The organism is Gemmatimonas sp., from assembly GCF_031426495.1.
In the GTDB taxonomy this organism is placed as follows: domain Bacteria; phylum Gemmatimonadota; class Gemmatimonadetes; order Gemmatimonadales; family Gemmatimonadaceae; genus Gemmatimonas.
Window position 1 is genome coordinate 115344 of the sequence record NZ_JANPLK010000080.1, and the last position, 57671, is coordinate 173014.

Below are 57671 nucleotides of genomic sequence, written 5' to 3' on the forward strand. Positions count from 1 at the left end.
GTGGTTATCGGGTAGACCTCGACGCTTTGCCACTGCATGGGGCTCATCGCCGCGACGAAATCGACATCAACGGCGGCCCGATTCACGAAAAACTGTATGGGACACGGGGAACCGGCAACGGACAGAGCGCCAGCACCGGCGCGCGAGGCATAGACCGAGAAGCCCTGCTGCTCGCGTCGTGCGATGATCCCGGGAATGCCCATGAGCAGATCGACCATTGACTGAGGCTTTCGTGCGAGAAGGCTGTCGCGTGTGTACAGTTTGCCGGTGCTGACGCGAAGTTGGAGAATGCGCTCAGCGATCGCCGCCGCCTCCAGCGTTGCCCCGTCGTAGCTGGCCTGTACTTTTACGGTGGACAGCGTTCGTGGGAGCTTGCGCAACGCCAGTGGAATCGTGTCAGGTCGACGCGCCGAAATATTGATGGCACGAGCCACTGGTGCATATCCCAGCGCACGCGCGGCGAGCACTCGTGCACCACGTGGTGGATCAGGAAAAATCCAGAATCCTCGCGCATCGGTGCGGGTCGTAAACTCCGTGCCGGCCAGATAGACCTCGACGTTCGCCATGGGTCGACCGAGCGCATCGACGACGTCGCCGAGCAGCGGCGAGGAACCGACCGTGGCAGAGTCAGTCGTCGCGGCGCGCGCGGGTCGCGACTGTGCGATGCAGGCTGTCGCCGTGCCGCACCCCAGTGCCAGCGCGAGTCCGAGGAGAAGAGAAATCCGCATGACCTCATGATGACGCCGCGGCGTGCAGTTCGCCACTGACTCGGCGACTTCGACAGCACGAAGAACATCGTCCCGAAAACGTACGACTAAGCACACTCCGTATGCGCTTCGTGTATAAACATGCTCACCACTGAGCGAAGCATCGCGATCGACGGTATTCGGCTCGCCGAAAAACGTCCGTCAACGACTTGTGACGTGACGGAATTCACGCGTTGTTACTCAGCGATGTCTGAACCATCGGCTGTCGATCGCCATGCGGTGGTGTTTCGGCAAGGCGAGTCCCTCCACATCCTTCCCATCTCCCGATGATGAATTTTCACCGCTGGTCATGGGCGCGCGGGTTTGCGCTCATGACTGTGGGCTCTGTTGTGCTGTTTGCCGGCTCACTCGTCGCACAGCAAGCGCCAACGACCAGCACGCGACGTGCGCGGATCGCTGGCCGCGTTACCGACGCGGCGAGTGGTCAGCCGGTTGCCGGCGCCAGTGTTCAGGTGGTCGGTACCGCCGTCACCGCGCTGACCGGTGCCGATGGTCGGTACGCCATCGCCAGCGCGCCCAGCGGTATTTATAGTTTGGAAGCGCGTCGTATTGGCTTCGCCAATACGGTCACGCCGAACGTTCGCTTGACGACGGACAGCGTGATCACGGTGAACTTCGCGCTCACCACGAATCCGCTGCGTCTCACGGAGATGGTCGTGTCGGCGACGGTCGATCCGACATCTGGTGTGAAGACGCCGTACACGGTTGACAAACTGACCGCGGCCAACTTGCCGGTTGCCCCACTGACGTCGGCTGCCGGCGCCATTATCGGTAAGGTGGCCGGCGCGACGATCATCGCCGCCAGCGGCGCACCAGGCTCCGGGGTGAATATCCAGCTTCGCAGCCCGGTATCGCAATTCAATTCGAACGGACCACTCTTCGTCGTGGACGGCGTGTTCCTGAACTCGACGCAGTCGGTGACGACGCAGGACATCGAGTCGATGGACATCGCGAGCATCGAAGTGATCAAGGGTGCGGCGGCAGCTTCGCTGTACGGCTCGCGCGCGGCGTCGGGGGTCATCTCGATCACGACCAATCGCGGGCAGGGACTGGCATTCGGTCAGACGCAGATCACCGTGCGCAACGAGTACGGCCAGAACTACGTCGCGGCGAACCTCGACAAGCCCACCGGACACCAGTATCGCGTGAATGCCCAGGGCCAGTACGTCAACGCGACGGGTACCGTCGTGCCGCGCAATCAGCGCGTGGTGCAGGCCAACGGCATCATGGAGAACTCGTACATCGATCCGTTGTACAACCACATCGATCAGTTCTTCCAGCCGGGCGGCTTCAACACCCAGACACTCACGATTCAGCAGAATAGCGCGACCACCAATTTCAACATCTCGTACACCCGCAACCAGCAGCCGGGTGTGATCGAGTCGTCCGACGGCTATTCGCGGCAGTCGTTGCGCGCCAACGTCGACGTGCGTATCAAGGAAAAGCTGCAGCTGGGCGCATCGTTGTTCCACCAGCGCGCCAGCGAGGATCCGTCGTCGGTGGTCTTCTCCGACCTGTACCGCATCAATCCCGACGTGAACCTGAAGGCACCGGAGCCGATCGGGACGTCGAAGTACATCATCATCCCCGACTCGACCGAACTCCGGACCAATCCGTTCTATCGCCAGACGTTCAACGACAACATCACCAAGCGCATGCGGTCGCTGATCAGCATCAACTCGTCGTATCGCCCGGCGAGCTGGCTCACTTTCGACGCACTCGCGAGCTACGACCGCGGCGATCGGCAGGTGACGAACTACATCGCCCGCGGACTTACCAACTTGAACGGCGATGGTACCACGATCGGGTCGTTGGCGATCGACGACGATGATGTGGACGGCATCAATGCGCAGGGTGGCGCGAGTCTCATCAAGGGCTTCGGCGGTTTGACGGCCCGTCTCGCCATGCGTGGCGAGCTGCAGCGCGAGGTGAATCCGTTCCTGCAGACCACGGGAACCGACTTCACGATCACCGGCGTGAAGAACATGAACGTGGCGCGCACCAAGACGGTCACGTCGTCCCTCACGGACCGCCGCGCACAGGCCGCTTTCGCGAACCTTGGCCTCGACTACTCCGGCAAGTACATCGGCGATGTCCTCGTGCGGCGCGAGGGCAGTTCGTTGTTCGGTCCCGAAGGCCGTTGGAACACCTTCTATCGCGCCTCGGCGGCGTGGTTGCTGAGCGAAGAAGGATGGTGGAACATCCCGATGCTCAACCTGTTCAAGCTGCGCTACAACGTGGGAACAGCTGGCACGCGCCCCGGCTTCGCCGACCAGTACTCGGCGCTGGGTATCGATGCGACGGGTGCGGTGACGCGCGGCGGGCTGGGAAATCCCGCGCTTCGACCCGAGCTCGCGAAGGAACAGGAATTCGGCGTCGACATGATTTTGAAGAACCGCGTGCAGTTGTCCGTGGTACAGGTCATTTCGAAGTCGACGGGCAATCTGATTAGTATCCCGGCGCCCGCGCTGGAAGGATTCAACACGATCGAACGTAACGTCGGCAGCATCGCCGGTCGCACGATCGAAGGGACGTTGCAGGCGCAGATCCTGAACAATCCGAAGGGCCTGCAGTGGGACGTGCTGGTCACGGCGGATCAGCGTCGGAATCGCATCACCAATTTCGGACGCACCTGCTTTGGCGACGGCATCCTGTGGCGCTGCGACAACACGCGCTTGGGCACGATGTGGGGCAACCGACATGTCCGCGACAAGGGGCAGCTGGCGGCGGTCCACGCGAACTCGCAGTCGGCGTTCGACGTCAACAACGATGGCTATGTCGTGGCGGTAGGCACCGGCAACACGTCGCTCGACGGCAAGGCCAAGAATCTGTGGGGCACCACGGTCAACGTAGACGGTCGCAACTATGCGTGGGGCCGCCCCATTTTCGAAATCGATCCGTCCACCGGGCAGCGCTGGTTCGGACAGATCGGTGACGGGCAGCCCGCCATGCAGTTCGGCTTCGGCAACACGTTCCGTTACAAGGGATTCCGGGTGTATGGCCTCGTGAACGGTCAGTTCGGTGGCGACATCTACAATCAGGTCAAGCAGACACTCTACGCGACCAATGACCATATCGACGTGGATCAGCGTGCCAAGGCGGACGAACTCCGCAAGCCGACAGCGTACTACGCCACCGGCATTGCTGACGGCAACAACAACTACGGCGCACCATTTGTCGAAGACGGCAGCTACGCGCGGCTATCGGAGTTCACGATTGGATACAATCTCGACGCGAAGAAGTTCGGATTCCTGAAGTCGATCGGTGCCGACCGTATGCAGTTCGACTTGGTGGGACGCAACCTGTTCACCATCACGAACTACTCCGGCCTGAACCCCGAGTCGGGCAGCCCGAACACGCGCGTGGACAACACGGTGTACCCGTTGCTGCGTACGTTCTCGCTCGCGACCACCATCATCTTTTGATAGGAGGACTCTCCTCATGACCTTACGATCCTCCTCCGCCGATTCCAGACTGATGACCTCGCCCGTTACTCGACGTACCCGCTTTGCCCGCTCGCTCCTTGCGGTGGTGGGCGGAGCCACACTCGCCGCCTCATGTCAGTCGCTAGACGTCACGAATCCGAACACGCCCGACGTCGGCGCTGTTTTCGGCAGCGGCCAGAATCTCGAAGCCGCCCTGCTGGGATCATGGCGCGCCTTCTGGGGCGTCGCCCAGGGCGCACGCACGAACGGCACCTATCCTGTCAAGCAGCTCTCGATTCTTGCGAATGAGATGACCAGCGCCGATGTCGCCGATGCGCTGTCGGCGGTCACCGCCGAACCTCGCTTCGCCATCGACAACCGCAATCAGGGCGGATGGACGAACCGCAAGCCATGGTATGACCTGTACGAGTCCATGGCCTCGGCTCGTGAGGCCTATCAGGCCATGGCCGATCAGGGGCTCAAGGTTGGTGTCGTGAACGCCGCGACCCCCGAGGGGGCCGATACCCAGCGCTCCCGCGTATTCGCCAAGTTCATGGTCGGCGTGAACACGATTTATCTGGGACTGCTCTTCGATCAGGCGTATCTGACCGATGAAAAGACCAACCCGGCCACGCAGGTGTATGAGCTGAAGCCCTACCAGCAGGTTACCGACAATGGCATTCGCATTCTCCGTGAAGCGATCACGGAAGCGCGCGCCGCTCGTGATTTCACCCTGCCCGCCAATCTGATCAACGGGCAGACGTATACGCGCGATGAGCTCATCCGCGTGATGCACTCCTATATCATCCGCGCACGCGTGTACGGCGCGCGCACGCCGCAGGAGCGCGCGGCGGTGAACTGGGGACAGGTGCTGGCCCAGCTCGACTCGGGCATCGTGACGCGCAGTTTTGCCCAGCAGGCCGATCTCACCATCGGTGCGTCGCTGTCCACCTACTATCAGTATTCGTACCTGCAGACCAACGGACGTACGAACACGCGCCTGCTCGGCCCGGCGGACACGTCGGGAGAGTATCAGCGTTGGCTGGCACGCCCGCTGGGTGACCGCAATCAGATCACCATTGTCACGCCCGACCGTCGCATCCACGCGGCGAGCGGTCCCACGGTGGCGGGTTCGCGTTTCGCGTACTTACCGACGCAGTCGATGTCGACGACGAACGGCACGTACATGCACAGCCGCTACCGGAGCGTGCGGTATCTCGTTGCCCCGCTCAACAACTATCACTCCACTGGGCTGATTACGACGATGTCCACGGACGAGATGAAGTATCTTCGCGCGGAAGCGCTCATTCGTCTCAACCGTCAGGCCGAGGCGGTCGCACTGATCAACCCGACGCGCGTCGCGGCGGGATTGTCCCCGGTCACGGTGGCGGGGCCGCCGAATGATCGCGCCTGCGTTCCGAAGCGTGACGATGGTACCTGCGGCGACCTCTTCGATGCGCTCCAGTACGAGAAGCGGATCGATCTCTTCCCCACCGAAGCGCTGATCTCGTTCGCCGACGCGCGCGGCTGGGGCAAGCTCTTGCCCGGAACGCCCATTCACTTCCCCGTACACGGTCGCGAACTCGAATTGTTCGGCTTCCCGTACTACACGATCGGTGGCGGCGGGGCAGGTAGCGCGCCGTAAACGCTCGAACGCGTCCGCCCCGCGCCCACCGGCATGGGGCAACGGAGAAAGCGGGCGCCATGCGCATGTTGCGCGTGGCGCCCGCTTTCTACCCTGACGACACGTGACGTGCAGTTAGGGCAATTCGCTCAAATTCGCGCAGCCGTATCCGGCGCGGTCTGAGGGTACTTCGCCCGGCGAGAACACGCGAACGTAGTACGGCTTGCCCGCTTCGAGCAACGGGATGGTTGCCATACCCTCGCCGCTCCCATCGTTGCGCGTGAGTATCTGCCGGAACGCCGCCGCCGCTGACACCGGACGACCCTCGTCGCCACAGCGTCCCGCCACAATGTCCCACGCCACCTGCCGATTGATGGGCACGAGGCGCAATGACAGCTTGACGCGCGACTCCTTCGCGCCCTTCGGGGCCACCGAGAGATCAGCCGATCCACGCAGAATGTTCAGCTGCGCAATGGTTGCGGTCCACTTGCCCGAGACCTTCGCCAGTGCTGACGAGTCTTGCGCGTGAAGCGCCGAAGGTACTGCCAAAGCGAGCGCAGATATAGCTCCAGCGATGCTTCGCCGTGCCACTCGATCAAGGTTGTGCCTCATGGATCGTCCTATCGCGGTGTGTATGGGAGCGCTCGTGCTGACGACAGAAGAGTCGCATGGCGCAGTTTAGCATGCTGCGAGTACCGTGACATCTGCTGACCTGCTACTCCGTGGTGCCGATGAAGTGCCCAGCGACGGTTGGATCGCCTACGTCTTCTTCCCACTGAACGTTTGCGTCCGCCAGGTCGCCGCCCCCGGGTGCTCCCACACCGAGTCGAGCCGCTCAGTCGCGGGGATGTAGAACGCCGCGCGCAGCACGCCACTGGGGAGAAAGTGCAACAGCGGATCGCCGTTTGGCGGCGAGTGCGCGCCCATGATCTTTCGCTTGATCTCCTGATGAAATGGCTCGCTGGGCCGCCAGTTCCAGATACCACCGTGCTGCGCCTGAAACTCGAGTGACTCCTGGAGCGCCTTCTGCACGTGCGGAAACGTCGCGTCGTGAATCAGCGTACCGCTGTCATCCTTCGTGAAGCCGAAGAGATCGTGATCGCCGACCATGTTGACATCGGGACGTGCCTTGAGCCGGATGTACGGGCCTTCGATTGCCGCGTGTTCCTTGTAGTGTCCGAAGCGATACTCGTGGTCCTCTTCGGCAAACTCCTTCGCGCGGTCCTAGAACAGGTCGCGCAGCATATTCCAGTCCTGCTCGGTCTTCGGCCAGAAGCGCAACCGCTCGTCGAACTTCCGTGACTTGAGCGTCGGCAATCGAACGCTCTCGATGTACGTGCGCTTCTTCAGCCATTCCTGATCGGTCACCTGCGCTGCGGCTGACACCTTCACGGCACCGTGTGGCCTCACGCCCGACGTCCAGCCCACGCGCGGGTTGTAGTGCACCACGGCGCCGATGTCTTCCCACTTGATTTCGTCACACAGGAAGAAGTCGAGTTCCTTCGACGTCTTGTTCTTGAACTCCTGCGCCTTGGTCGGATTGCCCGACTCGATCCCCATGTGCGCCAACACGCCCGTGGGACGCACCGAGATACCGATCTTGTACTTCGTCGCGATCTGCGCCGCCGCCGTCATGGCGCCCTTCACCATGCCCTGCAGTAGGTACTCCTGCTCCATGTTGCGCTCGGCCGACCCAACCGCATGCCGTGGATCGCCGAGCTGCTGGAAGTACGTCGCCTTGTTCCACCCGGTGCTGGAGTTCGCCGGGGCGGACGTGAAGACGACCGGGGCGATGTTGGTGTTCTCGCCCGGCTGATTGAAGAACGCGTTTTCGCGGGAGGTCTTGGGGCCGGTCATCTGGCGATTCTACGCGCCTGCTTGATCTTCGGCCACCAAGCTCAGCCTTATCCGGTTGTTCGTGCGATCCCGATCGATCAGTCGGATCTCCGGATCGATCTCCACGAACACGGGGATGCCGACTACCGTCGCATCCAGCACGATCTCGCCATTGGTGACACGCTGCCGCCGCCTGAGCAGCAGCTGCGGCTTGTCAGGGGGGCCGCCGTAGATCCCCACGGTCACGGCCGCGCCCTCGGCTGGCTCGACGAGTTCACCGGCGCTGTCCGAGCGCACACGTTGCACGCGGAATCGTGCGAAGACCCGTGCGGTACCACCACGACGCTCCACCGTCGCTGAATCGGCCGACAGATCGTAGATCACTCGCTCGGCGAACCATTCGTGCACGGCGGCGCGCGCTTCGTCATCGCGGGCCGCTTCATGCAACAGCGTGTACAAGCCGGTGGCTGTGGCGGCACCGCGCGGGCCGCTGTCCCGCGCCAACAGCGTGCGCAGCGCGGCGTTGATCGCCGAATCGCCGAGCACCTCCCGCAGCGCATGAAAGGCGAGCGCGCCCTTGCCGTAGTACAGATGCGATTCATCGGCCGTCGTGAGCAGCGTGGGCTCGAGCCCGATCGTGTTCGCGCGGCCGCTGAGATAGCGGTCGTGATCGAAGGACATCATGCGCGCCAGCACGGCGTCGCCCTGCTGTTTGCCGAGCAGCAGCTGCTCCGAGTACTTGGCCAGCGTTTCCACGATCGTCAGGCGACCCTCGGACCAGAGTGGATCGACGGTGTGTCCCCACCATTGGTGCGCCACTTCGTGACCGATGCGCCGTACGAGCAGATCCACGTCGCCGTCGCGCGCGTCGGAGAGCATACCGCGCGACTCCGTGAGGTAGATCGATCCGGTTTGCGCATAGGCGCCGAAGCCCCAGCTGGCCGGCACTTCGATGAGTCGCAGCGTGTTGTGCGGATACGCGCCGAACTGCTGCTGCAACAGGATCAGCGAACGCGCCGCGATGTCGACGATGCGTGCAGCCTGCACCCCATGCGCGGCGTGGTACCACAGTTCTACAGTCACGCCGCCAACGGTGCGTCGCTCGACGGCATAGCGTCCGGCGCTGACCGCGAACATCGGCGTGGACGGCTGCGTGAGTTGATACGAAAAATACCGGCGTCCGTTGGCGGTCCACGACTTCACGAGTTCGCCGGGGCCAAGCGCCGTTTGATCGAGACCCGTGCTGAGGGTCGTGCGCACCGTGAACCACGCGGGGGCGAGGCCGAGCGCCTGCGCCCCGGCCGCGAGCATCGGCGTCGCGAGCCCCAGTCCGCGCGTCGCACGCTCGGTGCTGTCGGCGATCTCGAAGCGACCCTGATAGCCGATTGACGGCACGACGGCATTCGAGCGCACGAACGTGCCGTTGCCGGCGATGTCCTCGTTGAAGCCGTCGGCACGCAGACCACTACGGTCGAGGGTGAGCGCGTAGGACAGCGAGATGCGTGCGCCACTGTCCAGCGGCGCCGGGAGCGCGATCGCCTGCACGCCGAAGCGCCCATCGGGTGTGACAGGCGGCGCGCCCGCCATCGCGACGGTGGCGTCGCGGACATCGCGCGGCATCATCACCCAGAGCGTATCGATCGCTCGCGCCGTACGATTTTCAACGAGGATGTTGCCGCGTACGACCGCGCGGCGTGCCTCCGGCTCCAGTGCGACATCGAGTGCTACGTCGACGATCTGCGGCTGCGCCACCGATTGCAGGCGGCGATACCGGCGTTCGTAATCGGCGCGCCAGTCGAGCGCCTGGTCGCGGCTCTCCCACTGCGCGGCCCACACCGTCTCACGCGCCATGAAGGCAAAGGCGACGATGAACGCGCCGGTGGTGCCAAACAGCGCACGCCGGCCCTGCGTCGTGAGCCCGGACGACAGTCGCCGCGGCAGCGCCCGCACGCGCTCCCTGAACGACACCGCGCGCCCGCGCGGCCACAGTGCCGCCGAAACACCGATCAGCGTCAGCGATCCCAGCGCCCAGAGTGCATTGAACGCCATCCACGATAGCCATGCGCTCCCGAAGCCATCGAGATCCGACCACCGTAACGCCGGCGACGCACCGAACCTCGTGATCAGGTGCTCGAGACCGACGTTCTCGCCGTCCTCGGCGAGAAACGCCAGCACGAGCCCCGCGAACAGTCCGAGCCAGCGATTGCCGGTGAGCACCTGCAATGCCACGGCCATCACGGTGGTGATCCACAACGGCACGAGCGACATCAGCATATGGGCGGCGTACACCCGCGGCTCGATGGGCAGTCCGCCAGCCAGCGCATGCACCACCATCGCCGCGCCGTAGCCGGCCGTGGTGAGCAACACGGGAATGAGCAGCAGTGCGCCCAGCTTTCCCAGCAGCAGCGCCAGATTGGCCACGGGCGTCGCATCGCGAATGCCGTCGAACCGGATGATGCGCTCTCGCGCGACGGCATCGGCTGCGAAGTAGAGCGCGCACAACGTCCCGATGAGCCAAAGCCCGATCGGCACGGCGTCGGCCAACACCGCACTACTGGCCAGCAGTCGCGTACCGTACTCTCCACCGGCAAGCTGCCCGTCGGCCTCGATGGCGATCATGGAGACCCACAACACGAGCAATGCGCGCAACGGCCAGCTCCGCAGCAGCAGGCGGAGCTCGAGTGCGCCCGCGCTGCCGGTGGCGTGCCACAGTGTGTGCCGCACGTTGGTCGACGGCACGACGGGCGTGAGGCGCGCGGGCGGCGCGCCGAGTATTGGTGGATCGATGGACACGCGTGATACGTGGGTGGAGCGCATGCGCCGTGGGCGTGGCGCACGTCGATCGAGCCACGACAACGGCATCAGACACAGCGCACTCAGTCCGAGCACGAGCAGCCGGTTCCACAGCATGTGACCCGATAGCGTGACGAGTCGTGTGTTGCGCTCGAGCGGTGTCCAGTAGCGCGTCTGTTCGAAGAAGGCCGACAACCCGAATGGATCGAGCAGGGCGGTGCGCGCCAAGAGTTCGGGGGTAGGTGGTCGGGTGCCAGCCATGAGCGGCGAATCCACCATCATCGCGGTGACGGCGTAGCCGGCATAGATCGCGATGCTGGCCACGAAGGTCGCGAGTGTACTGCGCGAAGCGGCGGCCACGAGATACAACAGCGCGGCACAGAAGAGGGTATTGGGAACCGCCAGCAGGACAAACGCCGAGATATACGATGGCGCGTTGAACGCGACGAGGCGCTCGGCGCGCACGCTCAGTACGAACGGGCTCACCGCCTGCACCACCAACGCCAACACCACAGCGGCCAGTGCGGCCAGCAGCACGCCGGTGAATCGCGCGCCCAGCAGCATGCTGCGATGCACCGGTGTACTGCTGATAAGCTCCCGCATGCGGTATTCGTCGTCGCGCCCGGCGGCCGCAATGCACAGCATCGGCAGCGCGAAGACGCTCACCAGCGTAAGGATGCCGACCGTCTCCATCACGATGTACGGCCCGTTGATCGCCGATGAGGCGGGGCCGAATCCGGTCGCCACCGTGGCGAACGGCACGAACGCCACGAGCAGGATCGACGCGAGATAGCTGAGTGTGCGCGTCTGGTACCGCCACTCGAACGCCACGAGACCCCGAACGATGGAGGCGGCACTCATGGGTGCCTCACTCACCAGTCGCGGCATTGCCGGTCGCGGCATTGCCGGTCGCCCGGAAGTAGACGTCGTCGAGCGTCGGCGTTGCGGCAACGCACCGCGGGTCCGGTGCACGATCGGCGAGCAGTCGCAGTCGCGTCGAGCCGCTGTGCAGCGTCTGCGACAACAGCTGCGCATGATCGAGTCCCGGCGGCGCGTGCTTGTCGATCGTGCGCGTCCACACGCGATCGTCGAGTTCGCGTACCAGGTCGTCGGGCACGCCTTCGCAGATCACGCGTCCGTGCGCCACGATCGCCATGCGCGTGCACAGCTGGCGCACGTCTTCCACGATGTGCGTGGAGAGAATCACGACGACCTGTTCGCCGACATCACTGAGCACGTTGTAGAATCGGCTGCGTTCGGCCGGGTCGAGCCCCGCCGTCGGTTCATCCACGATGAGCAACTGTGGATCGCCCAGCAACGCCTGCGCGATACCGAAACGCTGACGCATGCCGCCGGAGAAGCCACTGACGGCGCGGGAGCGATGCTCCCAGAGATTCATCTTTTCGAGAAGGGCGTCGACTTGTGCGCGTCGTGTGTGGCGGTCGGTGAGCCCTTTCAGCAGAGCGAGATGGTCCAGCAGATCGAGCGCCGAGATGCCCGGATACACGCCGAAGTCCTGCGGCAGGTAGCCCAGTTGGCGGCGGTGCGCCGTCGGGTCGGCGAAAATCGATGCGCCGCCAAGGGTGATCGAGCCGCTGTCCGGCTCCTGCAGCGTGGCGATGGTGCGCATGAGCGTCGACTTGCCGGCGCCGTTCGGTCCCAGCAGGCCGAACAGGCCGCGGTCGATCCGGAGCGAGATGCCACGGAGGGCGTGCACCCCGTTGGTGTAGGTCTTGGAGACATGGGAGAGTTCGAGCATGCGACCATCACGGCTCCGGGATGGTAAAGTTTCCGGAGCACGATCGTGATTCTTACATTAAGTTTGAACTAAATGATCTCCGCCGCCGACCTCGATTTCTTCGACATTATCGCCCGGTCCCCATCTCTGGCCGCTGCGGCACGCGAGATGGGCGTGTCGCCCTCGGCGGTGACCCAGCGGCTGCAGGATCTGGAGAAGCGCGTCGGCGTGCGTCTGCTGGAGCGCAGCGCGCGGCGCATCACGCTGTCCGACGAGGGCGAGTTGCTGGCCACTCGCGGGCGCTCGATCAGCGATGATCTGGCCGAGTTAGGCGAGACGCTGGCCGCGCGGCGCGGCGTCGTGGCCGGTCATCTGCGCGTGGTCGCCCCGTTGGGTTTCGGCCGTCGTTACGTCGCTCCGGTGGCCGCGCAGTTTCTGGTCGAACACCCCGAGGTGACGATCGATCTCACGCTCTCCGATCGACTGGGTCGCGTCCCCGAAGCGTCGTGGGATGTCGCCGTACACATCGGCGAAGTGCGCGAGTCGTCGCTGGTCGCTCAACTGCTGGCGCCGAACGAGCGCGTGCTGTGTGCGAGTCCCGCGTATCTCGCGCGGCACGGCGCGCCGACGCAGCCCACGGCACTGCTCATGCACCGGTGCATCGCGCTGCGCGAGAACGATGAGGACGTCACGATGTGGCGCTTCGTCGATCCGCAGCAGGACGTCACGCAGGTACGTATCGAGCCGGTGCTGGCCAGCAACGATGGTGACGTCGTGCGCGATTGGGCACTGCACGGACACGGGATCATCGTGAGATCGGAGTGGTCGGTCGCCTCCGATCTCGCGCGCGGCGCGCTGGTGCGCCTGCTCGAGGGCCATCGCCTGCCGAACGCCGATGTGATCGCGTTCGTGGGCGCACGCAAAGGCCGTTCGGCCCGCACGAACGCCTTTCTCAAGACCCTGCGCGAGTCGCTGTCTCCCGTGCCGTGGCGCGCCGCTACAACACCGGCGCCGCCCAGAGAGCGACGCCGGTTCGGCAACGCATGAACTCGTACGCCTAAAACGTCGTGCTGAGCGAGAAGAAGATCTGACGAGGGGCGCCGGTGAGGAACGTCGTGTTGTCGCCGCTGGCGGTGAAGCCACCGCTGCCCATCGTCCCGATATACCGCTCGTCGAGCAGGTTGTTCATGTTGAGCTGCAGCTCGAGCGACTTGAGTGCGCCGATGCGGCCCAGGCGATAGCGGGCCGAGAGGTCGGACATGAAGTAGCCCGGCACCTTGCCCTGTCCATCGCCCGCAGTGTTCAGGTCGTTGGTGTACGTGAAGTAGCGCTCACCCACATAACGGCCGCCCAGCGTGACGTTCAGCTTGGCGCGCGTGTACGACACAGATGCTGTCGCCATCTGCTTCGGCGCGTCCTGCACATACTTGTCCTTGGTGTTCACGCGAGACGTCGGATCCGCCTGATTGGCCAGATAGTCGTCGCCGAACTTCGAGCTGTTGATCGAGGCGGAGCCGAAGGCGCGGAGGCCGTTGCCCAAGTCCGCGTTGACGACGCCCTCGAGCCCCATCGTGTTCACGGAGCCCACGTTACCGAAGCCCGTGGCGCAGGTGACGGTCTGCGGACAGAGCGCGATGCCCAGCAGTCGATTGCGGTAGTCGATCGCATAGCCCGTTACACCGGCTTCCAGCTTCCCACGACGTGTTCGCGCGCCGAGTTCGAGCGTCGTCGCGCGCTCGGCCTTGGCCGTGGACTTGAAGAACTCAAACGTGGCTGGCGCCGCGTTGTACACCCCACCGGCCGGGCTGAGCGGGAACTGGTTCACATTCTCCGACCAGTTGGCGAAGACCTCATTGTTCTCGTTCACCTTGAACACCGCGCCGACCTGCGGCAGGATCGTCGCGTCGGTCTTCACGTTCAACGATGGGCGCGTGGCGTCGGCAAAGATCGGCGCCACGATGCCATCGGTCGGCGTATTGCCGTTGTTCGTGAAATCGGCGTTCACTGTGAGCAACTTCGCGCCGTACGACAGGGTAAGACGCTCGTTCAGCAAGCGGTTCGTGTTCTGCACGTGAAACTGCGTCGTGGTCACGTCTGCCGTACGATCGTAGTCGAGTCGGAGCACCTTCGTGAAGTCCACTTCCGGACCGAGCTGGTAGTTCTTCATGCGCCAGCGCGGACGACGATTGCTCGACTCGTTCTGCTCGTACCACCCGCCGACTTCGAACTGGTTGGACACCCCGCCCACAGTGAACGCCGCCGTCCCCTTGGCCATGATACCGCCGCGGTTCGCCTTGTACTGTGTCTGGCGAAACATGATCGGGTCGGGGCTATAGGCCGCGCCGTAGCTGGGCGCATGCCAGTCGCCGCCGCCGCGGTTGAGGTGCAGGTACGGCTGCACTTCGATACGCGTCGAGGCGGTTGGCTTGAACTCACCCTTCAGATACGCGAGATGATCGAGTCGCGCGCCCTGGGCCGAGCTGTAGTACGATGCATCGGTCAGTGGCGTGTACGTGGGCAACGAGGCTTCGGCGAACTGCTTCGCCGTGGCCCAGTTGGTGTGGTAGTCGAACATCGGACCAAAGCCGAAGTTGCTCGATCCCGGCGCCGTGGCGTTGAACACGCCCAGCGACAGATCCATGTAATCGGCTTCTTTTCGATTCGCGTAGTTGTAGAACGCCGTGAACTTGCTCGAGCCGATGAAGAGGTTGCTCTTCAGGTTGATCTGCTCGTGCCAGTTCTCGCCGGCACCACCGAGAAAGCCGTTCTGACCGAAGAGCAGATCCTGCTCGCCGGGGAAGTTCGACAGGCGCTCGCCACCGCCCTTCCACTTGTCGGAGTCGAAGCGCGACACCGACATGAACGCCGACACGCCGTTCGTGCCGCCGAAAGTCTTCAGTCCCATGTCGTAGCGCAGCAGCGTGCGACGGGCGCTATTCTGTCCGCCCATCTGCTGCAGCAGAAACTGCTGGCGTCCAGCCGGTTCGGCCGTCGCATACTGCACCACGCCACCAAGATTGTTCGCGGACGCCGTGCCGAGCGCGCCACTGCCCTGCGCCACGGCGGTCGACTCCAGATTCGACGCATCGACGGCGCGGCCGACACCAAGTCCGTTCCAGTTGCCGTACGACATATCGCCAAGGGGAATACCATCCATCGTCTGTCCGATCTGCGCACTCTGGAATCCGCGCATCGTGATGCGATTGGACCACTCGTACATGCCGAATCCATCAACCGACTGCATGTTGACGCCGGGAATCCGTTCGACCGCCTTCAGCGCGCTGGTGCCTGGTGCGGTCGATCTGAGCACCGAACTATCGACGCCCGACGCGGCGCGTGCGTTGCCGCGACCGGTGACCCCGGTAACGGTGACTTGGCCGAGTGCTTGCGCGGAATCGCGCTTGGTGGTGGCCTGCGCGGGGAGCAGCGAGGCGGAGAGCAGCAGCGACGACGAGGCTGCGGCGAGGAGCGTGAAATACGCGGGACGATGGTCGTGGCGCATGAGACGGGCGAAAGAGGGAAGGGCGATCCATTGCATCGCCGGCAGAATTCACTCCTCGTGTATCGAACCGAATCACAGATCGGTATGCGCCACGTCTCGGCCGCGTCACGGCAATGTGACGACTGCGAGATCGGTCGGGCTCAGACGGCGCGAAACTGGGTTGAAAAGTTCTCGGCTGACATGTCTTCAATGACCGCATCGCCCTCGGCGCCCTGCTCGACGGCCCATTCGCGAAATCCGTGCGGCGCCCGCTGTATGTCCTGCAGGCGAGCGTAATTCACGGCGGCGATCTCTCGCCAGCCGACGAGATCGGCGAGGTCGGCGCGCAGTAGCGACGCCGCGGAAAAGCGCGCACCCGCTACTCGCGCGCCCTGCAGCATGGTTCCCTCGAGCTGAGCGGCGCTCAAGTTGGCCCCTTCGAGATTGACATGCTTCATGTTGGCGCCGGAGAGAAGCGCTCCCTGCAGGTTGGCGTCTTTGAAGCTGGCGTGCGCAAGGTCCGCACCGCGCAGATCAACGCCCACCAACCAAGCTCCATCCACGTTGACGCCGGCCAGTGATTGGGTATTGCGCGCGAGGTTGGTCAGCGCGTCAATGCGTCCGCCGCTCCCACCCTTGCCTTGCGCGCTGTTCACTACCAACCAAGCCTGATAATTGGAGTCGAGCAGTTCCTGCGATTCTCGCACTTTGTCGGCGGCCAATCGCTCCCGGCGATTGGCCCAGAATTGATATGCGCCAAAGACGAAGACAATGATCTGCCAGAACTTGACGAAGTCCGCGAGGAAGTCGATGACGGTGAGCGAGTTCGGCGCCACCGCAGTGCTCTGAAGGAGTACATACATCAGTGCAGTTTGCAGATGGGGCTACGCGCCGGACAGCTGATTCGTGCCTCGTGACCTACCCGTGACAGACGGTGCGGGGGCTGACTGATCGATTCCGGGTGACGACGAGCGCCGTTTTACGTCGCCGCCACCGCGCACGCCACCGCGTAGGTGACTTCCGCGTTGGTCACATCGCCGTGATCCTTGATGCGGCCGCCGCTACCATCGAGGTTGTTCACCACGCGCGGCGCATAGACATAGGGCGTACCCACACTGCCCAACGGTTGGGTCGTCGCCTCGTCGGTGCGTTGTGTGCCATTGCGACCGATGCCGCCGTACTGGTCATCCTTGTCGCCGACGGCTTTGGCGTTGTCGCCGCCCAGGCGCGACGAGATGGCGTACGCTTTGCCCACCACCGTGTCCTGATACGAGAACGTGGAGATGAACGGCCCCTTCACGATCTGCTGTTCGATGACATCGCGGAAGAATCCGCGATCGCCGTGTCCGTTGTCGTGACTCAGTCCGTAGTGCGAGAACGCCGCCTCCAACAGTGAGAGCGAGTCGGGTTGCACGGCGGGATCGTCGCACAACGCCTTCGCGCATGCCGCCATGCACCGACCGCCCAGACTGTGGCCGATCAAGTGGATGCGCAGTGACGGGTGACGCGCCTTGAGATCGCGCACGGCCGCCGCCACGCCGTTCGCCCCCACGGTGCCCGAGCGGTTCTTCATCATGTACCACGTGGTGAGGTTGAGCACCTGTCCCACGCGACCGGCGATCGACTTGAGCGCGCCGCCGATGAACAGCGGAGCGCCGGCTCCGCCGGACGTGCCACCGTCTACGGCCATCACGCCGCCGTCGCCATCACGGCGCACCGTGGGGAGAATGATCGGCGACTTGAGCTTGGCGAATAGTTCAGAACCGCGCTGGGCCGCCACCTGGTCGAACCCCTCGGTAGGATCGGCGTCAGCGCTGTCGGCCAGCGACAACAGCAGCGACACGAACTGATCCTGTTTCGCCGTGCTGTCTTCCAGATGATCGAGCAACGCCAAGGCGCGGTCCACCGTGCCACGCTGCGCATCGTTCACGTCGTCGCGCAACTCCATGAGTTCACCCCGCGCGTCGTCGAGTGCCACGGCCTCGCGTTCTTCGAGCTGCTGCGCTTCGCCGTCGTCCTTGCCGGGGCCTTCGGAGAAGGCTTTTGACGGCCAGAAGATGCCGGCGGCCGCGTAGCGGCGCGACGCCAGCGCGGGGGCGAGCTCGCTCCGCGTGATGTGCGCGCTGAAGTTCTGCAGGAACTGCTCGTACAACCGGCGCGCTTCCACGGCGTTGTTGCGAAAGCCATGCGCAATCACGAGCAGATCGGTGGTGCCCGCCGATTGCAGGTGCGCATGCAGCGTGTCCAGCGCCGCCGACCGGAGCACGCCGTGCTGGTCGTACTCGAGCGCGATGAACGGAAAGCCGCCCAGTGTTTCCATGGTGAATCTCCGTGAAGGATTAGACGGCCTGCAGCGTCTTCATCAGATCGAGCAGTCCGTGGCCCTGAAAGGCCGGCTCTCGACCAAGATCGATGGCATTCATCAGGAACAGTGATTTCACGCGCTCCGGCTGACCGATGAACTCCGTGCGCACCGACAGGAACGCGGCCGCGGCGCCCGACACGTGTGGCGCTGCCATGCTGGTGCCGGTCTGCTCGCAGTACAGCACCATGCCGCGTTCCAGCGCGCGTTCGGCCGACTCGGATGGCTCCGACAGCGTGGTGCCTTCCGGCGCGTGCGCCGTCATCCCCGGCGCGGTGGTCACCGCACCGGCCTCAGCATCGGACACCGACACGGGTGTGCTCGTATCGCGACCGAATCGTTCGCGCTCGCGGCCGGCGGCGCAGGAGCGGATGCGTTCACCAGGGGCAAGCAGATCCGGCTTGCGTCGGCCGTCGCCGGTGGGACCACGCGAGGAGAAGTACGACACGCCGTACGTATGCGGCATGTCGCGGTGCGTCGACCCCACCGTGATCGCCAGCTCGGCGTTGCCCGGATCGGTGATGCTGAGATTACGGTAGCTACTTTCTTCCACACCAGCGCCCGTGATGTACGACGAGTACCCGCTGTTTCCCGCCGAGACGACCACGCACACCCCCGACTTCACGAGTCGGTTTACTTCGGAGCAAATGGGGCTCTGTCCGCAGGCAAACCAGCGTGGGTCGAAATCATACCCGATGCTCATGTTCACGCCGTGTACGAGCAGTCGTCGGCCGTACTGATTCCAGCGCTGAATGTCCTCGAGCGCGCTCAGCACCCAACTGACCTTGCCCTGTCCGCGCGTCTGCCTGTGGTCGTCGGTACGCGTGACGTCGGCGATCACCTTCAAGCTCACCAACTTGGCCAGCGGCGCGACCCCGCTGATCGACGTGAGGGCCTCCCGCGCCACGATCGGTTTCTCATCGTCGCGATCGCCGCCGCTCACGTCACGCACTTCGGTGCCGACGACGAGCAGTCCCTCCTTCTCTTCCGTATTCCAGTGTCCGGCGATGATGCCGCTCACATGCGACCCGTGCCCCAGTCGATCGACCAACGCCGACGGCGCACCGCCGCGCACCGGCACCGACGGATCGACCGCGGCTGCGAACACGTCGCCATCGGGTGTGTAGTCGCGATTCTCGACCGGCCCGCGGATCGCCAGCGTGTCGATCTTGCCGTGCACACTCTGCTTTTCGGCGAAGTGCACGTGACTGCCGTCAATACCAGAATCGAGCACCGCCCACACGATGCCCTGACCAAGGGCGTGGAAGGAGCGCTGCGCGGCGTCGGCCTTCACGGTTGTGAGTGATCGGGTGAGCGTGACAGCGATATCGCTGTCTTCCCAGATTCGATACACCACCGCGTCGTTCCGGCGATTCGCCGCGTTGAGCTCCTGCGATGCCGACGCGAGGCGGCGGATGCGATCGGCCGACAGCCGTGCGAACACGTAGTTCGACACCGAGCTGAACCGGACCTTCCACAGCTTCGCCTGCTTTTCGACCACGGCGAGTGCGCCCTCGAGCCCGTCGCCGTAGAACTCGTTGAGCTCGATGATGACGTCGAACTGCTCGCGGGAGCGGCCTTGAATCCTGGACAGCAGCGGTTCGGTCACGATCGACCGCATCATGTCCTTTCGCATCGCCATTCGCGCGCGCTCGTACGCGTCGTCAGTCATCCTGCATCCTCAATCGCGCAAGGTGAACCACGTTCGCGCCGTCATTCGCGAACACTCGCGACCAATACGAACGTCCGTCACCATGAACTGTCAAGAGTAAAGCATGCGACGCGCATCTCGCAACGTATGACGCGCGCCGCATTTGGCGGTGACTACTTTGCCCAGTTCAGCTTGATGGCCGTGCTGCTGTTGAACGGCACGACGCCACCGCCCGCCGCGGCGAGCTTTACCGTGGCGGTACCGTTCGTGAATGCGCCACTCGCGGGCACGGTGAACGCGCTCCACAATCCGGTACCACCTGCGCAGGTGGCCTGCACCGGTGTGCTCGCCCTGAGCACGAAGGTGACTTTGCCGCTCTTCTGCGTCTGCTCGACGGTCGCCGTGAACGACACCGGGCCGTCCACACTGCAGGTGACCTTGCCGTTGATCAGCACGACACCGGTCTTGCTGTTGATCGTGCCGCTGGCGGAGGTGGTGGGCGTCACGGCCAGCTGGATCGGCTCTTCGATGGAGCCGAGATCGCACGCACCACCCACCGGACGCGCGGCCCCACGCTGATCCACGCTCACGAGGCACGACGGTGCGGCATTGATCGCGGGGCTGCCGGCCAGCAGATGGTGCACGGCGGTAAGGCCGTCGACGGCGAGTGGCGCGAGTCTGGCGTCGGCGATGATTGCGGGCGCGCCGTTCAGCGAACAGCTGCTGTCAGAGAATGCGTTCGCGCCCTCGAGCATGATCGACGCGCCCAGTCCGCAGTTCGCGATCGGCGAGCTGAAGATCGAGTTACGCGCGATGATCGTCGCATCGAGCTGCACGCTGCTGCCCGAGCTATTCCCGACCACGGTGCTGTGCTCCAGGGTCACGCCATCGGCCGCGTAGAGATTGCTCCCAGTCGGCGCGCTGTTACCGGACAGCGTCGAGTTGCGGATGACAACCTGATCGGCCGCATACACACCGCCGCCGATTCCCGCACTGTTGTCGCTGATGGTGCTGCCCGTCACGGTCACTTCGCCGAGCGCGCGAATTCCGCCGCCGCTCATCGCCGAGCTGTTGCCACTGATCGTCGAGTTCGTGATCGTCGCGTTCGAGCCATACTCGACCGCAATGCCGCCGGCCGCCGACGATGACGTGTTGTTTCGGACGACCGTGCGCAGGACACTCAGCGAACCGGCCATGACAGCGACGCCGCCGCCGAACTCGCCTTCGTTTCCTGCGACAATACAGTCTTCAAGCTGGACCGTGCCGCGGAGGATCGTGATGCCACTGGCCTTGCCGCCCGTGATGGTGACGCGCTTCATCGTGAGGACTTCCGGGCCATACTTTCCGTACATCAGCACGACCATCGTATTCGCGGTCGCTCTGAGCGTAATGCCGCCAGTTGGCCCCTCGATCACAGTGCTCGCGTCAACGCGCAAGCCGTCTGTGATATCGATCGTCGCGCCGCTGAGTGACGGATCGAAGGTGATCGCGTCGCCGCTCAGGGCGGTCGCGATCGCCTCACGCAGCGACCCCGCTCCGTCGTTGTTGGCATTCGTGACCACGATGGTCGTGCCCGCCAGCGTGCGGCGCGCCGCAAGCTCGGGTTGCGTCGCGACACTGGGATCGCCGCACGCCGCGAGCGTGGCGAGGATGGCGCCGATCACGGCGCGGCAGAGGAACTTCGACGGTACGCGCATATGCTGGGTTTCCGGTCCGAGTGATGGAGGCGAAGCGCGCCCTGCCTGCGGGTGCGGACGAACGCAGCTCACCGATACAATGAGGCGGCGGTCCGGTGCGAATCGGCTCATGGTTCTTCGGGCAGCGCACCCGCGAGGACCCGCGGCGGTGATGCCCTACTCAGAGATCGGAAAGCGTCGACGGGACCCGACACCGTCGCGGCACGCATTTTCATTTTCGGCACATTACAGCAGATCGACCGCTCGTCCCGGCGCGGTCACCCCATGACGTCCGGGTTCGCGCCGGGGTCGGGCTCCCTCAGTACCGCAGGAAGTACCGCTGGATCTCGAGGGGGTCTTTCGTCCGCGTCAGCGCCACCATCAACAGAATGCGCGCCTTTGCCGGCGTGAGGTGCTGCGCGGTGACCATTGCCGGTGCTGGCGGCACCCGTACGGAGTCGGGGCGCGCGGCGGCGCTGTCGCCCGGCACTGCCGGGCGCGCCTCCACACGCGCCTCGGGCCGAGACGCATCGGGATCGCGTGCGGCACTCATGTTGTCGCCGTAGGCGAATACCGTGGCCACGACCACGCCCGCCCGGCGCAACGCCGTGAACACCTCCGATTCCGCGCGGGTCATGCCGTTCGTGGCCACCGCCACACCGGCTGGTTGTCCATCGAAGCGCGGACCGGTGCCGCCGGGATACGAGTACGCGAGCTCCACCCGCGGCAGTGAATCCACCTTCCGCATGTCAAACTCGCTGTCCTCGCCGTGACGACGCGTGGGCGCGAACAGGAAGTCCGGTCCGTTGCCGCCCACCACGCCCAGCATTCCCATCTCGCCACCGCTGAATCCCCCCGTGCGCTGATAGATCTTGCGCACTTCGCGGGCCGAGATGATGCGGTCGTCCATGACGACCATCACGCCTTTGCCCTTGGCCTGCGGCGCGACGGCCACCCGCACCGCGGCGAGCAGATTGATCGGCCCGTCGGGGCTGATGCCGGTGGCCGGTCGCTGCGCACCAACCACGATCACCGGCTTGTCGGACCGCACCGTGAGATAGAGAAAGAACGCCGTCTCCTCGAGTCGATCGGTGCCGTGCGTGACGACCACGCCGGCCAGATCATCGCGATCCTTCAGCACCTTCTCCACCCGCTTCGACAGCGCCAGCCACTGCGCCGGCGTGATCGACGTACTGGGCACATTCGAGAACTGCTCGGTCTCGATCTGCGCGAAGCGCGTGAGCTCCGGCACTGACGCGATGATCTGTTCGGCAGTGAGCGTACCGGCGCGGTAGCTGCCCAGCGAGCCCGGGGCGTCCTGCACGCCGGCGATGGTGCCGCCGGTGGCGATCAGCAGCACCTTGGGAAGGCGCGTGTTCGGCTTCGGGGTGTCCGACGTCTGTGCCTGCAGCGCGACCGCCGTCGCGAGCAGCAGGGCAAGGCATCGCATGGGCGCGCGGAAGCGGGTCAGTGGCATGGCCAACATCATAGAGGAATGCGGGTGTAGGTGGCGAAGGTGACGCCGGTGGTTTTTCCGTCCGCATCTTGGCGCATGTAGATCACGGCGATGGTCTGATAGTCGGGCGAGAGGACATTGGTCAGTCGCTGCGTCACGCGACCGTTGTTCGTGTTCACGATTTCGTTCACCAGCGAACTGATAGGCCGGACCGCCGCATGCGTCTGACTGGCGTTGCCGGTCACGGGCATGGCGCGGCCGTCGAAGTCGGTGGCGTACGACCACCGCGTGGTGTCGCCGCGCGCGTTCACCGCCTGGATGGTGACCTTCATGCCGCTGGGTCCCAACGCCTCGTACGTCATGATGTTGCTGGCGGGGGCTGGCGCGTCGGACTTGAGGAGCCACCGTCCAAAGCGTGGGTTGGACGTCTGGGCGCACGCGTCCCGTGCGCCGACGAAGAGCAGGGCGGTGAGCAGGAGCTGTTTCCACGGCAGAGGCATCGGCGCGCTCACGAGAAGGGGTGCGGCCATTCTGCACCCGGTCGGTGTATTTTGCGAGTCTGTTCCGCATCCCTGACCGTTCAGCCAGAGCTCTCCGTGGCCAATATCCTGCAGCGACTTCCTGTCGGCGAAAAAGTCGGCATCGCCTTTTCCGGTGGTCTCGACACCAGCGCCGCCCTGCATTGGATGCGCGAGAAGGGCGCCGTGCCGTACGCCTACACGGCGAACCTGGGACAGCCCGACGAAACGGACTACGACGAGATCCCGCGCAAGGCGATGGCGTACGGCGCCGAGAAGGCCCGGCTCATCGAGTGCCGCGCGAATCTGGTGGCCGAAGGACTGGCGGCGCTGCAGTGCGGCGCCTTTCACATCACCACCGCCGGCGCCACGTACTTCAACACCACGCCGCTGGGTCGCGCGGTCACGGGCACGATGCTCGTGGCGGCCATGCGTGAAGACGACGTCAACATCTGGGGCGACGGCAGCACGTTCAAGGGCAACGACATCGAGCGGTTCTATCGCTACGGCTTGCTCACGAACCCGTCACTCAAGGTGTACAAGCCCTGGCTCGATCAGCAGTTCATCGACGAACTCGGCGGCCGCACGGAGATGTCGGAGTATCTCATCAAGAGCGGCTTCGACTACAAGATGAGCACCGAGAAGGCGTACTCCACCGACTCGAACATTCTGGGCGCCACGCACGAAGCAAAGGATCTCGAGTTCCTGAACAAGGGCATGCACATCGTGCAGCCGATCATGGGCGTGGCGCACTGGCGCGACGACGTGGAGGTGCAGCGCGAGACGGTCACGATCAAGTTCGTGGAAGGCTATCCGGTCGCGATCAACGGACAGGAATTCGGCAGCGCACTCGAACTGTTCATGGAAGCGAACGTGATCGGCGGTCGTCATGGACTCGGCATGTCCGACCAGATCGAAAACCGCATCATCGAAGCGAAGAGCCGCGGCATCTACGAAGCGCCGGGTCTCGCGCTGCTGTACATCGCCTACGAGCGCCTGGTCACGGGCATTCACAACGAAGACACGATCGAGCAGTACCGCATGAACGGCAAGAAGCTCGGCCGCTTGCTGTATCAGGGCCGCTGGCTCGACCCGCAGTCGCTGATGCTGCGCGAGTCGGCGCAGCGCTGGGTGGCGAAAGCGGTCACGGGCGACGTGACGATCGAACTACGTCGCGGCAATGACTATTCGATCATGGACACGAACAGCCCGAATCTCACGTACAAGCCCGAGCGCCTCACGATGGAGCGCGGCGAAGCCTTCTTCACGCCGCTCGATCGCATCGGTCAGCTCACGATGCGCAATCTCGACATCATGGACACGCGCGAAAAGCTCGTCGTGTACACCGGCGTCGGCCTGCTGCAGTCCAGCGGCGCGACGGGCGTCCCGCAGCTGCCCAGCGGCGAAAAGTAGCTCATCGTGACGCCGCGCTGACGGCGTTGTGGCAGAGTGAACGGGCCGATCACCACCGGGTGATCGGCCCGTTTTCATTTCGCCTACGAGCCATGATCGAACTGCTGCACGGCGACATCACCCACGAAATCATCGGCGCGTTCTATGACACGTACAACGCGCTCGGCTGGGGCTATCCGGAAAGCATCTATGCGAATGCAGTGCCGATCTACCTGGCGAAGCGTCGGATGCATTTCGCGCGCGAGGTGGCATTCCCCGTCATCCTCGAGGGCGTCGCACTCGGTGAGTTTCGGGCCGATCTCGTCGTGGCAGGAACAGTGATTGTCGAGCTGAAAGCCTGCGAACTGATCGTCGCCGCGCACGAAGCGCAGTTGATCAGCTATCTCAAAGCGTCGAACTGCAACATCGGGCTGCTGCTGAACTTCGGCCCGAAGGCCGAGCTGCGCCGCATCATCTGGACCGATGATTTCCGTGTGCTGAAGGATCGCTAATAGCGGGAACACGGAGTGAACGGATTGCACCGATCACACAGATAAACGAACGGCGATGAACCGCGCGCTTTTCATCAAGCGGTTGCTTATCTGTGTGATCGGTGCGATCCGTCGACTCCGTGTTCCCGCTGTTGCTGTTGCCGTTGCTGTTCGCAACAAGCGGTCAATCGTTCTCGCTCATATACGAGAACACCGCCCCCTGCGCATCCTGGGCCACGATGATCTTGCCGTACGGACTCGGGATCGGCCCGTTTACGATCTTGCCGCCGTGTCTCACGAGCGCGGCATTGGCGGCGGAGAGCGAGTCGACGGCGAAGTACGGCATCCAGTAGGGCGGGATGCCTTCCCAGGCGGCGTCCATTTGCATCACGCCGGCGACGGCGGGTTCGCCGTCGTGGAGGATGTAGTACTCGACGGCGTCGCCGGGGAGGCGTTGCGACGTGAGGTTGAACACCGCCGTGTAGAACGCCGCGTTGGCCGCGGCATTGCGGCACGCGACTTCCGTCCACGCCATCGCGCCGTGCTCGCCTTCAATGCCCGCGCCCGTGAAGGAGCCGTGCTCCCAGAGGCCGAACACCGCGCCACCGGGATCGATCGCGATCGCCATGCGCCCCAGGTCGGGCGGGATCGCCATGGGCGGCACCATCACCGTGCCGCCGGCGGCCGTGATGCGGGCGAGCGTCGCGTCGGCGTCGGTGACGCCGAAGTACACCGTCCAGGCGACCGGGGCGGTCTCCTGTCCCGGCATCTTCGGCGCGATCGCCGCCGCCGGGATCCCTTTGGCAAAAGCCATGGTGTAAAAGCCCAGCTCGGCCGGTGAGTCGCCGAACGTCCAGCCGAACAGCTCGGCGTACAGCGCCTTGGCGGAGGCGAGGTCGGTCGTCGACAAATCGAACCAGACCGGCCGATTGATGAGGCGCTCCGTTAGGACGGGCATCAAAATCTCCAGCGAATGTGACACAACCGGGTCTCGGAATACGCCCTACCCTATCGCCAATCGATTCCCTGCGCAAACATTCACATATGCCGACTCGCCGCCATTCGCGGTCGGTCCCACCGAATCACATCAGGAGTATTCCGATGAAGCGTACGATGCAGGTCGCGCTCGCGACCGCCGCCCTCGCCCTCGTGCCACAGCTCGTGCAGGCGCAGGAGATGGAGAAGTCCACCGCCGTGAAGGGTGGCATCCAGATGAAAGGCTGGATGGGCAAAGTAGACGGCAAAGAAGCGAAGGCTGGACTGACCGTCGACAGCGCCAAGTTCGTGGCGATGGGCCCGGGAATGCACGCCACGACCGGCCCGGCGATCACGTACTGGAACCCCGAGATGAAGGGGAAGGGCGATTACGTCGTGAAGGCCACGTTCTCCGAGCGCGAGTATATGGGCCTCAACAACCATCCGCACCCGTACGGCATCGTCATGGGCGGGAACGACATGGGGACGGACAACGAGAGCTACCTGTACTGCGCCGCCTACGGCAACGGCAACTTCATTGTGCGCGGCATGGGCCCGGCACCGTTCCAGATGAACGGTCGTGGCGGCACCAGCGAGGCCGTGCACAAGGCCGAAGCGAAGGGCAAGCCGGTGACGCAGGAAATCGCCATGCAGGTGAAGGGCGACAAGGTCTCGTGCATCATCAACGGCACCGAAGTGGCCAGCTACAGCAAGACCGAGCTGGTGGCCGCCGGCAAGCTCAAGAGCACGGATGGCGTGGTCGGTTTCCGCATGGGTCACAACACCGATGCGCACATCGCCGGCTTCTCGATCGGCAAGCCGTGAGTGCGTGTGAGTAATACCGACACGGCGGCGCGCCAGCTGGATCGGCTGCGCGTCGCCGTCGTCGGGGCGGGTGCCATCGGCGGCGTGCTCGGTGCCCGTCTGCAGCAGGCTGGCCACGATGTGGTCTTCATCGCGCGCGGCGCCACGCTGGCGGCGCTGCAGGCACGCGGCCTTGTGCTTGAAAGCATCGACGGCGACCTCACGCTGCCCTCGGTGCAGGCGACCCATGATCCCGCCACGGTAGGTGTCGTCGACGTGGTACTCGTGTGCGTGAAGGCCACGCAGATCGCGAACCTTGCGCCCTCGCTCCGGCCACTGGTCGGGCCAGGCACGGCGGTGATTCCCGTCCAGAACGGGGTCGAGGCCAGCCAACTGCTGGCCGCCGAGCTGGGTGAGGCCAACGTGCTCGAGGGGCTGGGTCGGGTGCTGGTCGAGCAGGTGGCCCCCGGGCACATCCGCCACACGGCCGTGACGCCGATCATCGAGTTCGGCCCACGGGCCGGTGCGCCGGTGCATTCGGCGGCCTACGCGCAGATCTCCCGGTTTGCCGAGGCCCTGCGTGGTGCCGGACTGGTCGCGCAGATGCCCGACGACATGGGCGTGGCGCAGTGGGAGAAATTCCTGTTCATCGAGCCCATCGGCGCCGTCGGCGCCGCGGCGCGCGTATCGTTCGGTGTCGTACGATCGGTGCCGGCGTCGCGGGCGTTGCTCGATGCGGCGCTGCACGAAGTGCGAAACGTGGGTCGGGCCGTTGGTGTCACGTGGCCAGCCGACGCGATCGACCGCGTCTGGGCCCGCTACGATAGTCTGCCGGCGGACGGTTCGACGTCGCTGCAACGCGATCTCATGGCCGCCCGCCCGTCGGAATTCGAAGCGCAAACGGGCGCCGTGGTGCGCATCGGACGTGCGCATGGCGTGCCCGCCGGTGCATGACGTGCTGTACGCGGTGCTGCTGCCGACGGCGCAGAGTGCCATGCACTGACGTTCGGTTACGGAACTGAACCATGTCACGCGCGGTGATCGTCTATTAGACGGTCACCGCGCGTTGTTCGCGGGTCACGATCGTCAGCACGTGCATTGCAACGATTCTCAGCGACTTTCACAATCCCGACGTAATTTTCATGGATATCCGGCCCCCTTCCTGCCGGATCATCGAACGAGTTGGCTGGGCGACGTCATCGTACGTCGCAGTCTTCAGGAGTAGCCGGCATGAAGCTTCTGCTCGCGTTGTCTGGAATGATCACGTCGGTGACGATGATGGCATCGTCCTCGCCGTTGTCCGATCCGGTCATCACCACATCCACGACCCCGTCCTCGCGCCCTGCAGGCGCGACGTCGGTGTCCACAACGACTGGCACACGGCCCAACGGCCGCATGCCCGCCACGCATCCGGTGTTGCATCCGATGCGCGCCACCAACACCACGGGGCGCGCGTTCACGCGCGAATCCGCCGGTGCGCGCGGCATCACGATGGGTGCGCTCGACGATGTCGTGCAGCGCTACTGCGCCGGCTGCCACAATCCCACGCAGCGTCGCGGTAATCTCGATCTCAAGAGCTACTCGGTGACGTCGGCCAATGCCGCGTTGCCGACCTCGGAGAAGATGATCCGCAAGCTGCGCGCGCAGATGATGCCGCCGCCGGGATCGAAGCGCCCGACCGGCGACACCCTCGATGCGCTGGTGGAAACGCTCGAACGCGTGGTCGATGGTGCGGCGCCGGTGAATCCCGGCACGCGCACTTTCCAGCGGTTGAATCGCCCCGAGTATGAGCGCGTGATCCGCGACCTGCTCGGGCTCGAAGTGACGTCCGGCGATTGGCTGCCGCTCGACACCAAGAGCGCGAACTTCGACAACATCTCCGACGTGCAATCGCTGTCGCCGACGTTGCTGGAGGGCTACCTCAATGCCGCCGCCGCCGTGAGCCGCATGGCGATCGGTGATCGCAAGGCGCCGGTCGGTCAGGCCACGTACAAGACGTCGCCGTTCGCGTCGCAGCATCCGTGGGATCATGTGGACGGCACGCCGTACGGCACGCGCGGCGGCCTGGTGCTGCTGCACACCTTCCCGGCCGATGGTGAGTACGAGTTCCGTCTCAACGTCGGTGGCGGCGTCGGTCGCCCGGTGGAAGACCTTGACATCTCCATCGACGGCGAGCGCGTGGCGCTGTTGCGCTACGATCGTGGTATTGCGCGCAACGGCGAATCAGCCGACGCGCCGTTGGGCGCCGACTTCATTCGCAGCGAACCGATCAAGGTGAAGGCAGGACAGCGGAAAGTGTCCGTCGCGTTCGCGAAGTCGGCCGAAGGACCGTACGAAGATCTCATCAAGCCACATGAATGGTCGCGCGCTTCGAGCGGCACCGGCGCCGCCGGCACCACCGAGCCGCCGCCGCTCATGGAAGTGTTCGTCGCCGGCCCGTATCGCGTCACCGGCGTGTCCGACTCGCCCAGCCGCAAGCGCATCTTCAGCTGCGCACCAACGGCCGCCGCACAGCAGCGCGCCTGCGCGGAGCAGATCTTCACGCGCCTGGGCACGCGCGCCTATCGTCGCCCGCTCACGGCGAACGACAAGGCGAGCTTGATGAAGTTCTATGAGCAGGGCGCCAAGAACGGCGGTGACAACGCGTTTGAAGAAGGCGTGCGACTCGGGCTGCAGGCGATGCTCGCCAGCCCGTACTTCGTGTTCCGCTTCGAAAAGGAGCCCACCACCACGGCGGCGGGCACCGACTACAGGATTGACGATCTCGAACTCGCCACGCGGTTGTCCTTTTTCTTGTGGAGCACGATTCCCGACGATCGCCTGCTGGCCTCAGCGCGCGCGAAGACGCTGCACACACCGGCCGTGTTTCAGGCGCAGGTGAAGCGCATGTTAGCCGATCCGCGTGCGGATGCATTGGCCACCCGCTTTGCCGCGCAGTGGCTGCGATTGCAGGATCTCGAGAAGGTGCACCCCGACGCGTTCCTCTTTCCCGACTTCGACCTGAAGCTCGCGCAGAGCATGCAGCGCGAAACGGAGTTGTTCTTCGAAGACGTCGTGAGCAACGATCGCAGCGTGCTCACGATGTTCTCGGCCGAGTCGACCTTCGTGAACGAGCGACTGGCGAAGCACTACGGCATTCCCAACGTGACCGGTGAAGGCTTTCGCAAAGTCGCGTACGCCGACGACCAGCGTCGTGGCGTGCTCGGACACGGCAGCGTGCTGGTGCAGACGTCGCTGGGCAACCGCACGTCGCCGGTGCTCCGTGGCAAGTGGGTGATGGAAGTGCTGCTCGGCACGCCGCCGCCGCCGCCGCCGCCCAACGTGCCGGACCTCGAACAGACGCAGGGATCGAAGGAAGGCAAGCAGCTCACGACGCGCGAACGCATGGAACTGCACCGTGCGAATCCGACCTGTCGCTCGTGCCACAACTTCATGGATCCGATCGGCCTCGCGCTCGACAACTTCGACGTGACCGGCAAGCTGCGCTATCGCGAGAACGGCGCGCTGCTCGATACGCGCGGTCAGCTGTACGACGGCACGGCGCTGACCACGCCGATCGATCTCAGCAAAGCGCTGCTGAAGCGGCCGTTGCCGCTGATGCGCAACTTCACCGAGAACCTGATGGCGTACGCGTTGGGCCGTCGCGTTGAAGACTACGATCAGACCACGGTGCGCACGATTACGCGTGACGCCGAGCGCAACAAGTACAAGTTCTCGTCGTTCGTGATGGGTGTGGTGAACAGCAAGGCCTTCCATAGCAAGCGCGCCGAGCCGGTCTCGGCTGATGCGTCTCATAACTGATCCGACTTCCACGGAGATTGACCCATGTCGTTCATGACGCAGAAAGCCCTCCCTCGCCGCACCTTCCTCCGGAACATGAGTGCCGTCATCGCACTCCCGTATCTCGATGCGATGGAACCGGCCGGCCGTTTCCTGGCCAAGGTGGGGGGCGCCGGTGCGCCGCTCACTGGTCACAAGCGCCTCGTGACCATTGAATCGGTGCATGGTGCCGCCGGCTCGAACACCTGGGGCGCCTCGAAGTATCTGTGGGCCCCAAAGGGAGTCGGTCGCGACTTCACGCTGAATCCGGACGGCGCGCTGGCGCCGATGGAAGCGTGGAAGCACAAGATGTCGATCATCAGCAACACCGACGTGCGCATGGCCGAGGCGTTCGACGCGCAGGAGATCGGCGGTGACCACTTCCGCTCCAGCGCGGTGTTCCTCACGCAGTCGCATCCGAAGCAGACGCAGGGCTCCGATCTGTACGTCGGCACGTCGTTCGACCAGATCGTCGCGCGCAAGATCGGACAGGACACGCCGATCCCGTCGATGCAGCTGTGCATCGAGAATCTGGACCAGGCCGGCGGCTGCTACTACAACTACGCCTGCGCCTACACCGACACGATCAGCTGGGCCTCGCCCACGGAACCGCTGCCGATGATCCGCAATCCGCGTGCGGCGTTCGATCTGCTGTTCGGTGCCGGCACGAGCAACGCCGACCGTTCGGCTCGTCGCAAGGACAACGGCAGCATTCTCGACTGGGTCGTCGGTGAGATGTCGTCGCTGAAGCGCGAACTGGGTGCCACCGATCGCCGTCGTGTCGATCAGTATCTCGAGAACGTGCGCGAACTCGAGCGTCGCATTCAGAAGGTCGAAGCGAAGAACGTGAGCGGCGACGAGCGTCTGCTGCCTGAAGCGCCAGCCGGTGTGCCCGATTCGTTCGAAGAGCACATGAAGTTGATGTTCGACATCCAGGTGCTGGCGTTCCAGTCGGACATGACGCGCGTGTTCTCGTTCAAGACCGGTCGTGACGCGTCCAGCCGCACGTTCCCGGAATCAGGCTCGAACAAGGGCTTTCACCCGGCGTCGCACCATGGTGGACGCGAGTCGGCGATTCTCGAGTTCAGTCAGATCAATCGCTATCACATGTCGATGCTGCCGTACTTCCTGCAGCGTTTGCAGGACACCAAGGAAGGTGATGGCACGATGCTCGACAATACCACGATCCTGTACGGCTCGCCGATGGCCGACGCAAACATCCATAACCATCGCCGCTGCCCGCTGCTGCTGATGGGTGGCGACAGCACGTTCGTGCCGGGTGGCACGCACCTGCGCGCGCCGGACGGCACACCGATGGCCGACGTGATGCTCTCGCTGCTGCACAAGTACAACATCGACGTGCCGAGCTTTGGTGACAGTCTGTCGCCGTTCGCGCTCTACGCCTGAGACGAACCATGATCGATCGAAACGGAGTCCTGGTCGGTGTGGCGGGTGCGCTCGTGCTGTTGTCGGGCGCGCTCTCGCCGATGGCGGCACAGGATACGAAATCGGTAGTGCGGGTGGCCGCCGCCAAGTCTGAAACGACGCCAGCCACCCGGGTCGCACCCTCAGTGGCCGACGCGGCGATGCAGGGCGACATCGCGAAGGTGCGCGCGTTGCTCGCGCAGCAGAGCGATGTGAACGTAGCCCAAGGTGATGGCATGACCGCGTTGCATTGGGCCGCCGATCGTGGGGATGCCGCGATGACGGCGCTGCTGCTGCGTTCCGGCGCCAAGCTCACGGGCACGACGAAGAACGGCGGCTACGCACCGCTGCACGTGGCCGCGCGAGCCGGACACGGCGCGATCGTGCAGGCGTTGATGGCTGCCGGCGCCGATGCGAAGTCGCTCACCGCCACGGGTGCGACCGCGATGCACCTCGCGGCTGCGGCCGGTGATGCGGCGTCGGTGAAGGCGTTGTTGGCGAAGAAGGCCGATCCCAATGCGCGCGAATCGGCGTGGGGGCAAACGCCGCTGATGTTCGCGGCGGCGGAGAATCGTGGCGAGGCGGCGCGTGCGCTGCTGGCCGGCGGTGCCGATCCATCGATCCGCACGAAGATGGTGGATCTCACTGAAGAGCTGGCGCGTCAGCAGGCCGCAGCCAAGAAGCGCAATGAAGTGCTCTTCTCGTATCTGCCGCAGAAGACGCGCGATTCGATCATTGATGCTTCGGCCAAGGCGGCTGAGAAGTTGATGGCCGATGCGGCGGCCGCGCGCAATCGTGCGGCGGCAACGGCGGGGATGGCCGTACCGGCGGCGGCGGCGGCGGCTCCGGCTCCAGCGGCTGTCGCGGCGTCGGCGCCCGCGGCCGCAGGAGCGGCAACGCCAGCAGCAGCGACTCCAGCTGTCGCGGCGGCACCCGCGCCCAAAGCTGACCCCGCGTTACGCGGCTACAAGATCGGCGTCGCCGCGCCTCCGACGAATGACCTCACGCCGGCGCAGATCCAGCAGGCGATCGAAGCCGGTCGTGCGCTCTTCTCGTCAGGTCCGGTGGCCAAGACCACCGAGTCGGCCGAGCTGTTCGAAGGCCAGGTGGCTGGCTACGAGGCGACGGTGGGCAGCATGGGTGGTATGACGGCGCTGCATCATGCGGCGCGTCAGGGCAACATCGATGCGGCGCTAGCCATCCTCGATGGCGGTGCGAAGATCGATGAAGTCACCACGAGTGACAGCACCACTGCGCTGCTCATGGCGGCGATCAACGGTCACTTCGATCTGGCGATGGCGCTCGTGAAGCGCGGCGCGAATGTGAAGATCGGCAGCGTCGCTGGCCTCACGCCGCTGTACGCGGCACTCAACACGATGTGGGCGCCGCGCTCGCGCTATCCGCAGCCGCAGGCGGTGCAGACGCAGAAGGTCACGCACATCGAACTGATGGACGCGATGCTGACCGCCGGTGCGGATCCCAACGTGCGTCTCAAGAAGAACCTGTGGTTCTTCGCTTTCAACAACTGCGGCAACGCCAACTGCGGTCTCGAAGCGCTCGACGGAACGACGCCCTTCTGGCGTGCCACGTATGCGGTCGACGTGGAAGCGATGAAGTTGCTCAAGGATCGCGGCGCGATTGATACGTTGCCGTCGGTTCGTCCGGTGGCGGCCAATCGCGCGAACCGTGCCCGAATCGCGGGTGGCGCTGGCGGCGCCGGTGGCCCGGGAGAACTTCCAGCGCAGTTCGTGATGCCGCCCGACATCGACTCGGCATCGAAGGCCGTGCCCCCCGGCATCGGCATTTATCCGGTGCACGCCGCCGCCGGTGTCGGCTATGGCAACGGTTTCGCCGGCAATTCACATCGGCACGCCGCCGATGGCTGGATGCCGGCCATGAAGTACCTCGTGGAAGTGCTCCATGTCGACGTCAATCAACGCGATGTAAACGGATACACGCCGTTGCATCACGCCGCCGCGCGCGGCGACAACGACATGATCAAGTATCTCGTTAGCAAGGGCGCCGACGTGAAAGCCGTGGCTCGCAACGGCATGACCACGGTGGATATGGCCAACGGTCCCGTGCAGCGGTTGCGCCCATTCCCCGAGACGATCCAGTTACTCGAGAAGATGGGCGCCAAGAACAGCCATCGGTGCGTGGCCTGTTGATACGTCGCGCCTGAATCGCTACGGCTTCTTCTCCCCCGCGAGGAGGAGCCCGATGTGATCCTGCGCCTGCTGCAGCGCGCCCTCACCGTCGCCCCAGCCGACACGACCGTCGGCGTTGTTGTCGGAGCCGGCGATCAGCTGATCGCACATTGATACCAGCTGCGACACGAGCGCCGCCGCGGCCGCGGCGGTGGTTGCCCCCTGAATCTGCTTGGCGATCGCGATCGCCTGATCGCCCCGCGCCATCGCGCTCCGCGCGGCCGTCGCGATGTGCACCGCGTGCGTCTTCACGTTCGCCGACGCGGTCGGCTCCTTGGCCGCGAGCTCCACGTGCTGTGCAATGCCGCCAGCCGCGCGCTTCATCCCGAAGCCCTTGCCGGGGCCACTGGCCGCCTGCGTGGGGTCGATCGCATGAATCACATGCCCCGCGTGCGTCTGCATAGACTGCAGGTTGTCCGGCGTGCGGGCGGCAAAGGCGGCATGCTGCGCGGCAATCTTCGCCTCGACCAACGCCATCGGCAGGAAGCCCGACTTGTCGGGCGTGTCCATGAAGCTCGAAACCACATGACCCACGTGCGTACCGACCAGACCGGGCGGCAGTGACGACGCGGCCACGGCACCCGGCGCCAGCGGTGCGGCCGCGACAACACCCGGCAGCGGTGCGCCAGTAACAACCGACAGGATGCTGTCGAACTGCGCGCGCAGTGTCGCGTTGCTGCTGACGAGAAAGCGACGCTTCGAGAAGACGGAGTCGGCCATCCCCTTCTTGGCGAGGGCCTCGGTGATCATCGCGCGCTTCTTCTGCTGCAGCTCGAGCTGCGCCTCCTTCGTCTTGTTCTTCTGCTGGGCCGCCTTGTTGTCGCTTGAATCGTGTATGGCGGACACGACCAGGTGCGCTTCCACCAAAGCCCGCACTTCGGCGAGCGTGAGAGTGGGGGCAGACGCGGGAGCGCTGCCCGTGCTCTGCGCGGCGAGCGGCGTGGCGGCGAAGACGGCAGCCGTGCATGTCAGCGCCAGAACGGCGCGCGGGCGGACAGGGAAGGCCATGGTCCGGGAGGTGGGAGTCGATCGGGGGCACGTCGTTCACGCGCCCTGCGACACTATACGCACTCGACGCGCACTCCGCTCTGGCGAAGTTTCGATTTCGGCGGCATCGTCTCGCATCCAGTCACGTACCACCCCCGAGTACCCCCACCGTTCAACTGTTCCGAGGCACCGCCATGACCCGAGGCATTCTCTCGCGCACTCCACGTCGCGTCGAGCACCGCGCCTTGCTCCGCGTCTCGATCCTGGGCGCCGCGCTGGCCAGCGCCGTGGCATCCGTGGCGCTCAGCAGCACCGCCAGCGCGCAGGGTGGTCCGCCAACCGAGGCTCAGCGTGATCCACGCAACCGAGGCGGCGGTACGTGCACCGCCAATCCGTACAACTGCGTCGATGCCGTGAATCCGCTCCCCGCGCCGAACACGGTGTGGATCGAAGAGATGACCTGGATGGACGTGCGTGACGCGCTGAAGGCGGGGAAGACCACGGCGATTATCGCCACCGGCGGTATGGAGCCGAACGGTCCGTGGTTGGTGACGGGCAAGCACAACTATGTGCTGCACACTAACTGCGAAGCGATCGCCTGGAAGCTCGGCAATGCCCTGTGCGCACCGATCGTCAAATTCGTGCCCGAAGGCAACATCAGTCCGGCCAGCGGTCACATGGCGTCGCCGGGAACGATCAGTATGCGTGAAGAGACGTTCCGCATGCTGCTCACGGATCTCGTGCATAGCCTCAAGGCACACGGCTTCACTCGCATCATTCTGATCGGTGACAGCGGCGGCAACCAGTCGGGACAGCGCTGGGTGGCCGACTCGCTCACGAAGATCTGGCAGGGTGCGCCGATCGTGGCGCACATTCAGGAGTATTACGACTACGCCAGCGTGGCGAAGCACATGGAGCAGTTCGGCGTCAACCAGACGGTGGCCGAAGGACTGCACGATGATGCGGAAATCTCGCTCAACATGTTCATCGACGATCCGAAGTCCATTCGCTACGATGCACGCGCGAAGGCGAAGAAGCTGACGATCAACGGCGTCTCGCTCGCCGACCGCAAGAAGGCGACCGAGTGGGCGAAGCAGATCGTGGAGTTCCGCACCAAGGTCACGATCGATGCCATCGAGAAGGCCACGGCCAACAAGGGAACGTTGCCGGCCCCGCCGCGTCGCACCGGCGGAAACTAGGTGGCGCGCGCGAAGGCCCGGCCTAGGATGCGTGTCGTCGTGATGTGCTTCGGCACGACGACACGCAACACCGGGTGGCGCCGAACAAAACGACATTCATCGCGTCGCTCCGGCCCACCACGACGTGGCCGGCAATACGCTACCAATCGTGATCGCTTCACCGGGACGCGGCGTGACGATCGTGATCTGTTGCGCGGCCCCGGCGCGCGTGAGCCGATCGATCGGTTCGCGCCACGAGTGATAGGCGAGATTGAACAGTCCGCAGTGCACCGGCAACAGCGTGCTCCCACGAAGCGTGCTGTGCGCGGTGATCGCTTGCTCGGGCGTGAGATGCCAGTCGGGCCAGGCATCGCCGTACGCGCCGATTTGTATGAGGGTGACGTGGAAGGGGCCAAGCTTTCCGCCGATCTCTTGGAAGGCCGGCATCATGCCCGTGTCGCCGGTTTGGCGACCGAAACCGAGTATCTTTCACGACATGCCGACTTTCCGCTCCACCCGTGAGCACGCGCTGCTCGTCCTGGCCAGCCTCGTGCTCGCTGCCTGCGCGGGGGACGGCGCGCCGGTTCCCGAGCCGAAAGCCGACGCGCCGATCGTGACGTCGCTGCCGCAGTTGCCCCAGTTACCGACGGAGTTGCGCCCCGTGGTGCCTCCCGACCTTGACCTCGCCTTCGGTACGGATTCCGTCCTGGTCACCATCTCGGTCGAGCCGGGCGCGCGGGTGAATGCCCTGCTGCCCCCCGTCATCGATGCCGGAGACGGTCGCCGCTTCCTGCTGCGCGCACCCACCGTCACCGCAGACAGCGCCTACTTCGTAGAGCGCGCATCCGTCACCATTCCGCGTTCAGCGCTCCCCATTCGCGGCACGCTGCGCACGAGCTTCTGTCGCAGTGACGAACGACTCTGTCGCAGCACCGAGCGCGCTGTGGTGCTCGAGGATCGGTAACGGCGAACAGCAGGAACACGGATCCGGCGCAATCCGTGTTCCGGCTGTTGCAGTTGCCGAACTCGCAGACCTACCTAGCCCGCGCTCGCTCCAACTTGGTCGTCATGCCTTCACGCACCGCGAGAATCACCACGCCACCAGCGCCGAAGCCGACGATCGTGCGGTTCTCCGGAATCTGCACACGGTCGACCACTTCACCCTTGGCGTTGACCACGTCGTACACCGCGCCACCGGGCGTCGGCTTGGTCGCTATGGTTCGTATCCAGATGTTGCCGTCGTCGTCCGCCTTCGCGCTCGTCGCGAAGAACGCCGGCTGGTAGTCGGGTAGTTCGCTCGGCGACACGTAGTTGATCTGCGGTGCCATGATCTGCGGGGCCGCCCCACCACCCGGAGTGCCACCGGGACCGCCGCGTGATTCAAAACGCATCACCATCTGCGGCGCCGCACCACCAGCACCGCCGCCGGTGCCGAGGGCAGCGCCGAACGCCGCCGCCATCGCGTTGCCTTGACCCGGATTGGCCGCCGCCGCGCGATCGCGAATCGCCTTCACGGAATCGATCAGGGCCACCTTTTGCTCATCGGACAGACGCTTCCAGTCGAACGCCATCTTCGGCGACGAGCGATGCGTGCCATCGGGCGACATCCAGTCCACGTGATAATCCTTTCCGCGAATGAGCGCGACGTCTCCAGTCGAGGTCACGACCCAGTCGTCCACCACCGGCAACGGATTCACCTCGATCGAAATGCTGATCTTCCCGTCGTCGCTGCGTGTCATGTTGGTGTTCGTCTTCGGGATCTTGATGAACCCCACCGTGTCCACCGCGCGCGACTGCAGATTCACGCGCACGATCGCCATCGTGTCGGCCACCGACGGCATGGTGGGCGCACCGGTCGGTCCCATCTGCATGCGGAACCCCGGCATGCCGCGATAGACGAGGTAGCCGTTGCTGTAGTACGCGCCGGTGCCGAGTCCGCCAGCCGCCAGCATCATCGCATCCTGCGAGCGCGGCACCGACATCACCCGACCGATCTTGCCGGCAGGGTCGATCACCAGCATCGACAGCGAGGCGGCGTCGACGAAGAGCGTCGAGTCGCCGCGATACGCGATCAGGCTACCCGAGCGCGGGCCGTAGGCGTTGGCCGTGCTGCTCGTGGAGTCGGCCACAATGCTGATGAGCTTGAACGTCGAGTCCACCAGGAGCACGCGTCGGCTCGTGGCATCGTTAATCAGCAGTCGGCCGCCGGGCAACGCACGTACGTTGTTGATCGTGCCGAGCGAATCGGTGGTGGACGCGTGAACGGCACCGAGCGGACGAATCGGCGGACGTGCTTGCGCGCTGGCGGTCGAGGCCACCGCAGCGAACACGGTCGGTAGCGCGAGCATCGGACGCGCGAGCAGCCGCGCGAAGGTGAGAGTCATGACTGGAGTCGTTGTGATGAGAAATGAACTACCGTCGGATTTCGATCGTCTGCGCGCCGCCGCCCATACCACCGGCCATGATCATCGCGCCACCACCGGGAAGCATCATGCCGCCACCGCCGCCCGCTGTCGCCGAACGGATGGACTTGAGATAGCGATCATCGAGCGCACTGGCCACGAATGGCGGCAGCTTGCGACGCTGCGCATCGGTCAGCACACCCTTCACCGCTGGCGCGTACTTCCGCAAAATGTCGATGCTCGCCTCACGCGCCTTCACGTACTGCACGTAGATATCATCGTGATCGTAGCGCTCGGGGAGGTCGGCAAAGCGTTTCGAGATCGGCGCCCAGATCGAGTCGAGGCGTACGGTGTAACGGCGATTCATGGTGGCCAGGCTGTCGGCCTGATCCGACGACAGCTTGAGCGTGTCCTGATCGCGCAGAATCGTGGCCAGCGGGTTCGGCACACCTCCGTTGCCAAACTGCGCCTTGATCATTGCTTCGCCCGCCTTAGTGCCCTTGGTGCGCCGCCCGCGATCGAGTGACTGCGTGAGGACCTGCCGCTCGCGCGTAGGGCCGATGTCATAGCGCAGCTGGGCCGTGATCGTGACCGGCGTGCGGAAGCTGTTGAACTGCGGGTTGGTGGCACCGAAGCGCTGGTTCACTTCATAAGTGTAGCGCTTGCGGCTCGCGTCGAAGCCGCGCACGTACAGCAGCGACTGATCGAGGAATGGTTGCTGTCCCCAGCCGCGCAGATTGTTCTCACCGTGCAGCATCAGATCGGCTGCGCCGAGCGGATTCGACACGTTGAACGACAGGTTGGCGCGCTGCGGCAGGCGCAGCTTGATCGGATTGAACGAGATCGACAGGTTGGCCGAGCTCACCCACGGACCCTGACAGCTGTTGCGCGCCGCCAGATTGCCCAGCTGCGACGACAAGCAGGCTCGTGCCACGCGCGAGCCGTTGTTCATCAGCGCCTGCATACCGGCCGCTGTGGCCGCGTCACTCGAGGCCGGGTTGAACACGAATGCGCGGTCGTTGCCGAAGCCATCACCGTTCACATCGCCGCCGATGGTGGGCGTGAACGGTGTGCCCGAGCGGAACTGACCGAACCAGCCAAGTCGGATGAAGTCGAACGCGTTATAGCTCAGGTTGTACGTGATCTGATGACGCGAATCGAACGACGAACGCGACCAATTCACCGCCAGCGGATCGCCGGCCGTGCTGGTGAATCCGCGGAACTGCTCGCGCACGTTCGAGTAGGTGTAGCTCATGCTCCAGCTGAAGTTCGTGCTGAAGTTGGTCGGTGACAGTCGCACACTGCCTTGCGCGCTGCGTGAGTTCAGATCGCTGCGCTGCTCGGTCACACGTTGAAACTGCGTGGCCACGCGTCCGTCACCTGCCGCGATCGCGCCAGTGAGCGGAACGATGCTGGTCGGCAACACATACACCGGCCGGCCATCCTCGTTGTCGAGTGTGAAGCGCTGCGCGCCGGCGAAGTTGCGATCCACGAAGCTCGACTGCCGCGTGTTCAGCGAGTACGTGGCATCGAAGCTGGCGTTGAAGCGATTCCACAGCACTGGTCCCGACCAGCTCAGGTTCGAGCGCAGGCTGCTCGGCGCCGCGTAGTCCTTGGCAAACAGCGTCACGTTCGGCGCGCCGTTGGAGAACACGGTGCCGGTGCTGCCGTCGGCGCACCGCGTGGGAATGAGTGCCGGATTGCCGTAGGCGTTCCAGTCGGGATTCGGCGTGGCCTGCCCCACGCAGGCGAGCTGCTGGATCGCGCTGGCCAGGCCGGTGTTGTCGATGGCCGATCCCACCAGCGTGGCCTGTGGCGTATTCTGAAATACGCCGATGCCACCGCGAACTACCGCGCGCGGTCCACGGAACGCGCCATCGAAGGCGCCGATCTGCGGACCGGTGCCGTACTGCCACGAGAAGCCCACCCGCGGGCTCACGAACACGCCGTTCGGCACCAGGTCGTTGCGCACACCGAGCAGTCGCTCCACCTCGGTGTTACGCGATGGGGCGTCGAGAAACTGGTTGGCGTCGACTCGCACGCCGTACTGAAACTGCAGGCGATTGGTGCGGCGATACGAATCGCCCAGCGAGATCGCACCCACCATCATGCTGGAGTTGCGCTCGCGCGGCGATAGTGTGCGGGTGAACGAGAGGGGAATGCCGGCCTGCAGATCGGCCAGCGAGTTGTACGAGAATGTGCCCAGTCGATTCACCGTCTGATCCTGTGACGATGCGTCGCGCCGCATCTCGGTGCCAAGCTTCAGGCGGTGCTTGTTGTTGGCACTGAACCACGAGAGCGTGTTCACCGCCGACACGCTGTTCGACGTCTGCGACGTGCCGAGGAATTGATTGCCGCCGAAGGCGAGATTCTGCACGCCGTTGGTGCCGTCGACGAACTTCGAGTTCACCCGCACGCGCCCGCCCGGTAGATCCATATACGGCGAGCCATCGTTCTTCGACACGCTGATGCCGCCCGAGGTCTCGGTGAGAATGCCGATGCCCCGCAGCATGAAGTAGCCGCTGTGACGCCCCTGAATGCCGGCGTTCAGCGAGGTGCGCTCGCCGCTGGTGGTCGGCAATGCCGTGGTCAGCGGCGACGCTGGATTCTGATTGTTCCAGCTGCCGTTGAAGGTCAGGTTGTACGCTGACCCACTGGTGCTCGATGGCGGCGTGAAGTCGATGGCGCCGAACACCGAGCCCTGGTCGGCCAGACGGCTGGACGGCAGTCCGCTGTATCCGATCGGTACGCGGCCATTCTGCAGAATGCCCACCAGTCGCTGTACCGAGTCGGCCGCGACTCCCGACGCCTGCAAGCCGGTGCTCGACGTGTTCAGCAGCGTTTGCAGATCGTTGCTGCGACGACCCAGCTGAAACGACACGTTGTAGAACGCCTTGTCGAAGATGAGCGGTCCCGACACCGAGCCACCCAACGATCCGTTGCTGTACTCCTGCCCATTCGCGCGTGCGGCCGCGTCGGTCCACTGCAACGGCGGCGCATCACCTACGAAGCTCAATCCTCGGCTCGCGAAGTTCGAGCCCGGACGCGTGCGCAGACTGAACTGACCACCGGAGAACCCACCGCGCGACACGTCATACGGCGAGGTGATCAGCGAACTCAACACGCTTGCGTCGCGCGGCAATCCCGCGCCGCCGAACATCATGCCGTTGAGCGTGGTGTTGTTCTGGTCCGCGCCAAGTCCGAGCACCGAGAAACCGTTCGCGCCGCCATCCTGACCGGGCACGAGCTGCACCCCCGGCAGCGTAGCGGCCATCGCGGCGAGGTCGCCCATCTGATCGGGTGGCAGTGCGCTGTTGTTCGAGATCACTCGCTCGGTGCCGCCCACATCCTGCTGCACCTCGTTGCGCGACACCTTCTCGCGCGCCGCCGTGACTTTCACGGCGTCGAGGACGGCACCGACTTTCGAGAGCTTGGCGTCGGCGATGAGAATGTCTTCGTCGGCACCGCGCTTTACCTCGAAGCGCTTTACGCCGTAGCCGAGCGCGGTCACGGTGACCATGTAGTCGCCATCGCCACCGGGGAAGGTGACCGTGAAGCGGCCGGTGCGATCGGTGCGGGCCGTACGATTCACGTTGCCGGAAATCGACGTGACGACGACGGCGACGTTGTCGAGCGGCTCATTTTCGGTGCCGGTGATCCGGCCGCGGATCACATCCACCTGCTGGGCCGCGGCGGGCGCAATCGCGGCCGAGAGGCTCAGGCAGAGCAAAGTGGCAAACTGCAGAAAACGACGAAGCACGTCGGGGAGGGATCGGAGGGAACGGGCAGGGCGGGTCCTCACGCTACGGACCACGTCTCATGTGCGTTTCGACACAGTTCCCGAACTAATCGTTTCCTCTGCGATCTCTGCGCCCTCGGCCACTCTGCGTGATCGGTTCCCAACCGGTCGACAATGAACAGATCACGCGGAGGCGCAGAGAGCGCAGAGACCGCAGAGCAGACCTTCTAGAACTCCCCGATAAACCCAACCTCGGGATGTAGTTCGTAGCCGAATCGTTCTTTCACCGCCGCCTGCGCATGCGCCACCAGCGCCCGCACGTCGGCCGCGGTGGCATGGCCGAGATTGACCAGGATGTTGGCGTGGATGTGCGAGATCTGGGCATCGCCCACGCGGAAACCCTTGAGGCCGCACTGATCGATCAGACGGCCGGCGCCCACCCCTTCGATCTTCCTGAAAATCGAGCCGGCGCTGGGGTGCACCTGCAGCCACGGGTGTCGCGAGCCGCGCCACGACAGGTTCTCCTGCAGGATCTGGTGCAGGCGGGCCGGATCGGCCTTCGTGAGCTGGAACGTCGCGCTCAGCACCACGTCACGCCGATGGTGAAACACGGTGTCGTCATAGCCGAACTTGATGTACTCGGCATCCACGACCCGACGATGGCCTTCCTCGGCGAGGATCTCGCACCGGTCGAAGACTTCGGCGATGAACATCGTCCGTTCGCGCTCGGGAGCCGGCGACAGAAAATGCAGGTTCTGCCAGAGCGCGCCACCCACGGTGCTCGGGATGCCGATGTAGTGCTCGAGTCCCGACCAGCCGGCCCGCACGGTATCGAGCACCAGGTCCTGCATGACAGCGCCGCTTTCGGACCACACCGCTCCGGTCGCCGAAATCGTGTGAGCGGCGGCGGCGTTTCGGATTACCAGCCCGCGGATGCCGCGATCGCCGATCAGGACATTTGCCCCCAGCCCGAGCACGAACCACGGCACGCCCGCCCACCTCGCGGCGGTGATCGCCGTTGCTAGTTCGTCCGCCGTCTGCGCCTCGAAGAGCACGTCGGCGGGACCGCCAATACGAAACGTGGTGTACGGGGCAAGCGGTGCACTGCGCTGCAATCGGCTGCGGTCGAGCGGCGCGGCCACAGCGGCGTCCGCGGCTGCGTCGACCGACGCCGCAACGAGCGCGCTGGCAATCTGGCTGGGAGTCATGCCGAAAGATTCCCCGCAGCAGGTCCGTACGCCATCGTTCGGGTGATACCGCTCCCCCTTCCTCTTCCGACGTCGCATGCCCGCACCCTTCGGCGCCCGGCCGTCCCTCCGGCACCTCGTCACCGCCGCCCTGCTCGCGGTGGCTATCCCAGCGGCCACGCCGCCGCTGCTTGCGGCGCAGTCACGCGCTGAGCTGACCAAGGTGGTGCGCCGCAAGGTGCTCACGAACGGCATGGAAGTGATCGTCGTGGAGAACCACGGCGTGCCCATCGCGACGCTGGAAATCGATGTACGGAACGGGGCGTTCACGCAGAGCCCTGAGTACGCCGGCCTCGCGCACATGTACGAGCACATGTTCTTCAAGGCCAACAAGGACTTGCCCGACGCCGAGGCCTTCAACGATCGCGCCGCCGAGCTGGGTGCGGTGTTCAATGGCACGACGCAGGAAGAGCGCGTGAATTACTTCCTCACGTTGCCGGCCGATTCGGTGGCCGGTGGACTGCGGTTTCTGGCCAGCGCGCTGATCAATCCAAGCTTTCGCGAAGACGAGTTGAAGCGCGAGAAGGAAGTGGTGCTGGGCGAGTACGATCGTAACGAAGCGCAGCCCGGTTTCGCCTTTCAGCAGAAGGCCACGGAGTTGCTGTATCCCGGTCAGTTCAGCCGGAAGAACACCATCGGCGATCGCACCGTGATCGCCAACGTGACGCCGGCGCAGATGCGCGAAATTCAGCGCAAGTACTATGTGCCGAACAACAGCGCGCTGATCGTGACCGGCGATGTGGATCCGGAGAAGGTGTTCGCGTTGGCCGAACAGGTGTTCGGCGCGTGGCCGCGCGGTGAGGATCCCTTCAAGGCTGATCCGATTCCGCCCATTCCCGCGCTCGATGGCAACAAGGCGCACATTAGCGAAGAGCCCATCAACGCCGTGGCCGTGCTCATACAGTGGCAGGGTCCGAGTGTCGGCAAGGATCCGGGCGCGACGTTTGCGGCCGATGTGTTCAGCGACGTGCTGAATACGCCGGGCTCGACGTTCCAGAAGAATCTGGTGGACACCGGACTGTGGCAGGGTGTCGGGGTGAACTACTACACGTTGAATCAGACCGGTCCGATTTCGATCAGCGGACAGACCACACCGGACAAGTACCGCGCCGCGATGGCCGCGTTGGAGCGCGAGATCGCGCGCTTCACCGATCCCACGTACGTGACCACCCGCGAGCTGGAAGCGGTCAAGGCCCAGCGAACCGTGTCGAGCGCGTTCGGCATCGAGAAAGCCTCGGAAATCGCGCACACCATCGGCTTCTGGTGGAGCGTCTCCAACCTCGACTACTTCATCGGCTACACGGATACCATGGCTCAGCAGCGCATCACCGATCTTCTGCGATACACGACCACGTACATCGCGGGAAAGCCGCGTGTCATCAGTGTGCTGCTGTCCAGTGAAGCGCGCCGCTCGATCGGGCTCACGGAAAAGGAACTGCTGACGCCGGTGACGCGTCCGGTGGTGAGACCGTGAAAAAACAGTATGGAGTCGGGGGTATGGGGTACGGGGTACTGCTGGCGGCAGGGGTGATGATGCTGACGGCGGCGCCATTGTCGGGGCAGGGGGCGGTGAAGAAGCCGGCGGTGACGTCGCCGACCGATACGCTCACGTCGAAGTTCGATGTCGCCGGCATTCCGGTCATTCTGCGTCGCGTGAGCGCGAACAACGTCGTCGCGGCCAACCTCTATCTGTTGGGTGGTACGCGGCAGCTCAGGGCGGCGAATCAGGGCATCGAGACGTTGCTGCTGGAAGCGAGTGAACGCGGGACCGCCAAGTATCCGCGCGATCTGCTCCGCACGAAGATGGCGCAGTTGGGCAGTGCGATCGGCGTTGGGGCGAATGCCGATTGGACGACGATCAGTTTGCGCGCCACGACCACTGGACTCGATAGCACGTGGGCCATTCTAGCCGATCGGATCATGGCGCCGCGGCTCGATCCGGCGGAAGTGGAGCTGGTGCGCGAGCAGTTCGTGACCGCGACGCGTCAGCGCAAGGACAGCCCCGATGCGTTGCTCGATTACCTCGCCGATAGCATCGCGTTCTCCGGTCATCCGTACGCGCTCGAGCCCACGGGCACCGAGCAGTCGCTCACGTCAATCACCACCGCCGACCTCAAGGCGTATCACGCGTCGCAGTTCGTGACGTCGCGCATGATGCTGGTCGTGGTGGGTAACGTGTCGCGTACCAAGGTGGAGAAGCTCGTGCGCGAAACGCTGGGACGGATGCCGAAGGGCACGTACGCGTGGGCGCTGCCCGAACCGCCGGCGGAACTGCCCAGTGCCTACGTGGTCGAGAAGCGCACGCTGCCCACCAACTATCTGCAGGGATACTTCCACGGTCCGAAAGCCACCAGCAAGGACTATCCGGCGCTGCGGCTGGCCTGCGCGGTGCTCAGTGGCCGGTTGTTCGCCGAAGTGCGCGGTCGTCGCAATCTCACGTACTCGGTGAATGCGCCGTTCGTGGAGCGCGCGTTCTCGCTGGGCGGGTTGTATGTCACCACCACGCAGCCAGACGAAGTGCTCACCATCATGCAGCAGCAGATTACGTCGCTGCGCGAAGGCACGATTACCACCGACGGACTCGATCGGCTGGTGCAGCAGTTCATCGTGACGTACTTCCTCGATAACGAAACGAACGCCGACCAGGCGAACATGCTGGCGCGCGCCGAGTTGTATCAGGGCGATTTCCGTCGCGCGGCGCAGTTTGTGGAAGAACTCCGCGCCGTCACGCCGGAGCAGATCCAGCAGGCGGCCCGTACGTACATGGGGAAGGTGCGGTGGGCCTACGTCGGCGACCCATCCAAGGTCACGCCGGCGCGGCTGCTGCGCTTCTGACCAGTCTCCTGACCAGTCTCCCGACCACGCCGGGTCGTGGTGTCGCACTCTCGGTCGATCTGGCGTACGTGGATTACCGTGATATCGGTGTCGCGCTGGTCACCTACGACGACGGTGGTGGCAAGCACGACTCGCTGACGGCGCGCGCATTCGATGTGCCGCTCAGCGGCCGCCCATCGGTGGCGGCGCTGGCCTCGTGGCTGCGCGAGATGGTCGAGACGCACGACGTGCGCTGCCTGTGCATCGATGGCCCGCTGGGATGGCGATCGCCCGATACCGATTCGCCGCATTGCCGACTCAGCGAGCGCGCCGTCCGCGCCCCCGGCAAAACGGGGCTCCCGCCCGACGGCGTGAAGCCGCGCACATACCTCGGTTTCACCACGTTCTCGATCGCGCTCTTCGAATCATTCCTGTCGTCGGCCGACTGGGCGCTGCCCGGCGATCCCGCCGCCGTACCGACGGCCCGCGTGGTCACCGAAAGCTTTCCCACCGCCGGATGGCGTGCGCTCGGCCTGTCGCCACTGATGGCCAAGGGACGCGCGTCGGTGGCTGACGTGCAGGACGCCGGCGTCCGACTACTGGCGCGTACTGGCATCACGCTCGAGCAGGTACGCACACACGATCAGTTGCAGGCCGTCGTCGGTGGCATCGCTGGTGCCTGGTGGGCCGCCGGCCGAACGAGTCACGTGCAATTGGCCGGTGCCGCACCATTCCGCCTCGACGGAAGCTGGCGCGAGGGATATATCATGATTCCAGCATAGCTGTCGCAGACGCAGCGCCCGAGTCCCGTGTGCGTTGCCCTTGTACGACTCCCACCGCCTCCCATGTCGAATCCCTACTCCCGTCGTGACTTCGTGTCCGACAGCGCCACGCTCGCCTTCGGCGCGATGATCGTGCCGCGTGCCGTGCTCGGTGGCCCCGGCTATCGCGCCCCCAGCGCCAAGCTCAACATCGCCTGTGTCGGCATCGGTGGCATGGGTATGAGCAACATGTCGCAGATGCTCACCGAAAACATCGTGGCGGTGTGCGACGTGGACTTCGCGTACGTGGAGCGCTCGCTCGACGGGCGGCTCAAGCCGCGTACCGGCGAGCCATCAGCGCAGAATGTGCAACTTGGCGAGGCCTACAAGAACGCCACGAAGTACACGGATTTCCGCGTGATGCTCGACAAGCAGAAGGACATCGACGCGGTGCTGATCGCGACGCCCGATCACCTGCACGCCACCATCGCGCTGGCCGCGATGTCGCTCGGCAAGCATGTGTACGTGCAGAAGCCGCTCGCGTATTCCGTGCATGAAGTGCGACTGCTGCAGAAGGCGGCCGCGGCCAATCCAAAGCTGGCCACGCAGATGGGCAATCAGGGCCACTCGATGGAAGGCTCGCACCGCATCAGCGAGATCATCAAATCCGGCATTCTCGGCAAGATCCACGAAGTGCACGTGTGGACCGATCGCCCGGTGCGCTATTGGGCGCAGGGCATTCCGCGCCCGCGCGCGGCGAATGCGCCGGCCCCGACGAATCCACCGAACCCTCGCCCGCAGTGGAACATGGGCACGGTCGACAACGCGGTGCGTTCGGCGATGGCGGCCAATGATTCGTCGATGCCGCCGGGACTGAACTGGGATCTGTACCTCGGCCCCGCACCGGAGATCGCCTATCACCCGGCGTACCATCCCTTTGCGTGGCGTGGCTGGCTCGACTTCGGCGTCGGCTCGCTGGGCGACATGGGCGCCCACCTGATCGATCAGCCGTTTACGTCGCTTGGCCTCACGTATCCCACGTCGATCTCGGCGTCGTCCACGCCGTGGGGTGGCGGGGCGCAGAATCCGGCCACGTATCCGATGGCCACAATGGTGCAGTACGACTTCCCGAAGGTGGGTAAGCGTGATGCGCTCAAGCTGTACTGGTACGACGGTGGCTTGATGCCGCCGCGTCCGGCAATGCTTCCCGACGAAGTGCCGATGAACAACCCCGGCAGCGACGGCGGCGGTGGTGTCTTCATCGGCGAGAAGGGCATCATGTTCTACGAGACGTACGGCAACAAGCCGCGCATCTTCCCGGAAGCGATCGCCAAGAAGGCCGAGCAGGTGCCGGTGACGCTGCCGCGCATCACGGTGTCGCACGAGCAGAACTGGATCCAGGCGTCGAAGGGCGAAGCGCAGTCAAGCTCGCCGTTCTCGCAGGCGTCGCCGCTCACCGAAACGATGTTGCTGGGGATGGCGGCGTTGCGCGCGGGGCAAGGCCGCAAGGTGATCTATGATAGCGCCGGGATGAAGTTCACCAATGCGCCCGACGCGGATCAGTTTCTTACGCGCGTGTACCGCAAAGGATGGGAGCTCTAGTGCGCCGTGTAGCCGTGGCGCTCTCGCTCGTCGCCAGCGCCGTTGTCACAACGTCGATTCAAGCGCAGGGCACGTCGCCCTATATCGTTACGACCGCGGCGCCGGCCGGGTTTGATCGCGCGCTGGCACAGCGGGCGTCGCTCGAGCATCTCACTAAACTCATCGCGCTGAACACGCAGAATCCGCCGGGTAATGAGATGCTCACGGCGCGCTACTTCGACGCGATCTTCGCGCAGATCCCCGGTGTCGAGCGACATGTGCTCGATGCCGGGAATGGACGCGCCAACTTCGTGGCACGACTGCGCGCGGTAAATCCCACCAAACGACCGGTGCTCATCATGGGCCACATGGACGTGGTCGGCGCCGACAGGACCAAGTGGAATACGCCGGCCTTCATGGCGACGATTCGCGACGAAGGTGGTGTGTCGTACCTGTACGGTCGCGGTGCCATCGACGACAAGGGCATGCTCGCCACGGCGACGGCGGCCATGCAGCAGTTGGCCACGCAGCGCGCCTCACTCGACCGCGACATCATCTTCTTGGCCACGGCGGCCGAGGAAGGCGGGGATGAAGTGGGTATCGATCGAGTGATCGAGAAGCACTTCGATCTCATCAAGGATGCCGAGTTCGCGCTCAATGAAGGCGGGCGCGTGCGGGTATCCGATGGCCGCGTAATGTCGGTGAACATCCAGACCACCGAGAAGATCTCGTACAACGTGGTCGCCACCGCCAAGGGGCCGAGTGGTCACGCGTCGGTGCCGCTGCCGCAGAACGTGCTGGCGGCGCTCGCCCGTGCGGTGTCGCGTGTGCACGAATGGAAGTCGCCGGTGAAGCTGAACGAGACGACGCGATTGTATTTCGCGCGCCTCGCGCGAATCGAGAAGGATCCGATCATGAAGGCGGCCATGCTGCGCGTGTCGTCGCCCACGGCGTCGAAGGTGCAGATCGACGCGGCCGCGGCGATTCTGTCGCGCGAGCCGCTGCACAATGCGGTGTTGCGCACGGGCCAGTCGCTCACGCTGATGAACGGTGGTATCCGTTCGAATGTGATTCCGAGCGAAGGCACAGCGACCTTCAACGTGCGCGTGCTGCCCAACGACGATGTGCGCACAGTCGTCGCGGCCTTCAACACGGTCGCGAAGGAATCGCAGGTCACATTTGCGCTCACCGGTGACCCGCGTACATCACCGCCGGTGTCGCCGGTGTCGGCCGCGCTGTATCAGGCGATGGAGTCGTCGGCGACGGCGATGGTGCCGACTACTACTGTCATTCCGTTCATGAGTACGGGCGCCACCGATGGTGCCGCGCTGCGCGCGAAGGGCATTCCCACCTACGGCATTCTGCCGATGCCGTTGCCGATGGTGGATGAGTTGCGCATGCACGGCGACAACGAGCGGGTACCGGTGCCGGCGCTGGGGTGGGCTGCTGAATTCCTGTATCGCACGCTGCAGCGTGTGACTGCGAAGTGAACGCGACGTGAGTCGGGCCGAGGACGCCCCGTCGGTCGAACTGCGTGCACCCGACGGGGCGTTTGCGCGCGTGTATCTCGACGGCGCGCATGTGACGTCGTGGGTTCCGGCGCGATCGTCGGTCGATCGGCTGTTCGTCAGTCGGGAGGCGCAGTACGGGCCCGGCTGCTCGATCCGCGGCGGCATTCCCGTGTGCTTTCCGCAGTTCGGTGCGTTTGGTCCGATTGGTCATCACGGGTTCGCGCGACTCAGCCGGTGGACCGTGGTGGCGCAGGATGAGATGCAGGGCGGTGCTCGCGTCGTCCTGCGGCTCACCGATACCGACGCATCGCGCGCCGTGTGGCCGTTCGCCTTTCAGGCCGACCTCTCGGTGCACGTGGCTGCGGCGGTGCTCACGGTGCAGCTCACCGTGACCAATACCGACTCGCAGGCGCTGTCGTTCACGGCCGCGCTGCATCCGTACTTTACGGTTGAGAACGCGCTCACGACGACGGTCAGCGGACTGAGGGGCTGCCGATATCGCGATGCACTCCGCGACGGGGTCGAGTTCGACGAAGCAGCTGACGTTCTGCCGATCGACGGACACATCGATCGCGTGTACTTCGCGACACCCGATGTCATCGAGATGCGGGAGCCGAATCGTACGCTCCGCATCGAGAAGCGTGGGTTTCCGGAAACGGTGGTGTGGAATCCCGGTGCGGAAGGCACGCGCACCCGGGCAGACTTTGCTGATGGCGAGGAACTGCTGATGGTGTGCGTGGAGGCCGCCGTGGTGCGGCCTCCGGTGCTGCTGGCGTCAGGCGAACAGTGGGTCGGAACGCAGCTTATGACCGCGGTGCGCTAGCGGCCGGCTTGCGCGGAAACAGCGCGGAACGGTTGGCCGCGTGGTAGACAAATGAGGCGATCACGGCGGCATTGAGCTTCATGTCAGCATCCTGCACGCGCTCGTAGGTATCCATGTTCGAGTGATGCGTGCGGGTACCGTACTCGACCTCGTCCTGAATGAATTGGAAGCCCGGAATGCCGATACCGTCGAACGCCAGGTGGTCCGTACCGCCGGTGTTCGACAGCGTGGCCGCCTTCACGCCCTTGTCGTCGAAGGGCTTCATCCACGACTTGAAGATCGGGCCCGCCTCTGTGTTGCCCTGCTGAAAGACGCCGCGGATCGCCCCGGTGCCGTTGTCGAGATTGAAGTACACCGACACCTTCTTGCCCGCGTCCGTGAGTGAGTCGCGCGTGCCGAACTGCTGACGCACGTACGCACGCGAGCCCAGTAGCCCCTGCTCTTCGCCGGTCCACAGGGCAATACGAATCGTGCGCTTGGGCTTGAGCCCGGACGCCTTGAGCACGCGCATCGCTTCCAGCATCGCCGCCGAGCCGGCGGCGTTGTCGGTGGCGCCCGTCCCAGCGTGCCATGAGTCGAAGTGCGCGCCCAGCATCACCACTTCGTCCTTGAGTTGCGGATCGGTGCCCGGGATCTCGGCGATGATGTTGAACGAGGTGAGATCGTCGTCGTAGAAGCGATTGCGGACGTCGAGCTCGATCTCTACCGGCACGCCTTTCTCGACCGTGCGCAGCATGCGGCCGTAATGCTCGATGGCCACCACGATCAGCGGCGTCCCGTACGGGGTTCTCGGATCGCGTGACTGCCCGTTGTTGGTGAACACGGTGCCGCCGTCGCCCCGGCCCGGTTCGATCACTGCCGCGACCTGTTCGTCGGCAATGAAGGCCATTCGCCGAACGGTCGTGGCCTGCGTGGCGCGCATGGCGTCCTGCTGCCGCCTGGCGGCACTATCGGCGGCGGTGCGCGGTGCGGACGCGCGCGGACCCGTCGCGGCCGGTGCCGGCATAGGTGCGGCCTCGAGTTTGGCGAGATCGGCCTCGGTACGGCGCGCGGCCAACGGCTCGAAGCGGGGCGCAACCTCGCGCATCGGGGCCAGCATCACGACTTTGCCGGCCAGCTTACCGCGGTACTTCTCGAAGTCGGCATCGCCATCGATGCGCACGTAAACAAGTTCGCTCTTCACGAGCCCGTTGGTGCCCGGCGTCCACGCCTGCGGATAGCCGATCACGGCAAATGGTACGGGTGACGTGACCTGCGCGTAGAACTTCTCGTTGACCCAGCCGCGGCCAAAGGTGCCCCACGGCTCGATGCGCGGGTTGCTGAGCCCCCATGACTGCATTTGCTGCACCGTGTAGTCTGCGGCGCGCCGTGTGATTGGCGAGCCCGTCAGGCGGGGGCCATGCACGTCGGTGAGCCACGACATCATGGTCATGACCTGCGAGCGCTCGAAGGCCTCGGCCCGGATCTTGGCGATTGCGGCCATGTCCACCGGCTCGCCGCTCTGCGCGAGCGCCATGCGGCCGGCAAAAAGCAAGGGGACGAGCGGGAGCAGCGCCGCGCGGCGTCGTGCTGCCGCGGAGAGAAGAGGACGCATCAGAACACTCAGCAGAAGGTGGCAGGGGACGCCCGTCGCGCCACTGCGTTACGGGCGAACCAACCAATCTGCTGTCCGGTGCTCAGTCCTGCTCGCCTTCCGGTGTCTGGCGGCCTTTGCCATCGGGCGAGTCGAACATTCGCTCGCCATGCACTTCATCGTCGCGAGTGACGCCGGCCGCTCCTTTGAGCTCGTGACCAATCGCCGCGTCCTCAAGCTCCTCCGCCGAGCGAGGTTCGGCACCAAGCCCCATGTCAGCGTCGTCGGAGTGTTCGTCCACCACCAACCCGTCGGCATCTCGCACGACGTCCGCGTCCTGTGCCGGCGCCTCGTCATCGGACTTGGCGCGCTGAGGCGTCGTCATACGGACAACTCCGGTGTGATGCGCCCTTCGGCCATCTCCTTGAAGCGCTCGAGCGCCTTGCGAACCTGCCGATTCGGCGCCCGGCCAAACATGCGCGCCACCAGATCGCCGAACTTACCAGCAGGTGGTTGCGCCTCGAGTGTCACGAACACATCTGTGCCGCCATCCGACATTTCACAGAACATCACCGTGCCGTTGTTGGGCACCTGCGCCGGCTCCACGGTACGCCACGCGATCCACTCGTTCTCGCGCTCATCCACGATCTCGGCGTCCCACTCGACCTTCGAGCCCGCTGGTCCCGCCACCACCCAATGCGAATGCGTGGGCGAAATGACCTCGACGCGCTCGAGATGATCCATGAACAGCGGCAACCTGGAGAAATCGCGCCACATGGCAAACAACTCCTCTCGCGGTCGCTCAACGTACACGCTTTGACGCACACTGATTGAGCGCTCATGGTCGACCTCCGCCGGCACACCCGGTTCCACGTACTCCTTGGTCGAGACCCCGAGCATCGAATACGTCTTGCAGTGCCCTGACGCACCGCGGTACAGCATCTCGGCGCCTAACAGCGCCATGCCGTATCCCACGGTGCCACGTCGGCGTAAGCCGAACATGGTGAGAAACCCACCCGCGACTGCGGAGGCGATGCGCTCGGTAGCACCGACGTTCACGTAATCGGTTCTACCCTGCCGCGCAATCTCGCGGCGAAGGCGGCGATCATCCGATCCGTTGTGTTCCATCGAATTCAGAGTTTCACGTGCCATGAGGCGCACCCCTCCGTCGTCCGGTTCGGTTCTCATCAGATCAAGGCGCTTTCTTGAGCGAATCCAGCATCATCATCTTTGCATTGCTGATGGCCTGGTCGTCGATCACGATGGCTTCGACACGCTGTCCGGCCGCGCCCGTGAGCACCACGCTGTACGAATGACCTGCCTTGAAGTCCATTTCACGCTTCAGCAACTGCTTACCGTTGCCGTCGATGTTCACCGTCACCGTGGTCTTCACGGGATCGATGTTCTTAAAGCCGGCTTCCGACGTGAGATTCACATTGTCGAAGAACGGCTCCGTCATCCCGGCCATCACGACATCGATTTCGCCGACGCCATTGACACCATGGATGACGCGCAGGCGAGCCTTCGTGCTGTCGGTTGTGAGTTCATCCTTCAGCACGCGCAGACGCACACTGCCATTGCCTTCCGGCAACGCAACGAGCGAATAGCGCGAGCCGTCCATCATGATCTCGTTGTTCGACGCGATCGTGGTATCGCGGTCGCCGGCTTGCAGCCGGAACTTCGCGATGTTGTCCTTGAGCTCCGAATACGGCGTCACGGTCTTGAAACCGATGCCGCTGAACATGGCGCGATCGTCGACGCTTACCGACGCATCCTTGGCGCTCGGCAGTGCGTTGATCATGCGGACCATCGAAACGCCGCGACGGTCGGCGGCATCGGCGGACGCCGAGGCCAGACTGCCTTCGGCTGTGGTCGTTTCTACCGCCTTCGTGTCGGCGTCACTGTCACCTTTGCAAGCGGTGAGACCTGTCGCGAGCGACAGGAGCAGCAGTGTCTTGGCAGGTGTGTGCATTGATGGCTCCGAAATTCTAGGAATCGCAGGCCTTGGTGGCCTGCGATACAATCCGGCGCGAAGGTGTCAGCGCGCGGACCGCCGTCCGGAGATCAATCCCATCACCAGCGTCCCCACGAACAACGCGACGAAGATCACGACGAGCATCTTCGCAGCGGTGACGGAAACGGTAGCGATACCGCTGAATCCAAATCCAGCAGCGATCAGTGCAACGATCAGGAACCCGAGTGCCCAGCGTAGCATGGCATCATCCAGACGGATGCGGTCGGTGCCACCCCGAATGGGTCGCCGCCGCCGCACCCGCCATCATTGCATGCGCCGTGCCGCTTACTTTGCCCGGGACGAAAGGACGGCGCGCACACCGTCGAGCGAGCCACCCACCGCTCGCAGTGCCACCAGGGCGTGATACAGCAGGTCCGCGGTCTCCTCCGTCGCCCGCTCGACGTCACCGTCCACGCAGGCCGTTGCCAACTCGACGGCTTCTTCACCGAGCTTCTTCAACCGCAGGTTGCGATCGCCGAGCAGTCGCTGCGTGTAGCTCGTGGACGTGCCGTCGGTCGTCTGCAGGCGCGACGTGATGGTGGCATCGAGCGTCGCGAATATGTCGGCCTGCAGCGCCGCCTCGCTAAAGCATGAGGTCGTTCCGTTGTGGCAGGCTGGACCGTCCGGCACAACGCGGGCGAGCACCGCGTCGGCATCACAATCGGCCGTGAGCGACACCACGCGCTGGACGTTGCCGCTCGTGCCACCCTTGTGCCATAAGCCACGCGAGCGCGACCGGTAGTGCATCTCCCCAGTGCGCAGCGTGTACTCGAGCGCCTCGCGATCCGCATGCGCCACCATCAACACGGCGCCGTTCGCCACATCCTGCGTGACGACGGTCACGAGACCACCGCTCTTCGTGAAGTCGAGCTGGTCGAGGTCGAAGACGACGGCGCGCACGGGTTCACTCATACCGATGCTCCAGCAGCAGGATCAAAAGGGTCGACCAGATACGGCCGGATTGTGTCGCCCAGGGCGGCGTTGGTGGCGATCACATCGCCACCAAACGCGGTATCGCGACCGCGCCAGTCGGTGAAGCGGCCGCCCGCTTCCGTGATCAGCGGATACATCGCGGCGGCGTCCCACGGGTTGACGATATCGTCGATCATCGCTTCAGCGCGGCCGGTGGCCACCAGCAGGTAGCCGTAACAGTCGCCCCAGGTACGCGCCACCGCGGCTTCCGACGACAGCGCGTGCCACTTCGCGCGCCGGTGCGGGCGCTCCAGAAATCGATCATCGGTGATCAGCGTGGTCGCGCTATGCAAGTTCGCCACGCGCGATACCGAGGCGCGCGATCCGTTCCACCAGCAGCCTTCACCGAGCGCAGCGGCAACGGTTTCCCGCACGGCGGGATAACAGGCGGCGCCGGCGATCACGGTGTCACCCTCGCAGCAGGCCACGAGCGTGCCCCACAGCGGCACCCCGCGCACAAACGCCTTTGTCCCATCGATGGGATCGAGAATCCAGCGCCGTGGTGCGTCACCGCGCTCGTCGTCGAGCTCCTCGCCGAACACGCCATCGTGCGGAAAGCGCTGCGCCAGCCACGCCCGCGCGGCACGCTCCGCTTCGCGATCGGCGATGGTCACGGGCGAGCCATCGCCCTTGATCTCGACGTTCACATCGGTGCGATACCACTGCATCGCAATCGCCGCGGCGTACTCCGCCACTTCGGCCGCCGCCTGCAGCAGCACCGCTGGACTTTCGGCATGCGTCGTGACGTGCGTCATGCGGCCACGCCGCTGCTAGTCACACGCACGGGCAGTCCCGCCTCGCGCATCACCTGCTTCAGGGCCTGTACGGTGGTGACGCCATCGTGCAGGATGCCCGCCACCAACACCGCATCGGCACGGCCCTGCACGATCCCATCCACCAGATGCTGCGCAACGCCGGCGCCGCCCGACGCGATCACCGGCACGTGCACGGCGTCGGCTACGGCGCGCGTGATGGAGAGGTCGTATCCCGTCCGTGCACCGTCGCGGTCGATGGAGGTCAGCAGAATCTCGCCGGCGCCGCGCGCGACGCATTCCTGCGCCCACGCCACCGCCTCGAGCGGCGTCTCTTCGCGGCCGCCCTTCACCCACACCTTGTACACGCCGTTGGCGTCGCGCTTGGCATCGATGCTGGCCACCACGCACTGTGCCCCGAAGCGGTCGGCCGCTTCCGTGAGCAGCTCCGGCCGCGTCACGATGGCGGAGTTCACCGACACCTTGTCGGCGCCGGCTCGCAGCGCACGCGCCACATCGTCCGACGTCCGGACGCCGCCGCCGATGGTGAGCGGAATGAACAGCCGTTCGGCCGTGCGTCGCGCCACATCGAGCAGGGTCGCCCGCTCTTCGGCGCTGGCGGAGATGTCGAGGAACGTGATCTCATCGGCGCCCTCGCGCTCGTAGCGCTCCGACAGCGCGACCGGATCACCGACATCACGCAGCCCTTCGAACTGCACGCCCTTTACCACCCGAGCGCCTTTCACATCAAGGCACACGATCACCCGTCGCGTCAGCATACAATCACGAGTCCGTGATCTCGAGACGCACGCTGCCCTTCGTGCTGAACACCGCGCCGGTTTCCACCAGCGCCTCGCGCAGCGCAAAGCCCAGCCCC

At 64.8% G+C, this 57671-nt stretch carries 46 protein-coding genes (2 of these 46 cut by a window edge); 18 read left to right on the plus strand and 28 right to left on the minus strand.

The features are described from left to right. A protein-coding gene (locus RMP10_RS20475; RefSeq protein WP_310571941.1) for a carboxypeptidase-like regulatory domain-containing protein crosses the window boundary here: on the minus strand, positions 1-728 show its 5' portion. It extends 64 nt beyond the left edge of the window; 728 of the gene's 792 nt are visible here — the first part of the coding sequence; it begins with the start codon at positions 726-728; its stop codon lies off the left edge, out of view. A 305-nt stretch (positions 729-1033) separates the two neighbouring features. Here RMP10_RS20475 and RMP10_RS20480 point away from each other — a divergent pair, with 305 nt between their 5' ends. Together RMP10_RS20480 and RMP10_RS20485 are read left to right on the plus strand one after the other, a co-directional pair. Further along, on the plus strand, positions 1034-4192 hold the full coding sequence (locus tag RMP10_RS20480) for a SusC/RagA family TonB-linked outer membrane protein (RefSeq protein ID WP_310571942.1): 3159 nt from the start codon (positions 1034-1036) through the stop codon (positions 4190-4192). Positions 4193-4244: 52 nt separating this feature from the next. Next, a complete protein-coding gene (locus RMP10_RS20485) occupies positions 4245-5837 on the plus strand; it encodes a RagB/SusD family nutrient uptake outer membrane protein (protein ID WP_310571943.1) in 1593 nt (530 codons plus the stop codon). Positions 5838-5951: 114 nt separating this feature from the next. Here the strand turns inward: RMP10_RS20485 and RMP10_RS20490 are convergent, their stop codons facing one another. The 5 genes from RMP10_RS20490 to RMP10_RS20510 all read right to left on the minus strand — a co-directional run bounded on the left by RMP10_RS20490 (position 5952) and on the right by RMP10_RS20510 (position 12204). After that, the gene (locus RMP10_RS20490) at positions 5952-6365 is read right to left on the minus strand and encodes a hypothetical protein (RefSeq protein WP_310571944.1); all 414 of its coding nucleotides are present in this window, start codon (positions 6363-6365) and stop codon (positions 5952-5954) included. A 210-nt stretch (positions 6366-6575) separates the two neighbouring features. Next, positions 6576-6926 carry a hypothetical protein gene (locus RMP10_RS20495; RefSeq protein WP_310571945.1) on the minus strand — a complete coding sequence of 117 codons (351 nt, stop codon included), beginning with the start codon at positions 6924-6926 and terminating at the stop codon, positions 6576-6578. A gap of 114 nt (positions 6927-7040) precedes the next feature. After that, positions 7041-7673: a hypothetical protein gene (locus RMP10_RS20500; protein ID WP_310571946.1), complete on the minus strand. Its 633-nt coding sequence runs from the start codon at positions 7671-7673 to the stop codon at positions 7041-7043. A 9-nt stretch (positions 7674-7682) separates the two neighbouring features. Continuing rightward, on the minus strand, positions 7683-11306 hold the full coding sequence (locus RMP10_RS20505; protein ID WP_310571947.1) for a M1 family aminopeptidase: 3624 nt from the start codon (positions 11304-11306) through the stop codon (positions 7683-7685). A 7-nt stretch (positions 11307-11313) separates the two neighbouring features. Then, entirely contained in the window at positions 11314-12204 is an 891-nt protein-coding gene (locus tag RMP10_RS20510) for an ABC transporter ATP-binding protein (protein ID WP_310571948.1), read from the minus strand. A gap of 72 nt (positions 12205-12276) precedes the next feature. Between RMP10_RS20510 and RMP10_RS20515 the strand changes: the two genes are divergently transcribed. After that, positions 12277-13230 carry a LysR family transcriptional regulator gene (locus RMP10_RS20515; protein ID WP_310571949.1) on the plus strand — a complete coding sequence of 318 codons (954 nt, stop codon included), beginning with the start codon at positions 12277-12279 and terminating at the stop codon, positions 13228-13230. A gap of 10 nt (positions 13231-13240) precedes the next feature. Here RMP10_RS20515 and RMP10_RS20520 read toward each other — a convergent pair whose 3' ends face one another. The 7 genes from RMP10_RS20520 to RMP10_RS20550 form a co-directional block, all read right to left on the minus strand. Next, entirely contained in the window at positions 13241-15685 is a 2445-nt protein-coding gene (locus RMP10_RS20520; protein WP_310571950.1) for a TonB-dependent receptor, read from the minus strand. A gap of 140 nt (positions 15686-15825) precedes the next feature. Then, positions 15826-16527 (minus strand): pentapeptide repeat-containing protein, encoded by a 702-nt coding sequence (locus RMP10_RS20525; protein WP_310571952.1) that lies wholly within the window; start codon positions 16525-16527, stop codon positions 15826-15828. A 116-nt stretch (positions 16528-16643) separates the two neighbouring features. Then, positions 16644-17984 (minus strand): hypothetical protein, encoded by a 1341-nt coding sequence (locus RMP10_RS20530; protein ID WP_310571953.1) that lies wholly within the window; start codon positions 17982-17984, stop codon positions 16644-16646. 19 nt (positions 17985-18003) lie between these two features. Further along, a complete protein-coding gene (locus RMP10_RS20535) occupies positions 18004-19698 on the minus strand; it encodes a S8 family peptidase (protein WP_310571954.1) in 1695 nt (564 codons plus the stop codon). Between the two features lie 152 nt (positions 19699-19850). Further along, entirely contained in the window at positions 19851-21374 is a 1524-nt protein-coding gene (locus tag RMP10_RS20540; RefSeq protein WP_310571956.1) for a right-handed parallel beta-helix repeat-containing protein, read from the minus strand. A 298-nt stretch (positions 21375-21672) separates the two neighbouring features. Next, positions 21673-22830 carry an asparaginase gene (locus RMP10_RS20545; protein ID WP_309671068.1) on the minus strand — a complete coding sequence of 386 codons (1158 nt, stop codon included), beginning with the start codon at positions 22828-22830 and terminating at the stop codon, positions 21673-21675. 8 nt (positions 22831-22838) lie between these two features. Then, positions 22839-23339, minus strand: coding sequence for a hypothetical protein (locus RMP10_RS20550; RefSeq protein ID WP_310571958.1), 501 nt, complete (start codon positions 23337-23339; stop codon positions 22839-22841). Between the two features lie 66 nt (positions 23340-23405). Here RMP10_RS20550 and argG point away from each other — a divergent pair, with 66 nt between their 5' ends. Further along, positions 23406-24740, plus strand: coding sequence for an argininosuccinate synthase (gene argG, locus RMP10_RS20555; protein ID WP_310571959.1), 1335 nt, complete (start codon positions 23406-23408; stop codon positions 24738-24740). A 92-nt stretch (positions 24741-24832) separates the two neighbouring features. Further along, on the plus strand, positions 24833-25231 hold the full coding sequence (locus RMP10_RS20560) for a GxxExxY protein (protein ID WP_310571961.1): 399 nt from the start codon (positions 24833-24835) through the stop codon (positions 25229-25231). A 163-nt stretch (positions 25232-25394) separates the two neighbouring features. Here the strand turns inward: RMP10_RS20560 and RMP10_RS20565 are convergent, their stop codons facing one another. Beyond that, positions 25395-26168: a VOC family protein gene (locus tag RMP10_RS20565; RefSeq protein ID WP_310571962.1), complete on the minus strand. Its 774-nt coding sequence runs from the start codon at positions 26166-26168 to the stop codon at positions 25395-25397. A 143-nt stretch (positions 26169-26311) separates the two neighbouring features. On the opposite strand from RMP10_RS20565, the gene RMP10_RS20570 reads away from it, so the two are divergent. The 5 genes from RMP10_RS20570 (at position 26312) to RMP10_RS20590 (ending at position 34401) form a co-directional block, all read left to right on the plus strand. Next, entirely contained in the window at positions 26312-27010 is a 699-nt protein-coding gene (locus RMP10_RS20570) for a hypothetical protein (RefSeq protein WP_309669618.1), read from the plus strand. 6 nt (positions 27011-27016) lie between these two features. After that, on the plus strand, positions 27017-27943 hold the full coding sequence (locus tag RMP10_RS20575; protein ID WP_310571963.1) for a 2-dehydropantoate 2-reductase: 927 nt from the start codon (positions 27017-27019) through the stop codon (positions 27941-27943). Between the two features lie 276 nt (positions 27944-28219). After that, positions 28220-30790: a DUF1592 domain-containing protein gene (locus RMP10_RS20580; RefSeq protein ID WP_310571964.1), complete on the plus strand. Its 2571-nt coding sequence runs from the start codon at positions 28220-28222 to the stop codon at positions 30788-30790. 24 nt (positions 30791-30814) lie between these two features. Continuing rightward, entirely contained in the window at positions 30815-32215 is a 1401-nt protein-coding gene (locus RMP10_RS20585; protein WP_309669615.1) for a DUF1552 domain-containing protein, read from the plus strand. Between the two features lie 8 nt (positions 32216-32223). Further along, positions 32224-34401 (plus strand): ankyrin repeat domain-containing protein, encoded by a 2178-nt coding sequence (locus RMP10_RS20590; protein WP_310571965.1) that lies wholly within the window; start codon positions 32224-32226, stop codon positions 34399-34401. Between the two features lie 18 nt (positions 34402-34419). Here the strand turns inward: RMP10_RS20590 and RMP10_RS20595 are convergent, their stop codons facing one another. Continuing rightward, positions 34420-35448: a hypothetical protein gene (locus RMP10_RS20595; RefSeq protein WP_310571966.1), complete on the minus strand. Its 1029-nt coding sequence runs from the start codon at positions 35446-35448 to the stop codon at positions 34420-34422. Positions 35449-35621: 173 nt separating this feature from the next. Here RMP10_RS20595 and RMP10_RS20600 point away from each other — a divergent pair, with 173 nt between their 5' ends. After that, complete coding sequence (locus RMP10_RS20600; protein WP_310571967.1) at positions 35622-36626, plus strand: creatininase family protein; 1005 nt, start codon at positions 35622-35624, stop codon at positions 36624-36626. Positions 36627-36722: 96 nt separating this feature from the next. On the opposite strand, the gene RMP10_RS20605 is transcribed toward RMP10_RS20600, so the two are convergent. Next, positions 36723-37091 (minus strand): MBL fold metallo-hydrolase, encoded by a 369-nt coding sequence (locus tag RMP10_RS20605; protein WP_310572018.1) that lies wholly within the window; start codon positions 37089-37091, stop codon positions 36723-36725. 10 nt (positions 37092-37101) lie between these two features. Here RMP10_RS20605 and RMP10_RS20610 point away from each other — a divergent pair, with 10 nt between their 5' ends. Next, entirely contained in the window at positions 37102-37569 is a 468-nt protein-coding gene (locus tag RMP10_RS20610; protein WP_310571968.1) for a hypothetical protein, read from the plus strand. A 70-nt stretch (positions 37570-37639) separates the two neighbouring features. On the opposite strand, the gene RMP10_RS20615 is transcribed toward RMP10_RS20610, so the two are convergent. The 3 genes from RMP10_RS20615 to murB all read right to left on the minus strand — a co-directional run bounded on the left by RMP10_RS20615 (position 37640) and on the right by murB (position 43954). Beyond that, positions 37640-38989, minus strand: a complete 1350-nt coding sequence (locus RMP10_RS20615) for a hypothetical protein (protein ID WP_310571969.1) — start codon at positions 38987-38989, stop codon at positions 37640-37642. A 28-nt stretch (positions 38990-39017) separates the two neighbouring features. Then, complete coding sequence (locus tag RMP10_RS20620; RefSeq protein ID WP_310571970.1) at positions 39018-42767, minus strand: TonB-dependent receptor; 3750 nt, start codon at positions 42765-42767, stop codon at positions 39018-39020. Positions 42768-42973: 206 nt separating this feature from the next. After that, positions 42974-43954 (minus strand): UDP-N-acetylmuramate dehydrogenase, encoded by a 981-nt coding sequence (gene murB, locus RMP10_RS20625; protein ID WP_310571971.1) that lies wholly within the window; start codon positions 43952-43954, stop codon positions 42974-42976. A gap of 76 nt (positions 43955-44030) precedes the next feature. Here murB and RMP10_RS20630 point away from each other — a divergent pair, with 76 nt between their 5' ends. The 6 genes from RMP10_RS20630 to RMP10_RS20655 all read left to right on the plus strand — a co-directional run bounded on the left by RMP10_RS20630 (position 44031) and on the right by RMP10_RS20655 (position 51483). After that, on the plus strand, positions 44031-45467 hold the full coding sequence (locus tag RMP10_RS20630; protein WP_310571972.1) for a pitrilysin family protein: 1437 nt from the start codon (positions 44031-44033) through the stop codon (positions 45465-45467). 23 nt (positions 45468-45490) lie between these two features. Beyond that, entirely contained in the window at positions 45491-46828 is a 1338-nt protein-coding gene (locus tag RMP10_RS20635) for a pitrilysin family protein (RefSeq protein ID WP_310571973.1), read from the plus strand. Continuing rightward, entirely contained in the window at positions 46771-47589 is an 819-nt protein-coding gene (locus RMP10_RS20640; protein ID WP_309669603.1) for a DUF429 domain-containing protein, read from the plus strand. The genes RMP10_RS20635 and RMP10_RS20640 overlap by 58 nt, the downstream gene beginning before the upstream one ends. 63 nt (positions 47590-47652) lie before the next feature. Continuing rightward, positions 47653-49170: a Gfo/Idh/MocA family oxidoreductase gene (locus RMP10_RS20645; protein WP_310571974.1), complete on the plus strand. Its 1518-nt coding sequence runs from the start codon at positions 47653-47655 to the stop codon at positions 49168-49170. Next, positions 49170-50639, plus strand: coding sequence for a M20/M25/M40 family metallo-hydrolase (locus RMP10_RS20650; protein ID WP_310571975.1), 1470 nt, complete (start codon positions 49170-49172; stop codon positions 50637-50639). Before RMP10_RS20645 ends, RMP10_RS20650 begins: the two co-directional genes overlap by 1 nt. Positions 50640-50646: 7 nt before the next feature. Beyond that, the gene (locus tag RMP10_RS20655; RefSeq protein ID WP_310571976.1) at positions 50647-51483 is read left to right on the plus strand and encodes a D-hexose-6-phosphate mutarotase; all 837 of its coding nucleotides are present in this window, start codon (positions 50647-50649) and stop codon (positions 51481-51483) included. Here the strand turns inward: RMP10_RS20655 and RMP10_RS20660 are convergent. The 9 genes from RMP10_RS20660 to RMP10_RS20700 form a co-directional block, all read right to left on the minus strand. Continuing rightward, on the minus strand, positions 51464-53077 hold the full coding sequence (locus RMP10_RS20660; protein WP_310571977.1) for a M20/M25/M40 family metallo-hydrolase: 1614 nt from the start codon (positions 53075-53077) through the stop codon (positions 51464-51466). The genes RMP10_RS20655 and RMP10_RS20660 overlap by 20 nt on opposite strands. 82 nt (positions 53078-53159) lie before the next feature. Continuing rightward, positions 53160-53441, minus strand: coding sequence for a hypothetical protein (locus RMP10_RS20665; RefSeq protein ID WP_310571978.1), 282 nt, complete (start codon positions 53439-53441; stop codon positions 53160-53162). Beyond that, a complete protein-coding gene (locus RMP10_RS20670) occupies positions 53438-54208 on the minus strand; it encodes an SRPBCC family protein (RefSeq protein WP_310571979.1) in 771 nt (256 codons plus the stop codon). The genes RMP10_RS20665 and RMP10_RS20670 overlap by 4 nt, the downstream gene beginning before the upstream one ends. A 40-nt stretch (positions 54209-54248) precedes the next feature. Continuing rightward, positions 54249-55028, minus strand: coding sequence for a DUF4397 domain-containing protein (locus RMP10_RS20675; protein WP_309669596.1), 780 nt, complete (start codon positions 55026-55028; stop codon positions 54249-54251). Between the two features lie 66 nt (positions 55029-55094). Further along, positions 55095-55271: a DUF1328 domain-containing protein gene (locus RMP10_RS20680; RefSeq protein WP_309669595.1), complete on the minus strand. Its 177-nt coding sequence runs from the start codon at positions 55269-55271 to the stop codon at positions 55095-55097. An 84-nt stretch (positions 55272-55355) separates the two neighbouring features. Continuing rightward, on the minus strand, positions 55356-55982 hold the full coding sequence (gene hisIE / locus RMP10_RS20685) for a bifunctional phosphoribosyl-AMP cyclohydrolase/phosphoribosyl-ATP diphosphatase HisIE (RefSeq protein ID WP_310571980.1): 627 nt from the start codon (positions 55980-55982) through the stop codon (positions 55356-55358). Next, the gene (hisN, locus tag RMP10_RS20690) at positions 55979-56797 is read right to left on the minus strand and encodes a histidinol-phosphatase (RefSeq protein ID WP_310571981.1); all 819 of its coding nucleotides are present in this window, start codon (positions 56795-56797) and stop codon (positions 55979-55981) included. Before hisN ends, hisIE begins: the two co-directional genes overlap by 4 nt. Beyond that, positions 56794-57573, minus strand: coding sequence for an imidazole glycerol phosphate synthase subunit HisF (hisF, locus tag RMP10_RS20695; protein ID WP_310571982.1), 780 nt, complete (start codon positions 57571-57573; stop codon positions 56794-56796). The genes hisN and hisF overlap by 4 nt, the downstream gene beginning before the upstream one ends. Positions 57574-57577: 4 nt before the next feature. Beyond that, on the minus strand, positions 57578-57671 hold the end of the coding sequence (locus tag RMP10_RS20700) for an imidazoleglycerol-phosphate dehydratase (RefSeq protein WP_310571983.1). 449 nt of this gene lie beyond the right edge of the window; the window shows 94 of its 543 coding nt (coding positions 450-543); its start codon lies beyond the right edge, outside the window — the gene reads right to left on this strand; its stop codon occupies positions 57578-57580.

What these genes read in the sequence shown, in the direction of transcription:
- RMP10_RS20480 (WP_310571942.1), top strand. Translation starts at nt 1,034, where the DNA reads ATGATGAATTTTCACCGCTGGTCATGGGCGCGCGGGTTTGCGCTCATG.
- RMP10_RS20485 (WP_310571943.1), top strand. Translation starts at nt 4,245, where the DNA reads ATGACCTCGCCCGTTACTCGACGTACCCGCTTTGCCCGCTCGCTCCTT.
- RMP10_RS20495 (WP_310571945.1), bottom strand. Translation starts at nt 6,926, where the DNA reads ATGGTCGGCGATCACGATCTCTTCGGCTTCACGAAGGATGACAGCGGT.
- RMP10_RS20500 (WP_310571946.1), bottom strand. Translation starts at nt 7,673, where the DNA reads ATGACCGGCCCCAAGACCTCCCGCGAAAACGCGTTCTTCAATCAGCCG.
- RMP10_RS20505 (WP_310571947.1), bottom strand. Translation starts at nt 11,306, where the DNA reads ATGAGTGCCGCCTCCATCGTTCGGGGTCTCGTGGCGTTCGAGTGGCGG.
- RMP10_RS20510 (WP_310571948.1), bottom strand. Translation starts at nt 12,204, where the DNA reads ATGCTCGAACTCTCCCATGTCTCCAAGACCTACACCAACGGGGTGCAC.
- RMP10_RS20515 (WP_310571949.1), top strand. Translation starts at nt 12,277, where the DNA reads ATGATCTCCGCCGCCGACCTCGATTTCTTCGACATTATCGCCCGGTCC.
- RMP10_RS20520 (WP_310571950.1), bottom strand. Translation starts at nt 15,685, where the DNA reads ATGCGCCACGACCATCGTCCCGCGTATTTCACGCTCCTCGCCGCAGCC.
- RMP10_RS20525 (WP_310571952.1), bottom strand. Translation starts at nt 16,527, where the DNA reads ATGTATGTACTCCTTCAGAGCACTGCGGTGGCGCCGAACTCGCTCACC.
- RMP10_RS20530 (WP_310571953.1), bottom strand. Translation starts at nt 17,984, where the DNA reads ATGGAAACACTGGGCGGCTTTCCGTTCATCGCGCTCGAGTACGACCAG.
- RMP10_RS20535 (WP_310571954.1), bottom strand. Translation starts at nt 19,698, where the DNA reads ATGACTGACGACGCGTACGAGCGCGCGCGAATGGCGATGCGAAAGGAC.
- RMP10_RS20540 (WP_310571956.1), bottom strand. Translation starts at nt 21,374, where the DNA reads ATGCGCGTACCGTCGAAGTTCCTCTGCCGCGCCGTGATCGGCGCCATC.
- RMP10_RS20545 (WP_309671068.1), bottom strand. Translation starts at nt 22,830, where the DNA reads ATGCCACTGACCCGCTTCCGCGCGCCCATGCGATGCCTTGCCCTGCTG.
- RMP10_RS20550 (WP_310571958.1), bottom strand. Translation starts at nt 23,339, where the DNA reads ATGGCCGCACCCCTTCTCGTGAGCGCGCCGATGCCTCTGCCGTGGAAA.
- RMP10_RS20560 (WP_310571961.1), top strand. Translation starts at nt 24,833, where the DNA reads ATGATCGAACTGCTGCACGGCGACATCACCCACGAAATCATCGGCGCG.
- RMP10_RS20565 (WP_310571962.1), bottom strand. Translation starts at nt 26,168, where the DNA reads ATGCCCGTCCTAACGGAGCGCCTCATCAATCGGCCGGTCTGGTTCGAT.
- RMP10_RS20570 (WP_309669618.1), top strand. Translation starts at nt 26,312, where the DNA reads ATGAAGCGTACGATGCAGGTCGCGCTCGCGACCGCCGCCCTCGCCCTC.
- RMP10_RS20580 (WP_310571964.1), top strand. Translation starts at nt 28,220, where the DNA reads ATGAAGCTTCTGCTCGCGTTGTCTGGAATGATCACGTCGGTGACGATG.
- RMP10_RS20585 (WP_309669615.1), top strand. Translation starts at nt 30,815, where the DNA reads ATGTCGTTCATGACGCAGAAAGCCCTCCCTCGCCGCACCTTCCTCCGG.
- RMP10_RS20590 (WP_310571965.1), top strand. Translation starts at nt 32,224, where the DNA reads ATGATCGATCGAAACGGAGTCCTGGTCGGTGTGGCGGGTGCGCTCGTG.
- RMP10_RS20595 (WP_310571966.1), bottom strand. Translation starts at nt 35,448, where the DNA reads ATGGCCTTCCCTGTCCGCCCGCGCGCCGTTCTGGCGCTGACATGCACG.
- RMP10_RS20600 (WP_310571967.1), top strand. Translation starts at nt 35,622, where the DNA reads ATGACCCGAGGCATTCTCTCGCGCACTCCACGTCGCGTCGAGCACCGC.
- RMP10_RS20610 (WP_310571968.1), top strand. Translation starts at nt 37,102, where the DNA reads ATGCCGACTTTCCGCTCCACCCGTGAGCACGCGCTGCTCGTCCTGGCC.
- RMP10_RS20615 (WP_310571969.1), bottom strand. Translation starts at nt 38,989, where the DNA reads ATGACTCTCACCTTCGCGCGGCTGCTCGCGCGTCCGATGCTCGCGCTA.
- murB (WP_310571971.1), bottom strand. Translation starts at nt 43,954, where the DNA reads ATGACTCCCAGCCAGATTGCCAGCGCGCTCGTTGCGGCGTCGGTCGAC.
- RMP10_RS20630 (WP_310571972.1), top strand. Translation starts at nt 44,031, where the DNA reads ATGCCCGCACCCTTCGGCGCCCGGCCGTCCCTCCGGCACCTCGTCACC.
- RMP10_RS20635 (WP_310571973.1), top strand. Translation starts at nt 45,491, where the DNA reads ATGGGGTACGGGGTACTGCTGGCGGCAGGGGTGATGATGCTGACGGCG.
- RMP10_RS20645 (WP_310571974.1), top strand. Translation starts at nt 47,653, where the DNA reads ATGTCGAATCCCTACTCCCGTCGTGACTTCGTGTCCGACAGCGCCACG.
- RMP10_RS20660 (WP_310571977.1), bottom strand. Translation starts at nt 53,077, where the DNA reads ATGCGTCCTCTTCTCTCCGCGGCAGCACGACGCCGCGCGGCGCTGCTC.
- RMP10_RS20665 (WP_310571978.1), bottom strand. Translation starts at nt 53,441, where the DNA reads ATGACGACGCCTCAGCGCGCCAAGTCCGATGACGAGGCGCCGGCACAG.
- RMP10_RS20670 (WP_310571979.1), bottom strand. Translation starts at nt 54,208, where the DNA reads ATGGCACGTGAAACTCTGAATTCGATGGAACACAACGGATCGGATGAT.
- RMP10_RS20675 (WP_309669596.1), bottom strand. Translation starts at nt 55,028, where the DNA reads ATGCACACACCTGCCAAGACACTGCTGCTCCTGTCGCTCGCGACAGGT.
- RMP10_RS20680 (WP_309669595.1), bottom strand. Translation starts at nt 55,271, where the DNA reads ATGCTACGCTGGGCACTCGGGTTCCTGATCGTTGCACTGATCGCTGCT.
- hisIE (WP_310571980.1), bottom strand. Translation starts at nt 55,982, where the DNA reads ATGAGTGAACCCGTGCGCGCCGTCGTCTTCGACCTCGACCAGCTCGAC.
- hisN (WP_310571981.1), bottom strand. Translation starts at nt 56,797, where the DNA reads ATGACGCACGTCACGACGCATGCCGAAAGTCCAGCGGTGCTGCTGCAG.
- hisF (WP_310571982.1), bottom strand. Translation starts at nt 57,573, where the DNA reads ATGCTGACGCGACGGGTGATCGTGTGCCTTGATGTGAAAGGCGCTCGG.